The sequence below is a fragment of the Escherichia ruysiae genome, assembly GCF_031323975.1.
Classification (GTDB): domain Bacteria; phylum Pseudomonadota; class Gammaproteobacteria; order Enterobacterales; family Enterobacteriaceae; genus Escherichia; species Escherichia ruysiae.
In genome coordinates this window covers 1550544-1608214 of sequence record NZ_JAVIWS010000001.1, presented here as the reverse complement: position 1 = coordinate 1608214, position 57671 = coordinate 1550544, and the positions used below count along the sequence as shown (strand labels likewise).

44 protein-coding genes, 3 tRNA genes and 1 pseudogene (2 of these 48 cut by a window edge) are annotated in these 57671 nt (G+C 51.3%); 34 read left to right on the top strand and 14 right to left on the bottom strand.

The features are described from left to right. From thyA to recD, 9 genes are all read left to right on the top strand, one after another. Positions 1-26, top strand: the end of a protein-coding gene (thyA, locus tag RGV86_RS07990) for a thymidylate synthase (RefSeq protein ID WP_000816232.1). Its footprint begins 769 nt before the window's first position; 26 of the gene's 795 nt are visible here — the last part of the coding sequence; its start codon lies beyond the left edge, outside the window; its stop codon occupies positions 24-26. 185 nt (positions 27-211) lie between these two features. After that, positions 212-682 carry a prepilin peptidase-dependent protein gene (locus tag RGV86_RS07985; protein WP_085461110.1) on the top strand — a complete coding sequence of 157 codons (471 nt, stop codon included), beginning with the start codon at positions 212-214 and terminating at the stop codon, positions 680-682. Beyond that, entirely contained in the window at positions 673-1236 is a 564-nt protein-coding gene (locus RGV86_RS07980; protein ID WP_000111601.1) for a prepilin peptidase-dependent protein, read from the top strand. The genes RGV86_RS07985 and RGV86_RS07980 overlap by 10 nt, the downstream gene beginning before the upstream one ends. Then, on the top strand, positions 1233-1640 hold the full coding sequence (locus tag RGV86_RS07975) for a DUF2509 family protein (RefSeq protein ID WP_085461109.1): 408 nt from the start codon (positions 1233-1235) through the stop codon (positions 1638-1640). Before RGV86_RS07980 ends, RGV86_RS07975 begins: the two co-directional genes overlap by 4 nt. Then, positions 1625-1948: a prepilin-type N-terminal cleavage/methylation domain-containing protein gene (locus RGV86_RS07970; protein WP_085461108.1), complete on the top strand. Its 324-nt coding sequence runs from the start codon at positions 1625-1627 to the stop codon at positions 1946-1948. The genes RGV86_RS07975 and RGV86_RS07970 overlap by 16 nt, the downstream gene beginning before the upstream one ends. 12 nt (positions 1949-1960) lie before the next feature. Then, complete coding sequence (gene recC / locus RGV86_RS07965) at positions 1961-5329, top strand: exodeoxyribonuclease V subunit gamma (protein WP_309508389.1); 3369 nt, start codon at positions 1961-1963, stop codon at positions 5327-5329. A gap of 175 nt (positions 5330-5504) precedes the next feature. Continuing rightward, entirely contained in the window at positions 5505-8393 is a 2889-nt protein-coding gene (ptrA, locus tag RGV86_RS07960) for a pitrilysin (RefSeq protein ID WP_085461106.1), read from the top strand. Beyond that, the gene (gene recB / locus RGV86_RS07955) at positions 8386-11928 is read left to right on the top strand and encodes an exodeoxyribonuclease V subunit beta (protein ID WP_085461105.1); all 3543 of its coding nucleotides are present in this window, start codon (positions 8386-8388) and stop codon (positions 11926-11928) included. The genes ptrA and recB overlap by 8 nt, the downstream gene beginning before the upstream one ends. Beyond that, positions 11928-13754: an exodeoxyribonuclease V subunit alpha gene (gene recD, locus RGV86_RS07950; protein WP_000775945.1), complete on the top strand. Its 1827-nt coding sequence runs from the start codon at positions 11928-11930 to the stop codon at positions 13752-13754. Before recB ends, recD begins: the two co-directional genes overlap by 1 nt. A 174-nt stretch (positions 13755-13928) precedes the next feature. Here the strand turns inward: recD and argA are convergent, their stop codons facing one another. Next, on the bottom strand, positions 13929-15260 hold the full coding sequence (gene argA, locus RGV86_RS07945) for an amino-acid N-acetyltransferase (RefSeq protein ID WP_000237965.1): 1332 nt from the start codon (positions 15258-15260) through the stop codon (positions 13929-13931). 230 nt (positions 15261-15490) lie between these two features. Between argA and amiC the strand changes: the two genes are divergently transcribed. Then, a complete protein-coding gene (gene amiC, locus RGV86_RS07940; RefSeq protein ID WP_000016908.1) occupies positions 15491-16744 on the top strand; it encodes an N-acetylmuramoyl-L-alanine amidase AmiC in 1254 nt (417 codons plus the stop codon). 74 nt (positions 16745-16818) lie between these two features. On the opposite strand, the gene RGV86_RS07935 is transcribed toward amiC, so the two are convergent. The 3 genes from RGV86_RS07935 to RGV86_RS07925 all read right to left on the bottom strand — a co-directional run bounded on the left by RGV86_RS07935 (position 16819) and on the right by RGV86_RS07925 (position 17116). Continuing rightward, positions 16819-16895: transfer RNA gene (locus RGV86_RS07935), tRNA-Met, on the bottom strand. 34 nt (positions 16896-16929) lie between these two features. After that, positions 16930-17006, bottom strand: a tRNA-Met gene (locus tag RGV86_RS07930). 33 nt (positions 17007-17039) lie between these two features. Then, positions 17040-17116: transfer RNA gene (locus tag RGV86_RS07925), tRNA-Met, on the bottom strand. 208 nt (positions 17117-17324) lie between these two features. Here RGV86_RS07925 and mltA point away from each other — a divergent pair. Together mltA and tcdA are read left to right on the top strand one after the other, a co-directional pair. Continuing rightward, positions 17325-18422, top strand: coding sequence for a murein transglycosylase A (gene mltA / locus RGV86_RS07920; protein WP_000678631.1), 1098 nt, complete (start codon positions 17325-17327; stop codon positions 18420-18422). 238 nt (positions 18423-18660) lie between these two features. After that, a complete protein-coding gene (gene tcdA, locus RGV86_RS07915; RefSeq protein WP_000117715.1) occupies positions 18661-19467 on the top strand; it encodes a tRNA cyclic N6-threonylcarbamoyladenosine(37) synthase TcdA in 807 nt (268 codons plus the stop codon). A gap of 49 nt (positions 19468-19516) precedes the next feature. Here the strand turns inward: tcdA and csdE are convergent, their stop codons facing one another. Continuing rightward, a complete protein-coding gene (gene csdE, locus RGV86_RS07910; RefSeq protein WP_085461104.1) occupies positions 19517-19960 on the bottom strand; it encodes a cysteine desulfurase sulfur acceptor subunit CsdE in 444 nt (147 codons plus the stop codon). Next, positions 19960-21165, bottom strand: coding sequence for a cysteine desulfurase CsdA (csdA, locus tag RGV86_RS07905; protein WP_085461103.1), 1206 nt, complete (start codon positions 21163-21165; stop codon positions 19960-19962). The genes csdE and csdA overlap by 1 nt, the downstream gene beginning before the upstream one ends. Positions 21166-21356: 191 nt before the next feature. Between csdA and RGV86_RS07900 the strand changes: the two genes are divergently transcribed. The 5 genes and pseudogenes from RGV86_RS07900 to RGV86_RS07880 all read left to right on the top strand — a co-directional run. After that, positions 21357-21584 (top strand): YgdI/YgdR family lipoprotein, encoded by a 228-nt coding sequence (locus RGV86_RS07900; RefSeq protein WP_000750399.1) that lies wholly within the window; start codon positions 21357-21359, stop codon positions 21582-21584. Between the two features lie 350 nt (positions 21585-21934). Further along, the gene (gene gcvA, locus RGV86_RS07895) at positions 21935-22852 is read left to right on the top strand and encodes a glycine cleavage system transcriptional regulator GcvA (protein WP_000044401.1); all 918 of its coding nucleotides are present in this window, start codon (positions 21935-21937) and stop codon (positions 22850-22852) included. 18 nt (positions 22853-22870) lie between these two features. Next, entirely contained in the window at positions 22871-23266 is a 396-nt protein-coding gene (locus tag RGV86_RS07890) for a DUF423 domain-containing protein (protein ID WP_000203904.1), read from the top strand. Further along, a complete protein-coding gene (gene rlmM / locus RGV86_RS07885; protein WP_001045502.1) occupies positions 23259-24359 on the top strand; it encodes a 23S rRNA (cytidine(2498)-2'-O)-methyltransferase RlmM in 1101 nt (366 codons plus the stop codon). The genes RGV86_RS07890 and rlmM overlap by 8 nt, the downstream gene beginning before the upstream one ends. A 37-nt stretch (positions 24360-24396) precedes the next feature. Then, positions 24397-24471 (top strand): annotated as a pseudogene (locus tag RGV86_RS07880) (hypothetical protein); the annotation flags it as partial. Positions 24472-24575: 104 nt separating this feature from the next. Here RGV86_RS07880 and xni read toward each other — a convergent pair. From xni to queF, 5 genes are all read right to left on the bottom strand, one after another. Next, entirely contained in the window at positions 24576-25331 is a 756-nt protein-coding gene (xni, locus tag RGV86_RS07875) for a flap endonuclease Xni (RefSeq protein ID WP_024165228.1), read from the bottom strand. Between the two features lie 283 nt (positions 25332-25614). Then, entirely contained in the window at positions 25615-26982 is a 1368-nt protein-coding gene (sdaB, locus tag RGV86_RS07870) for an L-serine ammonia-lyase II (protein ID WP_000626400.1), read from the bottom strand. A gap of 57 nt (positions 26983-27039) precedes the next feature. Further along, complete coding sequence (gene sdaC, locus RGV86_RS07865; protein WP_000450473.1) at positions 27040-28329, bottom strand: HAAAP family serine/threonine permease SdaC; 1290 nt, start codon at positions 28327-28329, stop codon at positions 27040-27042. Between the two features lie 557 nt (positions 28330-28886). Continuing rightward, a complete protein-coding gene (gene ppnN / locus RGV86_RS07860; RefSeq protein ID WP_000628011.1) occupies positions 28887-30251 on the bottom strand; it encodes a nucleotide 5'-monophosphate nucleosidase PpnN in 1365 nt (454 codons plus the stop codon). 111 nt (positions 30252-30362) lie between these two features. Beyond that, positions 30363-31211 (bottom strand): NADPH-dependent 7-cyano-7-deazaguanine reductase QueF, encoded by an 849-nt coding sequence (gene queF / locus RGV86_RS07855; RefSeq protein ID WP_000100577.1) that lies wholly within the window; start codon positions 31209-31211, stop codon positions 30363-30365. Between the two features lie 67 nt (positions 31212-31278). Here queF and syd point away from each other — a divergent pair, with 67 nt between their 5' ends. From syd to gudD, 6 genes are all read left to right on the top strand, one after another. Then, positions 31279-31824 (top strand): SecY-interacting protein, encoded by a 546-nt coding sequence (syd, locus tag RGV86_RS07850; protein ID WP_000342418.1) that lies wholly within the window; start codon positions 31279-31281, stop codon positions 31822-31824. A 622-nt stretch (positions 31825-32446) separates the two neighbouring features. After that, complete coding sequence (locus RGV86_RS07845; RefSeq protein ID WP_000207002.1) at positions 32447-32776, top strand: YqcC family protein; 330 nt, start codon at positions 32447-32449, stop codon at positions 32774-32776. Further along, entirely contained in the window at positions 32776-33558 is a 783-nt protein-coding gene (truC, locus tag RGV86_RS07840) for a tRNA pseudouridine(65) synthase TruC (protein WP_000890001.1), read from the top strand. The genes RGV86_RS07845 and truC overlap by 1 nt, the downstream gene beginning before the upstream one ends. 17 nt (positions 33559-33575) lie before the next feature. Continuing rightward, positions 33576-34025, top strand: coding sequence for a flavodoxin (locus tag RGV86_RS07835; RefSeq protein ID WP_000807742.1), 450 nt, complete (start codon positions 33576-33578; stop codon positions 34023-34025). Between the two features lie 419 nt (positions 34026-34444). Beyond that, positions 34445-35797 (top strand): galactarate/glucarate/glycerate transporter GudP, encoded by a 1353-nt coding sequence (gene gudP, locus RGV86_RS07830; RefSeq protein ID WP_000097076.1) that lies wholly within the window; start codon positions 34445-34447, stop codon positions 35795-35797. 92 nt (positions 35798-35889) lie between these two features. Continuing rightward, positions 35890-37230: a glucarate dehydratase gene (gene gudD, locus RGV86_RS07825; protein ID WP_000098242.1), complete on the top strand. Its 1341-nt coding sequence runs from the start codon at positions 35890-35892 to the stop codon at positions 37228-37230. Between the two features lie 234 nt (positions 37231-37464). On the opposite strand, the gene barA is transcribed toward gudD, so the two are convergent. Beyond that, entirely contained in the window at positions 37465-40221 is a 2757-nt protein-coding gene (barA, locus tag RGV86_RS07820) for a two-component sensor histidine kinase BarA (RefSeq protein ID WP_000186436.1), read from the bottom strand. 56 nt (positions 40222-40277) lie between these two features. Here barA and rlmD point away from each other — a divergent pair, with 56 nt between their 5' ends. The 6 genes from rlmD (at position 40278) to queE (ending at position 48804) form a co-directional block, all read left to right on the top strand. Then, on the top strand, positions 40278-41579 hold the full coding sequence (rlmD, locus tag RGV86_RS07815; RefSeq protein WP_085461101.1) for a 23S rRNA (uracil(1939)-C(5))-methyltransferase RlmD: 1302 nt from the start codon (positions 40278-40280) through the stop codon (positions 41577-41579). A gap of 47 nt (positions 41580-41626) precedes the next feature. After that, positions 41627-43861 carry a GTP diphosphokinase gene (gene relA, locus RGV86_RS07810; protein ID WP_085461100.1) on the top strand — a complete coding sequence of 745 codons (2235 nt, stop codon included), beginning with the start codon at positions 41627-41629 and terminating at the stop codon, positions 43859-43861. A gap of 95 nt (positions 43862-43956) precedes the next feature. Beyond that, positions 43957-44748, top strand: coding sequence for a nucleoside triphosphate pyrophosphohydrolase (gene mazG / locus RGV86_RS07805; RefSeq protein ID WP_001071625.1), 792 nt, complete (start codon positions 43957-43959; stop codon positions 44746-44748). A 227-nt stretch (positions 44749-44975) separates the two neighbouring features. Further along, positions 44976-46613 carry a glutamine hydrolyzing CTP synthase gene (pyrG, locus tag RGV86_RS07800; RefSeq protein WP_000210857.1) on the top strand — a complete coding sequence of 546 codons (1638 nt, stop codon included), beginning with the start codon at positions 44976-44978 and terminating at the stop codon, positions 46611-46613. A gap of 87 nt (positions 46614-46700) precedes the next feature. Next, positions 46701-47999, top strand: coding sequence for a phosphopyruvate hydratase (eno, locus tag RGV86_RS07795; protein ID WP_000036723.1), 1299 nt, complete (start codon positions 46701-46703; stop codon positions 47997-47999). A gap of 133 nt (positions 48000-48132) precedes the next feature. Beyond that, a complete protein-coding gene (queE, locus tag RGV86_RS07790; protein WP_001199980.1) occupies positions 48133-48804 on the top strand; it encodes a 7-carboxy-7-deazaguanine synthase QueE in 672 nt (223 codons plus the stop codon). A 1025-nt stretch (positions 48805-49829) separates the two neighbouring features. Here the strand turns inward: queE and RGV86_RS07785 are convergent. Next, entirely contained in the window at positions 49830-51308 is a 1479-nt protein-coding gene (locus RGV86_RS07785) for an FGGY-family carbohydrate kinase (protein ID WP_085461099.1), read from the bottom strand. 26 nt (positions 51309-51334) lie between these two features. Beyond that, entirely contained in the window at positions 51335-52612 is a 1278-nt protein-coding gene (locus RGV86_RS07780) for an MFS transporter (protein WP_001164539.1), read from the bottom strand. 318 nt (positions 52613-52930) lie between these two features. Between RGV86_RS07780 and RGV86_RS07775 the strand changes: the two genes are divergently transcribed. From RGV86_RS07775 to RGV86_RS07755, 5 genes are all read left to right on the top strand, one after another. Next, positions 52931-53716 carry an SDR family oxidoreductase gene (locus RGV86_RS07775; RefSeq protein WP_309508390.1) on the top strand — a complete coding sequence of 262 codons (786 nt, stop codon included), beginning with the start codon at positions 52931-52933 and terminating at the stop codon, positions 53714-53716. A gap of 67 nt (positions 53717-53783) precedes the next feature. Further along, positions 53784-55238, top strand: a complete 1455-nt coding sequence (locus tag RGV86_RS07770) for an FAD-binding oxidoreductase (RefSeq protein WP_085461096.1) — start codon at positions 53784-53786, stop codon at positions 55236-55238. Positions 55239-55331: 93 nt separating this feature from the next. Further along, positions 55332-56669, top strand: coding sequence for an MFS transporter (locus RGV86_RS07765; RefSeq protein WP_001098115.1), 1338 nt, complete (start codon positions 55332-55334; stop codon positions 56667-56669). Beyond that, complete coding sequence (locus RGV86_RS07760; RefSeq protein ID WP_085461095.1) at positions 56647-57426, top strand: adenine nucleotide alpha hydrolase family protein; 780 nt, start codon at positions 56647-56649, stop codon at positions 57424-57426. The genes RGV86_RS07765 and RGV86_RS07760 overlap by 23 nt, the downstream gene beginning before the upstream one ends. Beyond that, positions 57423-57671, top strand: partial view of an electron transfer flavoprotein subunit alpha/FixB family protein gene (locus RGV86_RS07755; RefSeq protein WP_309508391.1) — the 5' end (the start) only. Its footprint extends 612 nt past the window's final position; only the first 249 of its 861 coding nucleotides appear in the window; it begins with the start codon at positions 57423-57425; the stop codon falls past the right edge of the window. The genes RGV86_RS07760 and RGV86_RS07755 overlap by 4 nt, the downstream gene beginning before the upstream one ends.

Sequence of the window (57671 nt, the reverse complement as noted above, 5' to 3'; positions counted from 1 at the left end):
GCATTAAAGCGCCGGTTGCTATCTAAATTACGCAACATCCTGCCAGAGCCGACGCCAGTGTGCGTCGGTTTTTTTTATCCTTCGCTAAATTCTTCGAGACGCCTTCCCGAAATTTTGCAACGCCCTGCAACAGCGTAAATAGTCCGGAAGACGCGCCGAAGAATGAGAAACTGACCCTCGTCTTTTTTTCTCCTCGTCGCATACTGCCGGCATGAAAACACAACGTGGTTATACGCTGATTGAAACGCTGGTTGCGATGCTGATTTTGGTCATGCTAAGCGCAAGTGGACTTTATGGCTGGCAATACTGGCAGCAGTCGCAACGGCTATGGCAAACCGCCAGCCAGGCGCGGGACTATTTGCTCTATTTACGTGAGGATGCCAACTGGCATAACCGCGACCACAGTATCAGCGTCATCAGGGAGGGGAAGTTATGGTGTCTTGTGAGTTCTGCCGCAGGGGCGAATGCCTGTCATGGCAGTTCACCGCTGCTCTTCGTGCCACGCTGGCCCGACGTAGAAATGAGCGACCTGACGCCTTCGCTCACTTTCTTTGGCATGCGCAATACCGCATGGGCAGGGCATATTCGCTTCAAAAACTCAACGGGCGAGTGGTGGCTGGTGGTTTCGCCGTGGGGAAGGCTCCGGCTTTGCCAGCAAGGAGAAACAGAAGGATGTCTGTAAAAGAGCAAGGATTTTCTCTGCTGGAAGTGTTGATTGCTATGGCGATCAGTAGCGTACTGTTGCTGGGGGCTGCACGATTTCTGCCTGCATTACAGCGTGAAAGTTTGACGAGCGCCCGTAAGCTGGCGCTGGAAGATGAAATCTGGCTGCGGATATTTACAGTCGCGAAGCATCTCCAGAGAGCGGGTTATTGTCATGGTAGCTGCACTGGCGAGGGGCTGGTCATTGTCGGGCAGGGTGACTGCATCATTGTTCAGTGGGATGCGAACAGTAACGGTATCTGGGATCGCGAACCGGTAAAAGAGTCCGACCAGATTGGATTTCGTCTGAAGGAGCATGTGCTGGAAACATTACGCGGTGCGACATCTTGTGAAGGTAAGGGTTGGGATAAAGTCACTAATCCGGATGCCATCATTATCAAGACTTTTCAGGTCATACGTCAGGATGTCAGTGGGTTTTCGCCGATGTTGACGGTTAATATGCGCGGTGCCAGTAAGGCTGAACCACAAACTGTGGTGGATGCCAGTTATAGCGTAACAGGATTCAACCTGTGAACCGTGAACGGGGAGTATCATCGCTGGCACTGGTTCTGATGTTGCTGGTTTTGGGCAGTTTGCTGCTACAGGGAATGAGCCAACAGGATCGCAGTTTTGCCTCTCAGGTGACTATGGAAAGCCAGTCATTGCGTCGCCAGGCTATCGTACAGTCGGCGCTGGAATGGGGCAGAATGCACTCCTGGCAGACACAGCCCGCAGTTCAGTGCTCACAGTACGCTGCAACCGGTGCCCGGGTTTGTCTGCGTTTACTGGTAGATAATGAAATCTTGCTGATTGCCGGTTATGAAGGCGTTTCATTGTGGCGAACAGGCGAAGTGAACGATGGAAACATTGTTTTTTCGCCACGCGGCTGGAGTGATTTTTGTCCGCAGAAAGAGGGGGCGTTATGTCAGCTTCCCTGAAGAATCAACAAGGCTTTAGCCTGCCGGAAGTGATGTTGGCAATGGTGCTGATGGTGATGATTGTCACTGCGTTATCGGGGTATCAGAGAACATTAATGAACAGTCTTGCCAGCAGAAACCAGTATCTGCAACTCTGGCGGCATGGCTGGCAGCAAACGCAACTGCGCGCGATTTCGCCACCTGCCAACTGGCAGGTTAACCGAATGCAGACATCGCAGGCGGGATGTGTCAGCATCAGCGTTACGTTAGTTTCACCCGGGGGCAGAGAAGGCGAGATGACCCGCCTGCATTGCCCGCATCGTCAGTAGTCAGGAGCCGCTATGTTAAGGGTCTACCATTCCAATCGTCTGGACGTGCTGGAAGCGTTGATGGAGTTTATCGTCGAACGCGAACGGCTGGACGATCCTTTCGAACCAGAAATGATTCTGGTGCAAAGTACCGGTATGGCGCAGTGGCTGCAAATGACGCTGTCGCAGAAGTTCGGCATTGCGGCAAACATTGATTTCCCGCTGCCGGCGAGCTTTATCTGGGATATGTTCGTCCGCGTATTGCCGGAGATCCCCAAAGAGAGCGCCTTCAACAAGCAAAGCATGAGCTGGAAACTGATGACTCTGCTGCCGCAACTGCTGGATCGCGAAGATTTTACCCTGTTGCGTCATTATCTGACTGACGATAGCGACAAGCGCAAGCTGTTTCAGCTTTCCTCAAAAGCGGCGGATCTGTTTGACCAGTATCTGGTCTATCGCCCGGACTGGCTGGCACAGTGGGAAGCGGGGCGCCTGGTTGAAGGGCTGGGAGAAGCGCAGGCCTGGCAAGCTCCCTTGTGGAAGGCGCTGGTGGAATATACCCATGAACTGGGGCAACCGCGCTGGCACCGTGCCAATCTCTATCAACGCTTTATCGAAACGCTGGAGTCCGCGACGACCTGCCCGCCGGGGTTACCTTCGCGTGTCTTTATATGCGGTATTTCCGCGTTACCGCCTGTTTATCTACAGGCGCTACAGGCGCTGGGTAAACATATTGAAATCCATCTTCTGTTTACCAACCCTTGCCGTTATTACTGGGGTGATATTAAAGATCCGGCTTATCTGGCAAAGCTTCTGGCTCGCCAGCGGCGACACAGTTTTGAAGATCGCGAATTGCCGCTATTCCGCGATAGCGAAAACTCCGGACAGTTGTTTAACAGCGACGGCGAACAGGATGTTGGTAACCCGCTACTGGCCTCGTGGGGCAAACTGGGGCGCGACTACATCTATCTGCTTGCCGATCTCCAGAGCAGTCAGGAGCTGGATGCTTTTGTCGATGTTACGCCAGACAGCCTGTTGCATAACATCCAGTCCGATATTCTGGAACTGGAAAACCGTGCGGTCGCAGGCGTGAATCTGAGCGAGTTTTCCCGCAGCGACAACAAACGTCTGCTTGATCCGCAGGATAACAGCGTCACCTTCCACGTATGCCACAGCCCGCAGCGCGAAGTGGAAGTTTTGCACGATCGCCTGCTGGCGATGCTGGAAGAAGATCCGACACTTACTCCACGCGACATCATCGTGATGGTGGCCGACATCGATAGCTACAGTCCGTTTATTCAGGCTGTATTTGGTAGCGCGCCTGCGGATCGTTACCTGCCTTATGCCATTTCCGACCGTCGGGCGCGGCAGTCGCATCCGGTGCTGGAAGCGTTTATCAGCCTGTTATCACTGCCAGACAGCCGCTTTGTGTCGGAGGACGTGCTGGCGCTGCTGGACGTGCCGGTACTGGCGGCGCGGTTTGATATCACCGAAGAAGGGCTACGTTATTTACGTCTGTGGGTTAATGAATCCGGCATTCGCTGGGGGATTGATGACGACAACGTTCGCGAGCTGGAACTCCCCGCCACCGGGCAACACACCTGGCGATTTGGCCTGACACGCATGTTGCTGGGCTATGCAATGGAGAGCGCCCAGGGCGAGTGGCAATCGGTTCTTCCTTATGACGAATCGAGCGGCTTAATTGCAGAACTGGTAGGGCATCTGGCGTCACTGCTAATGCAACTGAATATCTGGCGTCGCGGCCTGGCGCAGGAGCGTCCGCTTGAGGAGTGGCTGCCGGTTTGTCGCGATATGCTCAACGCCTTCTTCCTGCCGGATGCGGAAACCGAAGCGGCGATGACGCTTATTGAGCAGCAGTGGCAAGCGATTATCGCCGAAGGTTTAGGTGCGCAGTATGGCGACGCGGTGCCGCTGTCACTGTTACGTGATGAACTGGCACAACGCCTGGATCAAGAACGTATCAGCCAGCGTTTTCTTGCGGGGCCGGTTAACATTTGTACGCTGATGCCAATGCGTTCAATCCCGTTCAAAGTGGTTTGCCTGCTGGGGATGAACGATGGCGTTTACCCACGCCAGCTTGCACCATTGGGCTTTGATTTAATGAGCCAGAAACCGAAGCGTGGCGACCGTAGCCGTCGCGATGACGACCGCTATCTGTTCCTGGAAGCGTTAATTTCCGCACAGCAAAAACTCTATATCAGCTATATCGGGCGTTCTATCCAGGATAACAGTGAACGTTTCCCGTCGGTGCTGGTGCAGGAACTGATCGACTACATCGGACAAAGTCATTATCTGCCGGGTGATGAAGAGCTTAACTGTGATGAAAGCGAGGCAAGAGTAAAAGAGCATCTTACGTGCCTCCATACCCGGATGCCGTTTGATCCGCAAAACTACCAGCCTGGCGAGTTACAAAGCTATGCACGTGAATGGCTACCGGCAGCCAGCCAGGCAGGCAAGGCGCATTCTGAATTTGTCCAGCCTTTACCGTTTACCTTGCCAGAAACCGTGCCGCTGGAAACGCTACAACGATTCTGGGCGCATCCGGTGCGAGCGTTTTTCCAGATGCGTTTACAGGTGCATTTTCGTACCGAAGACAGCGAAATTCCCGATACCGAGCCATTTATTCTCGAAGGGCTTAGCCGTTATCAAATCAATCAGCAGTTATTAAATGCGTTGGTGGATCAGGATGATGCAGAACGCTTGTTCCGCCGCTTCCGGGCGGCAGGGGATTTACCGTACGGTGCTTTTGGTGAAATTTTCTGGGAAACGCAGTGTCAGGAGATGCAGCAGCTTGCCGACAGAGTCATTGCCTGTCGCCAGCCGGGGCAGAGTATGGAAATCGATCTCGCGTGCAACGGTGTGCAGATTACTGGGTGGTTGCCGCAGGTTCAGCCGGATGGCCTGCTGCGCTGGCGTCCCTCTTTGCTCAGTGTGGCACAGGGAATGCAACTTTGGTTAGAACACCTTGTCTACTGTGCCAGTGGTGGTAACGGTGAAAGCCGCCTTTTTCTACGCAAAGACGGCGAGTGGCGTTTCCCGCCGCTTGCGGCCGAACAGGCTTTACATTACCTCTCACAACTGATTGAGGGGTATCGTGAAGGAATGTCCGCGCCGTTGCTGGTGTTACCTGAAAGTGGCGGCGCATGGCTAAAAACCTGTTATGACGCGGCAAACGATGCCATGCTGGATGACGATTCCACGTTGCAAAAAGCTCGAACGAAATTCCTTCAGGCTTACGAGGGCAACATGATGGTGCGTGGTGAAGGTGATGATATCTGGTATCAACGGCTCTGGCGGCAATTAACGCCAGAGACAATGGAAGCCATCGTTGATCAGTCGCAGCGTTTCTTGTTACCGCTATTTCGTTTTAATCAGTCATGAGTTCTGTATAAAAATTGCGCAATTCATCTGCTTACTTTATGATGCGCACCAGTCACGGACTGATGGTTATATAGATACTGGCTGGCTCGTTCAGCACAAGATTATATTCTGCCGGATAATTTTCTTTAAGCTATTGAATCTGGTTGAAAAATAAAGTTGATAATGAGGTTCGTGAATGCCCCGCAGCACCTGGTTCAAAGCATTACTGTTGTTTGTTGCCCTTTGGGCACCCTTAAGTCAGGCAGAAACGGGATGGCAGCCGATTCAGGAAACCATCCGTAAAAGTGATAAAGATAACCGCCAGTATCAGGCTATACGTCTGGATAACGGTATGGTGGTCTTGCTGGTTTCTGATCCGCAGGCGGTTAAATCGCTTTCGGCGCTGGTAGTGCCCGTTGGGTCGCTGGAAGATCCTGAAGCGTATCAGGGGCTGGCACATTACCTTGAACATATGAGTCTGATGGGTTCGAAAAAGTACCCTCAAGCAGATAGCCTCGCTGAATATCTTAAAATGCACGGCGGCAGTCACAATGCCAGCACGGCACCATATCGCACGGCTTTCTATCTGGAAGTTGAGAACGATGCCTTGCCCGGTGCGGTAGATCGCCTGGCCGATGCTATTGCAGAACCCTTGCTCGACAAGAAATATGCCGAACGTGAACGTAATGCAGTGAACGCTGAATTAACCATGGCGCGCACGCGTGACGGGATGCGCATGGCGCAGGTCAGCGCAGAAACCATTAACCCGGCGCACCCAGGTTCAAAGTTTTCTGGCGGTAACCTGGAAACTTTAAGCGACAAACCCGGTAATCCTGTGCAGCAGGCGCTGAAAGATTTCCATGAGAAATATTACTCTGCCAATCTGATGAAGGCGGTTATCTACAGCAACAAGCCATTGCCGGAACTGGCAAAAATGGCGGCGGACACCTTCGGTCGCGTGCCTAACAAAGAGAGCCAGAAACCGGAAATCACCGTGCCGGTAGTCACCGACGCGCAAAAGGGCATTATCATTCATTACGTCCCGGCGCTGCCGCGTAAAGTGCTGCGCGTCGAGTTTCGCATCGATAACAACTCGGAGAAGTTCCGTAGTAAAACGGATGAGTTGATTACCTATCTGATTGGTAATCGCAGCCCAGGTACACTTTCTGACTGGCTGCAAAAGCAGGGATTAGTTGAGGGCATTAGCGCCAACTCCGATCCTATCGTCAACGGTAACAGCGGCGTATTAGCGATTTCTGCGTCCTTAACCGATAAAGGTCTGGCGAATCGCGATCAGGTTGTGGCGGCCATTTTCAGCTACCTCAATCTGTTACGCGAAAAAGGGATTGATAAACAGTATTTCGATGAGCTGGCGAATGTGCTGGATATCGACTTCCGTTATCCGTCAATCACCCGTGATATGGATTACGTCGAATGGTTGGCGGATACCATGATTCGCGTTCCTGTTGAGCATACGCTGGATGCAGTCAATATTGCCGATCGGTACGATGCTAAAGCAGTAAAAGAACGTCTGGCGATGATGACGCCGCAGAACGCGCGTATCTGGTATATCAGCCCGAAAGAGCCGCACAATAAAACGGCTTACTTTGTCGATGCGCCGTATCAGGTCGATAAAATCAGCGCACAAACCTTCGCTGACTGGCAGAAAAAAGCCGCCGACATTGCGCTCTCCTTGCCGGAGCTTAACCCCTATATTCCTGACGATTTCTCGCTGATTAAGTCAGAGAAGAAATACGACCATCCAGAACTGATTGTTGATGAGTCGAATCTGCGTGTGGTGTATGCGCCAAGCCGTTATTTTGCCAGCGAACCCAAAGCAGATGTCAGCCTGATTTTGCGTAACCCGAAAGCCATGGACAGCGCCCGTAATCAGGTAATGTTTGCGCTCAATGATTATCTCGCAGGGCTGGCGCTTGATCAGTTAAGCAACCAGGCGTCAGTTGGTGGCATTAGTTTTTCCACCAACGCTAACAACGGCCTTATGGTCAATGCTAATGGTTACACTCAGCGGCTGCCGCAGCTTTTCCAGGCTTTGCTGGAGGGCTACTTTAGCTATACCGCTACGGAAGATCAGCTTGAGCAGGCGAAATCCTGGTATAACCAGATGATGGATTCCGCAGAAAAGGGCAAAGCGTTTGAGCAGGCGATTATGCCCGCGCAAATGCTCTCACAGGTGCCGTACTTCTCGCGAGATGAGCGACGTAAAATTTTGCCCTCCATCACTCTGAAAGAGGTGCTGGCTTACCGCGACGCCTTAAAAACGGGGGCACGACCAGAGTTTATGGTTATCGGCAACATGACCGAAGCCCAGGCAACAACGCTGGCACGCGATGTGCAAAAACAGTTGGGCGCTGATGGTTCAGAGTGGTGTCGTAACAAAGATGTAGTGGTTGAGAAAAAACAGTCCGTCATCTTTGAAAAAGCCGGTAACAGTACCGACTCTGCCCTGGCAGCGGTTTTCGTACCGACTGGCTACGATGAATACACCAGTTCAGCCTACAGTTCTCTGCTGGCGCAGATTGTTCAGCCGTGGTTCTACAATCAGTTGCGTACCGAAGAACAGTTGGGCTATGCCGTGTTCGCGTTTCCTATGAGTGTAGGGCGTCAGTGGGGCATGGGCTTCTTGCTGCAAAGCAATGATAAACAGCCCTCATACCTGTGGGAGCGATACAAAGCCTTTTTCCCAACCGCAGAGGCAAAATTGCGGGCGATGAAGCCAGAAGAGTTTGCCCAAATCCAGCAGGCGGTGATTACCCAGATGCTGCAGGCACCGCAAACGCTCGGCGAAGAAGCATCGAAGTTAAGTAAAGATTTCGATCGCGGCAATATGCGCTTCGATTCGCGTGATAAAATCGTGGCACAGATAAAACTGCTGACGCCGCAAAAACTGGCCGATTTCTTCCATCAGGCGGTGGTCGAGCCGCAAGGCATGGCTATCCTGTCGCAGATTTCCGGCAGCCAGAACGGGAAAGCCGAATATGTGCATCCTGAAGGCTGGAAAGTATGGGAGAACGTCAGCGCGTTGCAGCAAACAATGCCCCTGATGAGTGAAAAGAATGAGTGATGTCGCCGAGACACTAGATCCTTTGCGCTTGCCCTTACAGGGCGAGCGCCTGATTGAAGCCTCTGCCGGCACAGGCAAAACCTTTACGATTGCGGCGCTCTATTTGCGCCTGTTACTTGGACTAGGCGGTTCCTCCGCCTTTCCCCGCCCATTGACCGTTGAAGAACTGCTGGTAGTAACCTTTACCGAGGCTGCCACTGCAGAATTGCGCGGTCGTATCCGTAGCAATATTCATGAATTACGCATCGCCTGTCTGCGTGAAACCACCGACAATCCGCTGTATGCACGCCTGCTGGAAGAGATCGACGATAAAGCGCAAGCCGCGCAGTGGTTGCTGTTAGCTGAGCGACAGATGGATGAAGCAGCAGTCTTTACCATCCACGGTTTTTGCCAGCGAATGCTCAACCTGAATGCCTTTGAATCCGGCATGTTGTTTGAGCAGCAGCTGATTGAAGACGAGTCTCTACTGCGCTACCAGGCCTGCGCCGATTTCTGGCGTCGCCATTGCTACCCGTTACCGCGTGAAATTGCCCAGGTCGTCTTTGAAACCTGGAAAGGGCCGCAGGCGTTACTGCGAGATATTAACCGTTATCTGCAAGGGGAAGCGCCGGTTATCAAAGCGCCGCCGCCCGATGATGAAACTCTGGCTTCCCGCCATGCGCAAATTGTGGCGCGTATCGATGCCGTAAAACAGCAGTGGCGCGACGCAGTGGGTGAACTGGATGCGCTGATCGAATCTTCCGGTATTGATCGCCGCAAGTTTAACCGTAGCAATCAGGCTAAATGGATAGACAAGATCAGCGCCTGGGCAGAAGAAGAGACCAACAGTTATCAGTTGCCAGAGTCGCTGGAAAAATTCTCCCAGCGTTTCCTGGAAGATCGCACGAAAGCCGGGGGGGAAACCCCGCGACATCCGCTGTTTGAGGCGATCGATCAACTGCTTGCCGAACCATTGTCGATCCGTGATGTGGTGATCACCCGCGCATTGGCTGAGATCCGCGAAACAGTAGCGCGCGAAAAACGCCGCCGTGGCGAACTGGGCTTTGATGACATGCTAAGTCGGCTCGATTCCGCGCTGCGTAGCGAAAGCGGAGAGGCGCTGGCAACGGCGATCCGTACGCGCTTTCCAGTGGCAATGATCGACGAATTTCAGGATACCGACCCCCAGCAGTACCGGATTTTCCGCCGTATCTGGCACCATCAGCCGGAAACGGCGTTATTGCTGATTGGTGACCCGAAGCAGGCCATTTACGCATTCCGTGGCGCAGACATTTTCACCTACATGAAGGCGCGTAGCGAAGTTCACGCTCACTACACCTTAGATACCAACTGGCGTTCTGCGCCGGGAATGGTGAACAGTGTGAACAAACTTTTCAGCCAGGCTGATGACGCTTTCATGTTCCGCGAAATTCCGTTTATTCCAGTGAAATCAGCCGGAAAAAATCAGGCACTGCGTTTTGTATTTAAAGGTGAAACGCAGCCGGCGATGAAAATGTGGCTGATGGAAGGTGAAAGCTGCGGTATTGGCGATTATCAAAGTACCATGGCGCAGGTATGTGCTGCGCAAATCCGCGACTGGCTACAGGCCGGGCAGCGGGGCGAAGCATTGCTGATGAATGGCGACACCGCGCGTCCTGTTCGCGCCTCGGACATCAGTGTGCTGGTACGCAGCCGCCAGGAGGCCGCCCAGGTGCGCGATGCCTTAACGCTGCTGGAAATCCCTTCCGTTTACCTTTCGAACCGCGACAGTGTTTTTGAAACACTGGAAGCGCAGGAGATGCTTTGGCTGTTGCAGGCTGTAATGACGCCTGAACGTGAGAACACTCTGCGCAGTGCGTTAGCAACGTCGATGATGGGGTTGAACGCCCTGGATATCGAAACGCTGAACAATGACGAACATGCGTGGGATGCGGTAGTTGAAGAGTTCGATGGTTATCGGCAAATCTGGCGTAAACGTGGCGTTATGCCGATGCTGCGGGCGCTGATGTCGGCGCGTAACATTGCAGAAAACTTGCTGGCAACGGCAGGCGGTGAGCGGCGTCTTACCGATATCTTGCATATCAGCGAACTGCTACAAGAAGCCGGAACGCAGCTGGAAAGTGAACATGCGCTGGTACGCTGGTTATCGCAACATATCCTCGAGCCAGATAGTAATGCCTCCAGCCAACAAATGCGCCTCGAAAGTGATAAACATCTGGTGCAGATTGTCACGATCCATAAATCAAAAGGGCTGGAATATCCGCTGGTCTGGTTGCCATTTATTACCAATTTCCGCGTCCAGGATCAGGCGTTTTATCACGATCGCCACTCGTTTGAGGCTGTTCTGGATCTTAACGCTGCGCCAGAAAGTGTCGATCTCGCCGAGGCCGAACGTCTGGCGGAAGATCTGCGTTTGCTTTACGTGGCGCTGACGCGTTCGGTTTGGCATTGCAGTCTCGGCGTTGCACCGCTGGTGCGCCGTCGTGGCGATAAAAAAGGTGACACCGACGTCCACCAAAGTGCGCTCGGGCGTTTGCTGCAAAAAGGGGAACCGCAAGATGCGGCAGGGCTTCGCACCTGTATTGAAGCGTTATGCGATGATGATATTGCCTGGCAAACGGCACAAACTGGTGATAACCAGCCCTGGCAGGTTAATGATGTTTTAACTGCAGAACTGAATGCGAGGACGCTACAACGATTGCCCGGCGATAACTGGCGTGTCACCAGCTACTCCGGTTTGCAGCAGCGTGGTCATGGTATCGCTCAGGATCTGATGCCACGGCTGGATGTTGATGCCGCAGGCGTGGTCAGCGTCGTTGAAGAACCGACGTTAACACCGCATCAGTTCCCGCGTGGCGCCTCACCGGGGACGTTCTTGCACAGCTTGTTTGAAGACCTCGATTTTACCCAGCCGGTTGCCCCGAACTGGGTGCGGGAAAAACTGGAACTTGGCGGCTTTGAACCGCAGTGGGAACCGGTGTTGACTGAGTGGATCACCGCTATTCTTCAGGCACCGCTCAATGAAACTGGCGTCACTCTGAGTCAGCTTTCCGCCCGCGATAAACAGGTGGAGATGGAGTTTTACCTGCCGATTAGCGAGCCGCTTATTGCCAGCCAGCTTGATGCGCTAATCCGCCAGTTTGACTCGCTATCCGCTGGCTGTCCGCCGCTGGAGTTCATGCAGGTACGCGGCATGTTAAAAGGCTTTATCGACCTGGTGTTCCGCCACGAAGGGCGTTATTACCTGCTCGACTATAAATCTAACTGGTTGGGTGAAGACAGTTCGGCTTACACCCAACAGGCTATGGCAGCGGCAATGCAGGCACACCGCTATGATCTGCAATATCAGCTTTATACCCTGGCGCTGCACCGTTATCTGCGTCATCGCATTGCTGATTACGACTATGAGCGCCACTTTGGCGGCGTTATTTATCTGTTCCTGCGTGGCGTTGATAAAGAACATCCGCAACAAGGGATCTACGCGACCCGACCCAACGCCGGGTTGATTGACCTGATGGATGAGATGTTTGCCGGTATGACCCTGGAGGAGGCGTAATGAAATTGCAAAAGCAATTACTGGAAGCTGTGGAGCACAAACAGCTACGCCCGCTGGATGTGCAATTTGCCCTGACTGTGGCGGGTGATGAACATCCTGCCGTCACCCTCGCGGCGGCACTGTTAAGTCATGATGCCGGAGAGGGACACGTCTGTTTGCCGCTTTCACGACTGGAAAATAACGAGGCGTCGCATCCGCTGTTGGCGACCTGTGTCAGTGAAATCGGTGAGCTACAAAATTGGGAAGAGTGCTTGCTGGCTTCACAAGCGGTCAGCCGGGGAGATGAACCAACGCCAATGATCCTCTGTGGCGATCGTCTCTACCTGAATCGCATGTGGTGTAATGAGCGCACAGTGGCGCGATTTTTCAACGAAGTGAATCATGCCATTGAGGTGGATGAAGCTCTACTGGCGCAAACCCTGGACAAACTTTTTCCAGTAAGCGATGAAATTAACTGGCAAAAAGTGGCGGCAGCGGTGGCGCTGACACGGCGGATCTCGGTGATTTCCGGCGGCCCTGGCACCGGTAAAACGACCACCGTAGCGAAGTTGCTGGCTGCGTTAATTCAGATGGCAGACGGCGAACGCTGCCGTATCCGTCTGGCTGCACCAACGGGGAAAGCTGCTGCGCGCTTAACCGAATCGCTTGGCAAGGCTTTGCGCCAGTTACCGCTGACCGATGAACAAAAGAAACGCATTCCGGAAGATGCCAGCACTTTGCACCGATTGCTGGGTGCGCAGCCAGGTAGCCAGCGTTTACGTCATCATGCCGGTAACCCGCTGCATCTTGATGTGCTGGTGGTAGATGAAGCGTCAATGATCGATCTGCCTATGATGTCGAGACTGATCGACGCCTTGCCCGATCATGCGCGAGTGATCTTTCTCGGCGATCGTGATCAACTGGCCTCGGTTGAGGCTGGGGCTGTGCTGGGCGATATCTGCGCCTATGCCAACGCGGGCTTTACCGCCGAGCGTGCCGGGCAGCTAAGCCGCCTGACGGGAACTCACGTTCCGGCAGGAACTGGCACAGAAGCGGCATCTTTGCGTGACAGTCTCTGCCTGCTGCAAAAAAGCTACCGTTTCGGCAGCGATTCTGGCATTGGTCAGTTAGCTGCGGCGATTAACCGTGGTGATAAAACGGCAGTGAAAACGGTTTTTCAGCAGGATTTTACTGACATCGAAAAACGGCTTTTGCAGAACGGCGAAGACTATATTGCGATGCTTGAAGAAGCTCTTGTGGGTTACGGACGTTATCTGGATCTGCTACAAGCACGTGCCGAGCCGGATTTAATCATTCAGGCGTTCAATGAATACCAGCTTTTGTGCGCCCTGCGGGAAGGGCCGTTTGGCGTCGCTGGACTGAATGAGCGAATTGAACAGTTTATGCAACAGAAGCGCAAAATTCATCGTCATCTGCACTCTCGTTGGTACGAAGGCCGACCGGTGATGATTGCCCGTAATGACAGCGCGCTTGGGTTGTTTAATGGCGATATCGGTATTGCGCTGGATCGCGGGCAGGGGACGCGCGTCTGGTTTGCGATGCCGGACGGCAATATCAAGTCAGTACAACCGAGCCGCCTGCCAGAGCACGAAACCACATGGGCGATGACGGTACATAAATCGCAGGGATCGGAGTTCGACCATGCGGCGTTGATTTTACCGAGCCAGCGTACACCGGTAGTAACGCGAGAACTGGTTTACACTGCGGTAACCCGCGCGCGTCGACGTTTGTCTCTGTATGCCGATGAGCGTATTTTGAGTGCGGCAATCGCCACTCGTACCGAGCGACGTAGCGGGCTGGCAGCGTTGTTTGGTGCGCGGGAGTGAACGTGAATGCCTGATGCGACGCTGGCGCGTCTTATCATGCCTACGGAGTGCTGCGTAGGTCGGATAAGGCGTTCACGCCGCATCCGACGATGAGTGCCAATGCCTGATGCGACGGATGCGCGTCTTATCATACCTGGAAGTATTGCGTATGCCGCATCCGGCTATATTCATCGCTTACCCTAAATCCGCCATCAACACTTTGGATTTACGCTGGTAGTTGTACAACTGCTTTTTACTCTCCGGCAGTAAATCAATATCCACCGGGGTAAATCCGCGCTCCTGGAACCAGTGAATACTGCGCGTGGTCAGCACAAACAATTTGCTTAACCCGCTCTGCTTCGCCTGAGCGGCAATGCGTTCCAGTAAAACCTCGCCCCGTGATGAACTACGGTAATCCGGGTGTACTGCCACACAGGCCATTTCGCCAATCTTCTCTTCCGGGAACGGATAAAGCGCGGCGCAGGCAATAGTTGTGTTATCGCGCTGAATAATAGTGAATTTGTCGATTTCCATCTCCAGTTGTTCGCGAGAACGACGTACCAGAATGCCTTGCTGCTCCAGCGGGCGAATCAACTCCAGAATGCCGCCAATATCGTTGATTGTTGCGCGACGAATCTGCTCCGCGCTTTCCATCACAATTTGCGTACCGATACCGTCACGTGAGAACAACTCTTGCAACAGCGCGCCATCTTCCTGATAACTGATTAAATGACAGCGACGAACACCACTGCGGCAGGCTTTCACCGCACCACGCAAAAAGCGCACCGTACCGGAGTTGTAATCGCCTTTCTCTTCCTGGGCTTCTACCCGCGCCTGCGCCTCGTTAGGGAAAAGTTCGGAGACAATATCGCCATCATCATTGGTGACGCCCTGTGAAGAGCAAAAACCAATCATCTTCTCGGCTTTCAGTTTGATGGCAAGTTGTGTGGCAATCTCTTCCGAGGTCAGGTTAAAGCTCTCGCCAGTGACCGAAACCGCCACCGGGCCCATCAGCACAATGGCACCGCTATCCAGTTGGCGATGAATCGCTTCTTCGTCAATCCGCCGGATGCGTCCGCTATGGCAGTAATCCACGCCATCATCCACGCCCAGCGGTTGTGCAATAATAAAATTGCCACTGACGACGTTGATATGAGCGCCCTGCAACGGCGTGTTGTTGAGGCTCATCGACAGGCGAGCAGTGATGTCCAGTTGCAATGTCCCCGCAGCCTGCTTCACCAGCTCCAGCGTTTTGCCGTCAGTCACGCGTATATTCTTGTGGTACAGCGGTTCGTGATGATGCGCCGCCAGATTCGCGTCGATCTGTGGACGCGCGCCATAGACGACGACCAGACGGATGCCGAGGCTGTGCAACAACCCGATATCATTAACGATACTGGAGAAATTCTCATGCTCAATGGCTTCGCCGCCGAGCATGATGACAAACGTTTTTCCCCGGTGGGTATTGATATAAGGAACCGAATGGCGGAATCCCTCGACCAGCTCGGTTTTACGTTCCTTCACCACGGCACACCTCTTTGCATGATTATTCGAAATTAATGTATTTTTATTCTGTTTTTTTGCCGTGTGCAAGTGCGAATTTTACGCATGAGCAACTTTTTTATCAGTAATGCCGTGAATATAAAAAGAATGTTTACCGTTTTATAGATGACAGATTATGCGTCTTTCGCTAAAGTTTCCGGTCAAATTGGTCGTTTACTTGTTACACAGCTTAGATTTTTTTGCTCGGGAGAGGCATGTCAGGATCCAATACTGCAATCAGCCGTCGTCGTTTACTGCAAGGCGCGGGTGCCATGTGGCTATTGAGCGTAAGTCAGGTCAGCCTGGCTGCGGTCAGCCAGGTCGTGGCGGTGCGCGTCTGGCCTGCGTCCAGCTATACCCGTGTGACGGTTGAATCAAACCGTCAGCTGAAATATAAGCAGTTCGCGTTGAGTAATCCTGAGCGCGTGGTGGTGGATATTGAAGATGTAAACCTGAACTCGGTGCTCAAGGGGATGGCGGCACAAATTCGTGCTGACGACCCGTTCATCAAGTCAGCACGCGTCGGGCAATTTGATCCGCAAACCGTGCGGATGGTTTTTGAATTAAAGCAAAACGTAAAACCACAGATGTTTGCCCTCGCGCCGGTTGCCGGATTTAAAGAGCGTCTGGTGATGGATCTCTATCCGGTCAATGCGCAGGATATGCAAGACCCGCTGCTGGCGCTGCTGGAGGATTACAACAAAGGCGATCTCGAAAAACAGGTGCCGCCTGCGCAAAGTGGTCCGCAGCCAGGTAAGGCAGGGCGCGATCGCCCAATTGTCATCATGCTTGACCCTGGCCACGGTGGCGAAGACTCTGGCGCGGTGGGGAAATACAAAACGCGTGAAAAAGATGTGGTATTACAGATTGCCCGCCGTCTGCGCTCTCTGATCGAGAAAGAGGGCAATATGAAGGTGTACATGACGCGTAATGAAGACATCTTCATTCCATTGCAGGTGCGCGTAGCAAAAGCACAGAAACAACGTGCTGACCTGTTTGTCTCTATCCATGCAGATGCCTTTACCAGCCGCCAGCCGAGCGGCTCCTCGGTGTTTGCGCTTTCGACCAAAGGCGCAACCAGTACTGCGGCAAAATATCTGGCGCAAACCCAGAACGCCTCGGACTTAATTGGTGGTGTGAGCAAAAGTGGCGACCGCTATGTCGACCACACCATGTTTGATATGGTTCAGTCGCTGACCATTGCCGACAGCCTGAAGTTTGGTAGAGCAGTACTGAATAAACTAGGGAAAATCAATAAGTTGCATAAAAATCAGGTCGAGCAGGCCGGGTTTGCCGTGCTGAAAGCGCCTGATATTCCCTCCATTCTGGTCGAAACGGCGTTTATCAGTAACGTTGAGGAAGAGCGCAAACTGAAAACGGCGACTTTCCAGCAGGAAGTTGCAGAGTCCATTCTTGCGGGAATTAAAGCGTATTTTGCCGATGGAGCGACGCTGGCGAGAAGGGGATGATAAAAAGGCGCTGAATGGCGCCTTTTTTATGGGAGAGCAGAAACAAAAAAACACCCGTCAGGGTGTTTAAGTATTGGTTGCGGGGGCCGGATTTGAACCGACGACCTTCGGGTTATGAGCCCGACGAGCTACCAGGCTGCTCCACCCCGCGTCACCGTACTGCTTTTACTTCATCAAATTTTGATTGGTTGCGGGGGCCGGATTTGAACCGACGACCTTCGGGTTATGAGCCCGACGAGCTACCAGGCTGCTCCACCCCGCGTCACCGTACTGCTTTACTTCATCAAATTTTAATTGGTTGCGGGGGCCGGATTTGAACCGACGACCTTCGGGTTATGAGCCCGACGAGCTACCAGGCTGCTCCACCCCGCGTCCGTGGATGCGCACTATACTCCGCTCGCGTTTTCATGCAACCTTTTTTTTACCCGGATCACGGATTTGGCATGATTTTGAACAAAAACAAAACGCTACCGTCTATTTTTTGTGCAAAATTTGCGTCAGGGAGAGTCTGCTCATTTCATTAAACGCGACGGTTTGTTATCTTCGTTGTGCCTTATTTTTTAACCTGAAGAAGAGAACAATGAAAGGACGTTGGGTAAAGTACCTTCTTATGGGCGCTGTTGTGGCGATGCTTGCCGCCTGCTCCTCCAAACCAACCGATCGCGGACAGCAATATAAAGACGGGAAATTTACCCAGCCTTTCTCTCTGGTGAACCAGCCAGATGCCGTTGGCGCACCAATTAACGCCGGTGATTTTGCCGAGCAAATTAACCATATTCGTAACTCGTCACCGCGTCTGTATGGCAACCAGAGTAATGTTTATAACGCGGTGCAAGAGTGGCTGCGCGCAGGCGGTGATACCCGCAATATGCGCCAGTTCGGCATTGACGCCTGGCAGATGGAAGGCGCGGACAACTATGGCAACGTGCAGTTTACAGGCTATTACACGCCGGTAATTCAGGCGCGCCATACCCGCCAGGGCGAGTTCCAGTATCCTATTTACCGTATGCCGCCAAAACGCGGCCGTCTGCCGTCTCGTGCGGAGATCTACGCGGGGGCACTGAGCGATAAATATATCCTCGCTTACAGCAACTCCCTGATGGATAACTTCATTATGGATGTACAGGGTAGCGGGTATATCGATTTTGGCGACGGCAGTCCGCTTAACTTCTTCAGCTATGCCGGAAAGAACGGTCATGCCTATCGCAGTATTGGTAAGGTGCTGATCGATCGTGGCGAAGTGAAAAAAGAAGATATGTCGATGCAGGCGATTCGTCACTGGGGGGAAACGCACAGTGAAGCCGAAGTTCGCGAACTGCTGGAACAGAATCCGTCTTTCGTCTTCTTTAAGCCGCAATCTTTTGCACCGGTGAAAGGAGCAAGTGCTGTGCCGCTGGTTGGTCGTGCTTCTGTTGCCTCCGATCGCTCGCTCATCCCGCCAGGCACTACCTTGCTGGCAGAAGTACCGTTGTTGGATAATAACGGTAAATTTAACGGTCAGTACGAACTGCGTCTGATGGTGGCGCTGGATGTCGGTGGCGCAATCAAAGGCCAACATTTCGATATCTATCAAGGGATCGGGCCGGAAGCCGGACACCGCGCAGGTTGGTACAACCACTATGGACGTGTCTGGGTGCTGAAAACGGCACCGGGTGCAGGTAACGTCTTTAGCGGCTGATGTGTTATTCTGTACGCCGTTTTTACGGATAAGACAGGATGAGGGATAACCTCATCTCCTGATTGTTGACTAAGTGCGCATTGTTCATGCCGGATGCGGCGTGAACGCCTTATCAGGCCTACAAATCATGCAAATTCAATATATTGCAGGAGTTATGTAGGCCCGATAAGCGTAGCGCATCAGGCATTTATGCGTTTAGGGTGGGGGATAACCTCACCCTTTTTAATTCTGAGGTGCTATGTCTGTGGTAATTAGTGATGCCTGGCGTCAGCGTTTTGGCGGCACTGCGCGTCTGTATGGTGAGAAAGCCTTGCAACTATTTGCCGATGCACATATCTGTGTGGTCGGCATCGGTGGTGTCGGTTCCTGGGCGGCGGAAGCTCTGGCGCGCACGGGGATTGGCGCAATCACGCTTATCGATATGGATGATGTGTGTGTCACCAATACCAATCGGCAAATTCACGCGCTGCGTGATAACGTCGGGCTGGCAAAAGCGGAAGTGATGGCGGAGCGTATTCGCCAGATTAACCCGGAGTGTCGGGTGACAGTGGTGGACGATTTCGTGACGCCGGATAACGTAGCGCAATATATGAATGCCGGTTATTCGTATGTTATTGATGCCATTGACAGTGTGCGCCCCAAAGCGGCACTAATCGCATACTGTCGTCGCAATAAAATCCCATTGGTAACGACGGGGGGGGCCGGCGGGCAGATTGATCCGACGCAGATTCAGGTTACTGACCTGGCGAAGACTATTCAGGACCCGCTGGCGGCGAAGCTGCGCGAGCGCCTGAAAAGCGATTTTGGCGTGGTGAAAAACAGCAAAGGTAAGCTCGGTGTGGATTGCGTGTTTTCTACCGAGGCGTTGGTATATCCGCAGTCAGACGGTACGGTCTGTGCGATGAAAGCCACGGCGGAAGGACCAAAGCGAATGGATTGCGCATCAGGATTTGGTGCGGCAACGATGGTGACCGCCACCTTTGGTTTTGTTGCGGTTTCTCATGCGCTGAAGAAGATGATGGCGAAAGCGGCGCGCAAGGAATAACCATTATGTCGGATGCGACGCGAGCGTCTTATCCGACCTGGATTTGTGCTTAAACCTGTTTCGCCGCTGTGATAATCGCCTCGCTTAACGCATTCAGCCCCTGACTGCGTGAGGCACTAAGTTGCGCACGCAATCCCAGCTCATCAAACAACGCCAGCGGCGACTGCGTTTGTAACTCGGCGGCGGTTTTGCCCTCCACGGCGGTCAACAACACTGCCAGCAGACCGCGCACAATGCGTCCTTCGCTGTCGCCAAAGAAATGCATCTTGCCGTTTTCAGCCACGGTATATCCCAGCCAGACGCGGTTTTCGCATCCGGCAATCTCTTTGGCCTGTGCTTTTAATTCGTCTGGCAAAGCAGGAAGCTGTTTCCCCAGCATGATCAACTGGCGATATTTATCTTCCCACTGCGTCAACGGCGCGAAAGTATCGCGTAACGTCTCTGCGGTAACGGTTGTGCCGAACGGATGTCCGGCGAATTGCGGGTTTGTCATTAATCCACCAATAATTCCAGCGCGCGGTCAACGGCGTTCACCAGCGCATCCACATCACTCTTTGTATTATATGGCGCAAAAGAGGCGCGCAGTGTGCCGGTTACGCCTAATTCTGCCAGTAGCGGCTGAGCGCAATGCTGCCCGGCGCGCAGGGCAATACCGTACTCTGCCAGCAAAGTCACCATATCGCTGTGATGAACCCCCGCGAAATCAAAGGCCAGCAGGCTGGAATCCTGGCAGCGGAATGAACGAAAGCCTGGACGTTTTGCCAGCGAATCTTCTGCAAGCGTCGCCAGGCTACGACTCCAGCTTTCTGCCTGGTTAATATCATAATCTGCCAGCCATTCCAGCGCCGCGCTTAACCCAATGACGCCTGCGACGTTGGGCGTTCCGGCTTCCAGTTTCCACGGGGCAGATTGTGTGGTGAAGCCGTCAAAACTGACTTCGTGAATCATTTTGCCACCGCCGAGCCAGGGCGACATTGCTTCCAGCAGTTCTGGTTTGCCATACAGCACGCCGATACCCGTCGGGCCGTAAAGTTTGTGACCTGAAAAAGCGTAGAAATCGATATCCAGTTGCTGAACATCTGCAGGGAAATGCACCGCCCCCTGAGCACCATCAACCATCACCACCATCCCGGCTGAATGGGCAAAGGTAATCGCTCGTGCCAGATCCGGGCAGCCGCCAGTGACGTTCGACATCTGGCCCAACGCCAGAATCCGGCTACGGGGAGTAATCAGCTCTGGTAACAAATCGACATCTGGCAGCCGCTGCGCATTAAGCGGCAACTTCACCACTTTGGCTCCGGTTTGTTGGGCGACCATCAGCCAGGGGACGAGGTTGGCGTGGTGCTCTGCCACGCTGACAATAATTTCATCGCCCGGTTGCAGACGCGGACGCGCATAGCATTGCGCCACCATGTTGATGGATTCGGTGGTGCCGCGCGTCCAGACAATGGTTTTGTCATCTGGAGCATTGAGCAATTGCGCCACTTTCTCCCGCGCAGCCTCATAACGTGTGGTCAGACGTTGGGCTTCGGCAAACTGGCTGCGATGGACGTTTCCGGCGCTAAGGCTATAGAACTGTCGGGTAGCCTCAACCACGGCTTCGGGCTTGAGCGCGGTTGCGGCACTGTCGAGATAGACGCCCGCATCCTGTAATGCGGGAAACTGCGCACGGAACTGCGCGGGATTAAAAACGTTCATGGTACTCCTCGGCTTGATTCACCGATCGTGACGCAAAATTCACTTTGATACAAGGAGAGTGCTAACCATCGGAATTATCTGGATATCCTGGCGAAGCCGCGTCAGTAACATATGCTGAATAGTGTTAGGCGTTAATTTTAGCCTGTTAATCAATACTATTAAGATTTATTAATCGCTTTAAGGAGAAGAAGATGAAAAAGACTGCCGCAATTATCTCTGCCTGTATGCTGACTTTTGCCCTGAGCGCCTGTTCCGGTTCGAACTATGTGATGCACACCAATGACGGACGTACCATCGTCTCTGACGGTAAACCACAAACTGATAATGAAACCGGTATGATTTCGTATAAAGACGCTAATGGCAACAAACAGCAGATCAACCGTACCGACGTGAAAGAGATGGTCGAGCTGGATCAGTAATTCGCGATCGCAAGGTAAAAAAAAGCACCGCAATTAGGCGGTGCTACATTAATCACTATGGACAGACAGGGTAAATGTACAGGAAGTGAAAAAAGGTAGCTTAGCTACCATGGTCTGAATCGCAGACCAATTGCAAACACAACAACACAACATCACAACCGTAAGCCAAAAGTTCACCAGAACACGCATTCCGATAAAACTTTTCGTTCCGGCTCAGGAAGTGCCGCCACTATAGGTATTTGCTGGTAGAAGCTCAACGGACAATTTATAATGGCTCAGATAAAAAAAACTAATAGGTTACATAGTGTGATCTAATTGTTAAATTCATTTAACATCAAAGTTTAAAAGCCATGTCAAAACGATTACCACCGCTAAATGCCTTACGAGTTTTTGATGCCGCCGCACGCCATTTAAGCTTCACGCGCGCAGCAGAAGAGCTTTTTGTGACCCAGGCCGCAGTAAGTCATCAAATCAAGTCACTTGAGGATTTTTTGGGACTGAAACTGTTCCGTCGCCGTAATCGTTCACTCCTGCTGACCGAGGAAGGGCAAAGCTATTTCCTCGATATCAAAGAGATATTTTCGCAATTAACCGAAGCGACGCGTAAACTCCAGGCTCGTAGCGCCAAGGGGGCGTTGACGGTCAGTTTACTCCCCAGTTTTGCCATCCACTGGCTGGTGCCGCGACTTTCCAGCTTTAATTCAGCTTATCCGGGAATCGACGTTCGAATCCAGGCGGTCGATCGCCAGGAAGATAAACTGGCGGATGATGTTGATGTGGCGATATTTTATGGTCGGGGCAACTGGCCGGGGCTGCGGGTCGAAAAACTTTATGCCGAATATTTGTTGCCGGTGTGTTCCCCGCTACTGTTAACCGGCGAAAAACCCTTGAAGACGCCAGAAGATCTGGCTAAACATACGTTATTACACGATGCGTCCCGGCGTGACTGGCAGACATATACTCGCCAGTTGGGGTTAAATCATATCAACGTTCAACAAGGGCCGATCTTCAGTCACAGCGCGATGGTGCTGCAAGCGGCTATCCACGGGCAGGGAGTCGCATTGGCGAATAATGTGATGGCGCAATCGGAAATCGAGGCCGGACGCCTTGTCTGCCCGTTTAATGATGTTCTGGTCAGTAAAAATGCTTTTTATCTGGTATGTCATGACAGCCAGGCAGAACTGGGTAAAATAGCCGCCTTTCGCCAATGGATCCTGGCGAAAGCCGCTGCTGAACAAGAAAAATTCCGCTTTCGTTATGAACAATAATTTACGTAGGGTACGACCATGACCAGCCGTTTTATGCTGATTTTCGCCGCCATTAGCGGCTTCATTTTTGTGGCTCTCGGCGCTTTTGGCGCGCATGTGTTAAGTAAAACCATGGGAGCCGTTGAGATGGGCTGGATCCAGACCGGCCTCGAATACCAGGCGTTCCATACGCTGGCGATTTTAGGTCTGGCGGTGGCGATGCAGCGTCGCATCAGTATCTGGTTTTACTGGAGTAGCGTTTTCCTCGCGTTAGGCACGGTGCTGTTCAGCGGCAGCCTTTATTGCCTGGCGCTGTCCCATCTGCGTTTGTGGGCGTTTGTCACACCGGTTGGCGGCGTGAGCTTCCTCGCGGGCTGGGCGTTAATGTTAGTCGGAGCTATCCGTTTAAAGCGCAAGGGCGTAAATCATGAATAAGGTTGTATTGTTGTGCCGTCCTGGCTTTGAAAAAGAGTGTGCTGCGGAAATTACCGATAAAGCCGGTCAGCGGGAAATATTCGGTTTTGCCCGCGTTAAAGACAATGCGGGTTATGTCATCTATGAATGTTATCAACCGGATGATGGCGATAAGTTAATCCGCGAACTGCCGTTCAGTTCATTAATTTTTGCTCGCCAGTGGTTTGTGGTGGGGGAACTCCTGCAGCATTTGCCGCCAGAAGATCGAATTACCCCCATTGTCGGCATGTTACAGGGTGTAGTAGAGAAGGGCGGTGAACTGCGTGTTGAAGTTGCCGATACCAACGAAAGCAAAGAGTTGCTGAAATTCTGCCGTAAATTTACCGTGCCGCTACGGGCAGCCTTGCGTGATGCGGGTGTGCTGGCGAACTATGAAACGCCGAAGCGTCCGGTTGTGCATGTATTCTTTATTGCACCAGGCTGCTGCTATACCGGCTACTCCTACAGCAATAATAATTCGCCGTTCTATATGGGGATTCCACGCCTGAAGTTTCCGGCGGATGCGCCAAGCCGTTCCACGCTCAAACTGGAAGAGGCATTTCATGTGTTTATTCCTGCGGATGAGTGGGATGAACGCCTGGCAAATGGAATGTGGGCGGTAGATTTGGGCGCTTGTCCAGGCGGCTGGACCTACCAACTGGTGAAGCGCAACATGTGGGTATACTCCGTCGATAACGGCCCGATGGCGCAAAGTCTGATGGATACCGGACAGGTGACGTGGCTGCGGGAAGATGGTTTCAAATTCCGCCCAACACGTAGCAACATCTCATGGATGGTATGCGATATGGTTGAAAAACCAGCGAAAGTCGCAGCACTGATGGCACAGTGGCTGGTTAATGGCTGGTGTCGTGAAACTATCTTCAACCTTAAGCTACCGATGAAAAAACGCTACGAAGAAGTGTCACACAATCTGGCGTACATTCAGGCACAGCTTGATGAACATGGTATTAACGCCCAGATTCAGGCGCGGCAGTTGTATCACGATCGAGAAGAAGTGACGGTGCATGTCCGTCGTATCTGGGCTGCGGTGGGTGGTCGTCGCGACGAACGGTAAGTGAGTTGGCTGGGGCATTGACTCCGGTCTGGCATCCGATGTTTGTACCGGTGGCAACCCGCGTGAAGCAACGCTTGAGGATATTGTCGAGCTTTACCATACCGCCTGGTAAATGCGCTGATGTGATAATGCCGGATGCGACGCTAGCCGCGTCTTATCCGGCCTACAAGTGCATTTAATTCAATGAGGTGTTAATCGGTAGTATTCGGCACGCTGTTATCGTACCAACCGCAATTGCTGTAAATTGCCGTCGATATGCAAGTCGGTTTGTAAGCGGGCAATATCGCGACACAGAAACGCCATCTCTTTATGTTCTTCCAGTTTCTTGCGCCACTTTTCGGCAACCGCGTCGATATTTTCATATATCCCTTCCAGACTCTGAAACTCGACGAGTAACTGCGTGGCGCTTTTTGGCCCAATCCCCGCAACACCCGGCACCTTTGAGCTGCTGATCCCCGCCAGCCCCCAATAATCGGGTAATTGCTGAGGTTGAACGCCAAATTCTTTATCGATAAACGGCGCATCAAGCCAACGTTTCTGAAAGTAATCACGAATACGCAGTGCAGGTGAAAGGAGCTGACAGTAGCCTTTATCTGTCGAAACAATGGTTGCCTGATGCCCGGCCTGGGTCACTTTTACTGCCAGCGTGGCGGCTAAGTCATCTGCTTCGTTGCCGCTGGCTGACCAGCATCGGACACCGCGTTGTTCAAAGGCTGCGCGTAACGCAGGCATTTCGTTGTGCAACTCTTCCGGCATTGGCGGACGACCGGCTTTGTAATCCGGTAAACGCTGATGACGCCAGCCGCTACTGCGGTTTTCATCATCAAAAACGGCGACGGCGTGGGTTGGCTGGCTGTGCATAATGAGCTGATCGAGCGCGTGCTGGCAGGTCTCCACGCAGGGCGAGCCCTGAACGGCATGAATGCGACGAATAAGATTCAGTGCATCGACAATAAGCAAATGAACAGCCACGATAACCCCCTTAAAGATCAGGCGATAAGGGTAACATTCGATGTCGGAACAGGCTACGGCTGGATGAGAAATCGGGAAGAGAGCTCGCAAAATGAGGTCTGATATTGATGACAACGCCAAATTGCCTGATGCGCTACGCTTATCATGCCTACAAAAGAATCACAATCTATTGAATTTTCGCTGTTTTGTAGGTCGGGTAAGGCGTTTACGCCGCATCCGACATAAACAACAGGCACATTCTCAACAATGTGAGGCCTCGCAAAACGAGGCCTCTGGAGAGAGATTAATCGCAGGCAACAATCTTCATTGCCAGGCCGCCGCGAGAAGTTTCACGGTACTTGGCGTTCATATCTTTACCTGTTTCGTACATGGTTTCGATAACTTTATCGAGGCAGACGCGCGGCTCGCTGGTACGGCGCAGCGCCATACGCGCGGCGTTCACCGCTTTCACTGCCGCAATGGCATTACGCTCAATGCACGGCACCTGTACCTGTCCGGCAACCGGGTCACACGTCAGGCCGAGGTTATGCTCCATTGCGATTTCTGCCGCGATGCATACCTGTGCCGGGCTTGCGCCTAACAGTTCTGCCAGACCCGCCGCTGCCATAGAGCACGCTACGCCAACTTCGCCCTGGCAGCCGACTTCGGCACCAGAAATCGAGGCGTTCATCTTATAAAGAGAACCAATGGCGCTTGCCACCAGCAGGTAACGAGCCAGTGAGTTAGCGTTCACTTCACGGATAAACTTGTCGTAGTACGCCAGCACTGCCGGGATAATCCCGCACGCGCCGTTAGTCGGTGCAGTCACCACGCGACCACCAGCAGCGTTCTCTTCGTTCACCGCCAGAGCGAACATGTTGATCCAGTCAACAACCGCCATCGGGTCAGTGGTGTTTTTGTCCTGGCTGACCAGCATCCGGCGCAGAGCCGCCGCACGGCGTGGAACGCGCAGTTTGCCTGGCAGCACGCCTTCGGTGGCAATACCGCGCTCAATACCGCCGCGCATCACTTCCCAGACGTTCGCCAGGTGCTGTTCCAGCTCTTCTTTGCTGTGCAGCGCCAGTTCGTTTTTCATCATCAGGCCAGAGAGTGACAGCCCGGTTTCCTGACAATGCTTTTGCAGATCGGCTGCTGAGCTGTACGGATAAGGAACTTCAACCGGTGCGCTATCCTGCTGACCAAAATGTTCTTCATCAACGATAAAGCCACCGCCGATGGAGTAGTAAGTCTGGCTGTAAACAACTTTATCGCCCGCCAGCGCGGTGATGCGCATACCGTTTTCATGCAGAGAAAGGTTGTCGGCATGGAAGTTCATGCACTGATCAACCGGGAACTCCACTTCGTGCTGACCATTTGCCAGCATCAGGCGACCATGAGTATTCACATCCTGAATAAAACCAGGGATGGAATCGATATCAACGGTATCCGGCAGGTTACCCGCCAGCCCCATAATAATGGCGATATCAGTGTGGTGGCCTTTACCGGTCAGAGAGAGCGAGCCGTAGACATCAACCACCACGCGGGTCACGTCTTTAAGCAGGTTACGGGCAATCAGATCGTCGGTAAATTGTTTACCCGCTTTCATTGGTCCAACGGTATGGGAACTGGAAGGACCAATGCCGATTTTGAAAATATCGAATACGCTAATCATAGGAAATTCATCGGGTTAAAACGGAGGAAGCGCCGCCCGAAAGCGGCGCGAAAGGATTTAGCTGAACAGAGAGTAGAAAATTGCGGAGATAGCAATCAGACCCATCACGACAACGAATACGTTGCTGATGTGACCGCTGTACTTACGCATTGCCGGTACTTTCTGGATTGCGTACATCGGCATCAGGAACAGGATCATCGCGATGATTGGACCGCCCAGGGTTTCAATCATCCCCAGGATGCTTGGGTTCAGCGTAGCAACAATCCAGGTCGTTACCAGCATAAACAGTGCAGTGATACGGTTCAGCTTGTTGATTTCGATAGACTTACCTTTACCACGCAGAGATTTGATCACCATACCGTTGAAGCCTTCACGCGCACCCAGGTAGTGGCCGAGGAAGGATTTGGTGATAGCGATAATCGCGATAATCGGAGCCATCCACGCGATGATCGGCGCGTTAAAGTGGTTCGCCAGGTAAGACAGAATCGAGATGTTCTGCTCTTTAGCCGCAGCCAGGTCTGCCGGAGTCAGGCTCAGTACGCAGCTGAAGACGAAGAACATTACGGTCAGCACCATCATGATGTGAGCGAATGCCAGGATCTTCGAGCATTTCTGTTCTGCCATATCGCCGTACTCTTCACGCTTCGCAACGGCGAAAGAAGAGATGATCGGAGAGTGGTTGAACGAGAATACCATTACCGGAATCGCCAGCCACAGGGTCATCCACAGACCGTTTCCGGTTGCAGATGCAGTGTCCAGAGACAGCGTTTCCAGAGCTGCGCCGTTCCACTGCGGGATCAGGTACAGAGCCAGCAGCATCAGTACGCCAACAAACGGGAATACCAGAATACTCATCGCCTTAACGATCATCTGCTCACCGAAGCGAACGATGGTCATCATACCCACGATCAGGATCAGGGACAGAATCGCACGCGGCGGCGGCGTCATACCCAGCTGGTGAGACATGAAGCTTTCAACCGTGTTGGTGATTGCCACGCTATAAACCAGCAGGATCGGGTAGATAGCGAAGAAGTACAGCAGAGTAATCAGTTTACCTGCACCAATACCAAAGTGTTCTTCTACTACCTCAGTGATGTCTTCGCCTGGGTTTTTACCAGACAGTACGAAGCGAGTCAGGCCACGGTGAGCAAAAAACGTCATCGGGAACGCAAGGATGGCCATGATGATCAGCGGGATCATACCGCCAACACCGGCGTTGATTGGCAGGAACAGTACACCCGCGCCGATTGCCGTGCCGTAGAGGCCCAGCATCCACATGGTGTCTGTCTTGCGCCAGGCACTGCGAGAGTCTTTCGACGCAATCGTGCTGGTTTGAGTCGTTTCCATCTATTTCTCCTGGAGGAATGCAAATAATTCAGCTTTTAGCCAGTTCAGCCCGGGAAGGTGCCTGGCCGTAAAAATGAAATCTGTCTATCGGCGATGGCTTAATCATTTTCCGCCGTAATAATTTGAGGGCGGAAAGATACACACAAGTTATGCATCTATCAGTGATCTTGATCTCAAATACAATAATCTACTTAGAAGATAGATAATCCCAACTCTTTACTCTGTAAATCAAAAGTAAAAGAGAATTTAAGGGCAATATTTTCCCACTAAACGATATCTGGTTTCTTCCGGGGCGCGCAATATATGTAGGTTGAACTGAAAAAATCAATACTTTTAGTTAATCATGATAAGAATTTCTTTTTCACAGTAATAAAATGCGGTTTATGAAAGCAGGTAAACGTTTGCGTGGCAATATAAATTGTATGACATATTAATATTGGTGATATTAAGTGTCTTATGATGCGTTGAAACATTCAGATAACAAATGAAATGGATTGGTGAGTGAGTGACTAAATAAGAGAAAAACCCGGCAACAAACGTTACCGGGGGAGGGGAGATTACGTGCAGATTTCGTAGCAAGGGATGTAGGCTGAGCCAGGCAACTTCATACGGTGCTGGGCGACAAAACCCTGAAGCAGGTCGTCCATACGACGCATTATCTCTTTATCGCCGTTGATTTTATAAGGCCCAAACTCTTCAATGGCGCGAATACCGACTTCTTTTACGTTACCCGCCACAATACCGGAGAACGCACGACGCAGGTCAGCAGCCAGCACTTCAACGGGTTGATCCGGGTACAGTTTCAGATTAGCCATGTTCTCGTGAGACGGCTCAAACGGCATTTGCAGATCTGGCGCAATGCGCATTGACCAGTTAAAGCTGTAAGCATCACCGGTGTCACGGCGATTTTCTTTCACCAGCGGCATCGATTTTTTCATCTGACGAGCGACTTCAGCAGCGTCATCAATGATGATGCGGTAATGGCGGCGCGCGTTTTCTCCCAGCGTATGCACGACAAACTCGTCCAGTACGCGGAAGTAATCGGCGCTCTCTTTCGGACCGGTGAGGATCAGCGGTAAGACCTGATCTTTATTTGCCGGATTCATCAAAATTCCCAGCAAATAGAGCAACTCTTCTGCCGTACCCACACCGCCAGGGAAGATAATGATGCCGTGAGCGATACGCACAAACGCTTCCAGACGTTTTTCGATATCCGGCATGATGATCAATTCGTTGACCAGCGGGTTAGGCGGTTCAGCAGCGATAATCGACGGCTCTGTCATACCAATAAAACGGCTGTCTTTGTAACGCTGCTGAGCGTGACCCACTGCTGCGCCTTTCATCGGCGCTTCCATCGCTCCTGGACCACAACCGGTGCAGATGTTTAACTCACGCAGACCCAGCTGATTTCCGACGCGACGGGCATATAAATACTCGTTTTCGTTGATTGAGTGACCGCCCCAGCACACAACCATATTTGGCGCTTCGCCGACATGCAGTGCGCGAGCATTACGCAATATAGAAAAGACCAGATTAGTAATGTGGACAGAGTTGTCGAGATTCAGGTTTGGAAAACGAACGGTGTTATGGATTTGCCCATAGACGAAGAGAATGTCGCGCAGAACAGCGAACAAGTTGGCCTGCAAGGCGCGAATAATGCGCCCATCGACAAAAGCGTCTTCCGGGGGATTGATCAGTTCTAACTTAACGCCACGTTCACGGCGCAGCACGTTAATGTCAAAACTTTCAAAACGAGACAGCAATTCTTTGCTGTTATCGGTCAAACTACCGGAGTTCAGAACAGCAAGTGAACAGTTGCGAAACAGTTGATAGAGGTCGCTGCTGGCGGTGCGTTTAAGCATATCCACTTCCAGCTGCGACAACATATCCATGGAGCCAAGCGGGCTAATATGTGTAATCAAGAAAAACTCCTTATGGGACGAATATCGTCATTCCCTTTGATTACAATAGCCCTGCATGATGGCCTTTCACAACTCTATGCGTGAATCCAGTACGCAAAAATGAGAAAAAATTTATTGTCGTACCAGTCGGGTCGTCGATGGGACAAAGTCGCTATTGCTACGCCAGGGGTTAATGTCCAGGCCGCCACGACGGGTATAACGCGCATAGACGCTTAATTTCTCTGGCTGGCAGAAGCGTAGCAGGTCATTAAAAATACGCTCTACGCATTGCTCATGGAACTCGTTGTGATGACGGAAAGAAACCAGATAGCGCAGCAGTTTTTCCCTGTCAATTTTGTGTCCACGGTACTGAATTTGGATTGACCCCCAGTCTGGCTGATGGGTGATCAGACAGTTTGACTTCAGCAAATGGCTGACTAGCGTCTCTTCCACCACTTTTTCACCGCTGGCGGCATTCTCAAGATAGTCAGTGGTAAATTCATAGTTATCGATAGCGATATCCTGCTCATCAATGCAGGTGCCATTGAAATGTCCCACCGGCTGGCCTTCCAGTTCATCAAGACGATATAAGGCCACGCTAACCTTACCCTGGGCACAGGTGCTTAAATCGCGCTCCAGCGTCTGGCGCACCTCCTCCCAGTTATTAAAACGCGTCTGGTTAAAGCTATTGAGATAGAGCTTAAAACTCTTCGACTCAATCAGATTTACGCTGGTGTAATCAAGTTCAACATGACCGACAGCGACCTGTGGCAAACCTTTGGCATTCAGCCAGGAAAGCTCATACAGCGTCCAGATATCCGCGCCGTGAAAAGGCAGGTTATCCGCTTTCAGGCCCAGAGGATCGCGATTCAGACTACGCGGAACGCCTTGCAGCAGGCTGGCGTCATAGGTATCCCGGTAATCGGTTGATTTTCCGAGAGTCAGGCCCGCAAGTGCCTGATGGTTTGTATAAGAAGACATGTTTCACCGTCATAAACCAGATAAACTAAACGACAAGTGTATCTGGTTTAAGTGAAGAGAGAAATTAGTGGACGATTTGACCGCACATGCCCTGAAAGATTTTACTGCACGCTACTGCGATGCGTGGCATGAAGAGCATAAAAGCTGGCCGTTAAGTGAGGAGCTGTATGGCGTGCCTTCACCATGCATTATTTCAACCACCGATGACGCCGTATACTGGCAACCCCAGCCGTTTACCGGTGAACAAAATGTAAACGCGGTTGAACGGGCGTTTGATATTGTGATACAACCCACAATTCATACCTTCTATACAACCCAGTTTGCCGGGGATATGCATGCGCAGTTTGGCGATATCAAACTGACATTACTGCAAACCTGGAGCGAAGACGACTTCCGCCGGGTGCAGGAAAATCTGATTGGTCATCTGGTGACTCAGAAACGGTTAAAACTGCCGCCCACGCTATTTATCGCAACACTGGAAGAAGAGTTAGAGGTCATCTCGGTGTGTAATCTCTCTGGTGAAGTGTGCAAAGAGACGCTGGGAACGCGTAAACGGACGCATTTAGCCTCAAATCTTGCGGAATTCCTTAACCAACTTAAGCCTCTTCTGTAATCCAAATACCCCGTCTGGTTGTGAGAGATCTCTTACAGACCCTGTAGGAGATCGCCAGGAAATAAGCGAATACTCAAACAGATAAGAATCGATATTTTTATTTATAATCAATGGATTATATGAAATTTCTTAACTTTCATATGAAATTATCCTTAAGGCTTTGTCTGTAAGCGCCTTGTAAGACTCAGCGAAAAAGACGATTCTATCTTCGTCGACAGGGAGTCAGACAACGAAGTGAACATCAGGATGATGACACTTCTGAAGGACACGCCAGGACGGTGTTTCAGGGAAAGGCTTCTGGATGAAGCGAAGAGGAAAACGCTGGATGCGTTAAAGGACACCTCCAGGATGGAGAATGAGAACCGGTCAGGATGATTCGGTGGGTCAGGAAGGCCAGGGACACTTCAGGATGAAGTATCACATCGGGGTGGTGTGAGCAGGAAGCAATAGTTCAGGATGAACAATTGGTCGCAAGACCAGAGGAAAAGTTGTCAAGGATGAGCAGGGAGCAACAAAAGTAGCTGGATTGCTGCGAAACGAACCGGGAGCACTGTGAATACAGTGCTCCCTTTTTTTATTCCTGCTATCCTTCGCGGCAGTTTTTTCTTATTGAGGTTGCTTTATGACCACTCATGACCGCGTTCGTCTTCAGTTGCAGGCGCTTGAATCGTTACTGCGTGAACATCAGCACTGGCGAAACGATGAGCCCCAGCCGCATCAATTCAACAGTACCCAACCGTTCTTTATGGACACCATGGAACCACTGGAGTGGTTGCAGTGGGTGCTTATCCCACGAATGCACGATTTATTAGATAACAACCAGCCATTACCGGGGGCATTTGCCGTGGCGCCGTACTATGAAATGGCGCTGGCGACGGATCACCCGCAACGCACGCTTATTCTGGCGGAACTGGAAAAGCTGGATGCCCTTTTTGCGGATGACGCAAACTGATGCTGGAAATACTCTACCAGGATGAATGGCTGGTTGCGGTAAATAAACCGTCCGGCTGGCTGGTCCACCGTAGCTGGCTGGATCGCGATGAGAAAGTGGTGGTCATGCAAACCGTGCGTGACCAGATAGGCCAGCACGTGTTTACCGCGCATCGCCTGGACAGACCTACTTCCGGCGTATTGCTGATGGGACTGTCCAGCGAAGCTGGACGGCTGCTGGCACAACAGTTTGAACAGCATCAAATCCAGAAACGTTACCATGCGATAGTTCGTGGCTGGCTAATGGAAGAAGCGGTGCTGGATTATCCACTGGTGGAAGAACTGGACAAAATCGCTGATAAATTTGCCCGTGAAGATAAAGGGCCACAGCCAGCGGTGACGCATTATCGCGGTCTGGCGACGGTGGAAATGCCAGTCGCAACCGGACGTTACCCGACCACGCGCTACGGCCTGGTGGAACTGGAGCCGAAAACCGGACGCAAACACCAGCTCCGCCGCCATCTTGCCCATTTGCGTCATCCAATTATTGGCGACAGCAAACATGGCGATTTACGCCAGAATCGCAGTGGGGCTGAACATTTTGGCCTCCAGCGGTTAATGCTACATGCCAGCCAGTTATCATTGACGCATCCGTTCACCGGCGAACCGCTGACTATTCACGCGGGTCTGGACGACACCTGGATGCAGGCGTTATCACAATTTGGCTGGCGTGGTCTGCTTCCTGAAAATGAAAGGGTTGAGTTCAGTGCGCCATCAGGTCAGGATGGTGAGATAAGTTCCTAATCCAGGGAGAAAACGGTATGGCGGAAATTGGTATTTTTGTGGGCACCATGTACGGAAATTCACTGTTAGTGGCGGAGGAAGCGGAAGCAATTCTGACTGCGCAGGGGCACAAAGCCACGGTGTTTGAAGATCCAGAATTAAGCGACTGGCTGCTCTATCAGGACAAGTTCGTTCTGGTGGTTACGTCCACGACCGGGCAAGGCGACCTGCCTGACAGCATTGTGCCGCTTTTTCAGGGAATCAAAGATAGCCTCGGTTTTCAGCCGAATCTTCGTTATGGCGTAATTGCGCTCGGCGACAGTAGCTATGTGAATTTCTGCAACGGCGGCAAACAGTTCGATGCCTTGTTGCAGGAACAGAGTGCGCAGCGGATAGGGGAAATGCTGCTGATTGACGCCAGTGAGAACCCTGAACCGGAAACGGAATCAAACCCGTGGGTCGAACATTGGGGCACGCTGTTGTCCTGACAAATTGCCGTTTTAAGCAAACTGAATCGAATCCTTTCAGGCAAATGCCAGTAAAAACTTGCAAATGTGACGGTTTTTTACTGGCGTTTGCCTGGAGTCAAGCGATCCATTTCATACTCTTCTTTATTTCTCCGTTATAACCCTTCCTTTCTTGTTCTTGTTTTCATTTCCGTGAAGTTGATTCCACCGTCCAGGGCTAATGCCAAAATCGGGCCTCATTGAACGCATTAATGTTGTGTTGTTGCACGGTGAGCCGCTATGGCGCGCTTTTTATACTGCTATTGCCAGATATAAACACGCGCCGCATTCGGCGAACGACCTATAAAAACGGCAAAAAACACCCTACGTCACCTCTGATTTCCTGGCGGTATTGCAGTCCAGAGTGAGCGTGGCTAACGCGAATTTTCAGGAGTGCAACAATGAGTTCTTTAAGTCAGGCTGCGAGCAGTGTTGAAAAACGCACGAATGCTCGTTACTGGATAGTGGTGATGTTGTTTATCGTCACATCCTTCAACTACGGCGACCGCGCTACGCTCTCTATCGCCGGTTCAGAAATGGCCAAAGATATCGGCCTTGATCCCGTGGGAATGGGTTATGTGTTCTCTGCTTTCTCATGGGCTTATGTAATAGGGCAGATCCCAGGTGGCTGGTTGTTGGATCGCTTTGGTTCAAAACGCGTCTACTTCTGGTCGATCTTTATCTGGTCGATGTTTACCTTGCTGCAAGGCTTCGTCGATATCTTTAGTGGATTCGGCATTATCGTTGCCCTGTTTACGCTGCGTTTCCTGGTCGGGCTTGCTGAAGCGCCCTCTTTCCCCGGCAACAGTCGCATTGTAGCGGCTTGGTTTCCTGCGCAGGAAAGGGGAACGGCGGTGTCGATTTTTAACTCCGCACAATACTTCGCAACGGTTATCTTCGCGCCGATTATGGGCTGGCTGACTCATGAAGTGGGCTGGTCACACGTTTTCTTCTTTATGGGCGGTCTGGGCATTGTCATCAGCTTTATCTGGTTGAAAGTCATCCACGAGCCAAATCAACATCCGGGCGTAAATCAGAAAGAGCTGGACTACATTGCTGCGGGCGGGGCGCTGATCAATATGGATCAGCAAAACACCAAAGTTAAAGTGCCGTTCAGCGTGAAGTGGGGGCAGATCAAACAGTTGCTAGGTTCGCGGATGATGATCGGCGTTTATATCGGTCAGTATTGTATCAACGCCATGACTTACTTCTTTATCACCTGGTTCCCGGTTTATCTGGTGCAGGCGCGTGGGATGTCAATTCTGAAAGCGGGCTTTGTGGCTTCTGTTCCGGCGGTTTGCGGTTTTATCGGCGGTGTGCTGGGTGGAATTATTTCTGACTGGCTGATGCGTCGCACGGGTTCGCTGAACATTGCGCGTAAAACGCCGATCGTGATGGGCATGCTGCTGTCGATGGTGATGGTGTTCTGTAACTACGTCAACGTTGAGTGGATGATCATCGGCTTTATGGCGCTGGCCTTCTTCGGTAAGGGCATCGGGGCGCTGGGTTGGGCCGTAATGGCAGATACCGCGCCAAAAGAGATTAGTGGTCTTTCCGGTGGCCTGTTCAACATGTTCGGTAACATTTCTGGCATCGTCACGCCAATCGCAATTGGTTATATCGTTGGCACGACTGGCTCGTTTAATGGGGCGCTGATTTATGTTGGGGTTCATGCCTTAATCGCGGTACTGAGCTACCTGGTGCTGGTGGGCGATATCAAGCGTATTGAGCTGAAACCTGTCGCGGGAAAGTAAGATGATAACCCAGATTAACATCCCGGCTCCTGAATTTCTGACCGTAAACGTCCCGTTTTCGGCCGTCATTGATTCTGAATAAGGACATAAACATGAGTTCTCAATTTACGACGCCTGTTGTTACTGAAATGCAGGTCATCCCGGTGGCGGGTCATGACAGCATGCTGATGAATCTGAGTGGTGCACACGCACCGTTCTTCACGCGTAATATTGTGATTATCAAAGATAATTCTGGTCACACTGGCGTAGGGGAAATTCCCGGCGGCGAGAAAATCCGTAAAACGCTGGAAGATGCGATTCCGCTGGTGGTGGGTAAAACGCTGGGCGAGTACAAAAACGTTCTGACGCTGGTGCGTAACACGTTTGCCGATCGTGATGCTGGCGGGCGTGGTTTGCAGACTTTTGACCTGCGTACCACGATTCATGTGGTGACTGGAATTGAAGCGGCAATGCTGGATCTGCTGGGGCAGCATCTGGGGGTAAACGTGGCGTCGTTGCTGGGCGATGGTCAACAGCGTAGCGAAGTCGAAATGCTCGGTTATCTGTTCTTCGTCGGTAATCGCAAAGCCACACCGCTGCCGTATCAAAGCCAGCCGGATGATAAATGTGACTGGTATCGCCTGCGTCACGAAGAAGCGATGACGCCGGATGCGGTGGTGCGCCTGGCGGAAGCGGCATATGAAAAATATGGCTTCAACGATTTCAAACTGAAGGGCGGTGTACTGGCCGGAGAAGAAGAAGCCGAGTCTATTGTGGCGCTGGCGAAACGCTTCCCGCAGGCGCGTATTACGCTCGATCCTAACGGTGCCTGGTCGCTGAACGAAGCGATTAAAATTGGTAAATACCTGAAAGGTTCTCTGGCTTATGCAGAAGATCCGTGTGGTGCGGAGCAAGGTTTCTCCGGGCGTGAAGTGATGGCAGAGTTCCGTCGCGCAACTGGCCTGCCGACTGCAACCAATATGATAGCCACCGACTGGCGGCAGATGGGCCATACGCTCTCGTTACAATCCGTTGATATCCCGCTGGCTGACCCGCATTTCTGGACGATGCAAGGTTCAGTGCGTGTGGCGCAAATGTGCCATGAATTTGGCCTGACCTGGGGGTCACACTCTAACAACCACTTCGATATTTCCCTGGCGATGTTTACCCATGTTGCCGCTGCTGCACCGGGTAAAATCACCGCGATTGATACACACTGGATCTGGCAGGAAGGCAATCAGCGCCTGACCAAAGAACCGTTCGAGATCAAAGGCGGTCTGGTTCAGGTGCCAGAAAAACCGGGGTTGGGTGTAGAAATCGATATGGATCAAGTGATGAAAGCCCATGAGCTGTATCAGAAACACGGGCTTGGCGCGCGTGATGATGCGATGGGAATGCAGTACCTGATTCCTGGCTGGACGTTCGATAACAAGCGTCCGTGCATGGTGCGTTAAGACAGAAAACCAAAACCGGCTCTGTCTGGAGCCGGTTTGAGACTGATGTCAAACGCAAAAATTGCTTGATGCGCTGCGCTTATCAAGCCTACATGATTTTTTAATTCATTGAATTTAATTGGTTTTGTAGGCCGGATAAGGCGTTAACGCCGCATCCGGCATAAACACAGGCACTTTGCCCTCAATCAAAAACCGACTTCATAAGAAGCCGGTTTTTACTCGATAAAATATTTATTACCCAAGAATTTTGCTGGCTTCTCGCGCCACATTATCCATCTCGTCCAGCAATTCCAGAAGCTCTGGCTCCAAATCTTCTTCTTTAGTACCGCTGCGTAGCTGTTGTTCAATCAGCTGGCAGAGATTCTTCATACGCGGCACACCGCTATAGCCGCAACTGCCATGCAGTTTATGAATTAAATCAACCAGACCTTCCGGGTTTTCTCCAACCAGTTGTTCCTCAACTTTGTTGCGAACTTCTGGCAGGAAATCGAGCAACATTTGCAGCATATCGCGCGCTAAATCGGTTTTTCCTGCTGCCTGGCGTAGTGCCAGTTGCCAGTCGAGGGTTGCATTCTGGTTCACCACAATTTCGTTCACTTCTGGTGTTACGACGCGAGAGGAAATACCGCTGCCAGGTTTGTAGCGCAACAGCAAATTATGCAATCGCTCTTCTTCAATCGGTTTTGCCAGATAATCGCTCATCCCCGCGCCAAGCAGTTTCTCTTTTTGCCCTGCCATCGCATGTGCCGTTACCGCGATAACCGGCGTTTGCTGCTGATGTGGGAGCTGGTGGATGAGTTCGCACGCCCGAATGCCGTCCATGTCCGGCATTTGAATATCCATTAAGATTAAATCGAACGGCATCTGTTTTGCTCGTTCAACGGCCTGATGCCCGCTATCGCAAAGCTCCACATGTTGCACCATATCTTCCAGCAACGCGCCGATAAGTTTCAGGTTAGCGGGGTTGTCATCAACCGCCATGACTGTCATTGCCAGCTTACTTTCATCGGTAACAGGCAAAAGTGTGTTTTGTTTGTGATGACAAAATTCCGTCAGTGCTGGCAACAGGCGCGTAGGCGTTAACGGTTTCAGTAGACACGCGCCGATACCATCTTGCTTGAGTTTTTCGGCATTGACCTGTGCATGACAAGGAAGCGCCAGCATCAGGAAATCGGTCATTGACACCGCTTGCGCCAACCGCTCATGTTGTATCGTCAGCGGCTCGCGGAAGGTCACTGCAATCCCTAACAACATCATGTCGTAATGCGCGGGAGGCAGCGCGGAGAACGTTGGGCTATAAACCACTTCCAGCGGCGTTTCACTTAAAATATCCAGCGTACATTGTGCTGCTGCGGAGTTCGGTTCGACATAGGCAAGACGCTTACCGGCGAGGCACTGGGTAGATGGCCCTTCGATAATAATATTCGGGTTCAGATCGAGATTAATGTGGAACCAGAAGGTAGAACCGCGATTCGGCTGGCTATGGAACGAAATATCGCCGCCCATTTCATTAACCAGTTTCTGTGTGATCACCAGCCCCAGCCCGGTGCCACCATGACGGCGGGAAATACTGGCATCAGCCTGTCGGAAGGCCTGGAATAAGCGCGATTGATCGCGTTCAGGAATACCAATACCGGTATCACGAATCTGCACTTCAATCTGCACTTTGGTATTACTTAGCGCACGTTTTTCTACCAGAATATCAATGTTGCCATTCTCGGTGAATTTAATCGCATTCCCCACCAGGTTAGTGATGATTTGTTGTAAACGCAGTGGGTCACCAATAACGTTATCGGGCACGTCGCTTTTAATATTGAGCGTTAATTCCAGCCCTTTATCGTGAGAAGAATGTGCCAGCAGGGTAACGACTTCATCCAGCGTGCTACGCAATGGGAACGGAATACTTTCCAGAATCAGCTTGCCCGCTTCCAGTTTCGAGAAGTCGAGAACATCATTAATAATTGCCAGCAAATTATTTGCCGAACGTTCAATGGTATTCAGGTGATCGCGCTGTGTTGGCGTTAATTCTGTTTTCAGCGTCAGGCGGGTAAAGCCAATAACACCATTCAGCGGTGTACGCAGCTCATGTGACATATTCGCCAGAAACTCGGATTTAATACGTGCCGCTTCCTGGGCGCGCTTTTTCGCCAAATCCAACTCAACGTTCTGAATTTCCATTTGCTCTAGCGTTTCCCGCAGATCGGACGTCGCCTGGTCGATATTGTGCTGCATCTCTTCGTGATAAGCTGCCAGCGACATTGCCATCGAGTTGATACCGTTTTTCAGCATATCCAGCTCGCCGAGCATAAATCCTTCCACCCGGCTGTCGAGTTGCCCACGACGGATGCGGTCGACGGTATTCACCATGTTACGAATTGGACCGGTTACATCGCGCATTAAGCGCCAGCCAAAAATAAGCGCAATACCGATACAAAACAGCATCATCACACTGGAAATAAAGATCTCTTTATATTGCTGCAAGCGAACCGATTTAAGATCCAGCTCAAGCGCAATATATCCCAACATATTCTGGCTATTTTTGGCATCACTACTGGGCGATTCGTCGGGGGAATAACTCTCAGAAATAATCGGTGTGCGCAGAATCATAATGTCGCCGTCACGTGTGACAGTGAGCTGGCGAGGAAACGGCACGTTGCTGCCGAGCTGCATTGATGAAGGATCAAGATGAAAATTGGAGGTGACAAAGAGTCGGTTATTTTCATCATAAACCGAAATCGCGCGAACAATATCGGAATGGCGACGATGCAGTACGCTTATTAACTGACCGATAGATTCGCGATTTTGCAGGCTCATGCCATATTCGGTAGAAACGGCAAGTGGCTCAATAATGCTGGCACCGGCATCTTCCAGTTGACGCTGCAAGTCGTTATAGCGGTGTACGACGAAAAAGATACTCAGCAATAAACCAATAAGGACGGTCGGTGCCAGGATCAGAATCATCATGCGTGCGCGCAGGCTGTAGTTGGTCATGGAGTTCCGTTATGGGACAATTAAGGTCACACTGTTAAATTGAGAAAGTCTCGCCAATGGCGCAATTCTACTCTGCAAAACGACGCACGACGACGCGTCAGATCATAACCGTTTCAGTCAACGACCTCGACTCTTTTGGTCAGGGCGTGGCGCGACATAACGGCAAAACGTTATTTATCCCCGGATTATTGCCGCAGGAAAACGCGGAAGTGACTGTTACTGAAGATAAAAAACAGTATGCCCGTGCTAAAGTCGTACGGCGGTTAAGCGACAGTCCGGAACGCGAAACGCCACGCTGCCCTCATTTTGGCGTATGCGGTGGCTGTCAGCAACAACACGCCAGCGTGGATTTACAGCAGCGAAGCAAAAGTGCGGCGCTCGCCCGGTTAATGAAACACGACGTCTCTGAAGTGATCGCCGACGTCCCCTGGGGCTATCGGCGTCGTGCGCGTTTAAGTCTGAACTATCAACCTAAAACACAACAACTCCAGATGGGATTTCGCAAAGCGGGTTCCAGTGACATTGTCGATGTTAAACAATGCCCTGTTTTAGTGCCCCAACTTGAAGCATTGCTGCCCAAAGTCAGAGCATGTCTGACGAGCTTACAGGGAATGCGCCACCTTGGGCATGTTGAACTGGTGCAGGCAACCAGCGGCACGCTGATAATTTTGCGCCATACCGCACCGCTAAGTTCGGCTGATCGCGAAAAACTGGAACGCTTTTCGCATTCTGAAGGCCTGGATCTGTATCTCGCCCCCGATAGTGAGATACTCGAAACGGTCTCTGGTGAGATGCCCTGGTATGACTCAAACGGGTTGCGCTTAACTTTTAGCCCGCGCGATTTTATTCAGGTCAACGCGGGCGTGAATCAGAAAATGGTGGCGCGCGCGCTGGAGTGGCTGGATGTGCAACCTGACGAGCGCGTGCTGGATCTGTTCTGCGGCATGGGCAATTTTACGCTGCCGTTAGCCACTCGTGCGGCAAACGTGGTGGGCGTAGAAGGTGTTCCGGCACTGGTGGAAAAAGGCCAGCAGAATGCGCGCCTTAATGGCTTACAAAATGTGACGTTTTATCACGAAAATCTTGAAGAAGATGTCACAAAGCAGCCGTGGGCGAAAAGCGGCTTCGATAAAGTGTTGCTGGACCCAGCGCGAGCAGGTGCCGCAGGTGTTATGCAACAAATTATAAAACTGGAACCCATTCGTATAGTTTATGTATCCTGTAACCCTGCAACGCTGGCTCGGGATAGCGAAGCGTTATTAAAAGCAGGATATACCATTGCGCGGCTGGCGATGCTGGATATGTTCCCACACACGGGACATCTGGAATCGATGGTACTTTTCTCGCGCGTAAAATAGTTACGATTTGCTGATTTCGGCAGGTCTGGTCCCTAAAGGAGAGGACGATGGTTGCGGTAAGAAGTGCACATATCAATAAGGCTGGTGAATTTGATCCGCAAAAATGGATCGCAAGTCTGGGTATTACCAGCCAGAAGTCGTGTGAGTGCTTAGCCGAAACCTGGGCGTATTGTCTGCAGCAGACGCAGGGGCATCCGGATGCCAGTCTGCTATTGTGGCGTGGTGTTGAGATGGTGGAGATCCTCTCGACATTAAGTATGGACATTGACACGCTGCGGGCGGCGCTGCTGTTCCCTCTGGCGGATGCCAACGTAGTCAGCGAAGATGTGCTGCGTGAGAGCGTCGGTAAGTCGGTCGTGAATCTCATTCACGGTGTGCGTGATATGGCGGCGATCCGCCAGCTGAAAGCGACGCACACCGATTCTGTTTCCTCTGAACAGGTCGATAACGTTCGCCGGATGTTATTGGCGATGGTCGATGATTTTCGCTGCGTGGTCATCAAACTGGCAGAGCGTATTGCTCATCTGCGCGAAGTAAAAGACGCGCCGGAAGATGAACGCGTACTGGCGGCAAAAGAGTGCACCAATATCTACGCGCCGCTGGCGAACCGTCTCGGGATCGGGCAACTGAAATGGGAGCTGGAAGATTACTGCTTCCGTTATCTCCACCCGACCGAATACAAACGCATTGCAAAACTGCTGCATGAACGCCGCCTCGACCGCGAACACTACATCGAAGAGTTTGTCGGTCATCTGCGCGCTGAGATGAAAGCTGAAGGCGTTAAAGCTGAAGTGTATGGTCGTCCGAAACACATCTACAGCATCTGGCGCAAAATGCAGAAAAAGAATCTCGCCTTTGATGAGCTGTTTGATGTGCGTGCAGTACGTATTGTCGCCGAGCGTTTACAGGACTGCTACGCCGCGTTGGGGATAGTGCACACTCACTATCGCCATCTGCCGGATGAGTTCGACGATTACGTCGCGAACCCGAAACCGAACGGTTATCAGTCTATTCACACCGTGGTGCTGGGGCCGGGCGGTAAAACCGTTGAGATCCAAATCCGCACCAAACAGATGCATGAAGATGCAGAACTGGGCGTTGCTGCGCACTGGAAATACAAAGAAGGCGCGGCTACTGGCGGCGCACGTTCGGGACATGAAGACCGGATTGCCTGGCTGCGTAAACTGATTGCGTGGCAGGAAGAGATGGCCGATTCCGGCGAAATGCTCGACGAAGTACGCAGCCAGGTCTTTGACGACCGGGTGTACGTCTTTACGCCGAAAGGTGATGTGGTTGATTTACCTGCGGGATCAACGCCGCTGGACTTCGCTTACCACATCCACAGTGATGTCGGACACCGCTGCATCGGGGCAAAAATTGGCGGGCGCATCGTGCCGTTCACCTACCAGTTGCAGATGGGCGACCAGATCGAAATTATCACCCAGAAACAGCCGAACCCCAGCCGTGACTGGTTAAACCCAAACCTCGGTTACGTCACAACCAGCCGTGGGCGTTCGAAAATTCACGCCTGGTTCCGTAAACAGGATCGTGACAAAAACATTCTGGCTGGGCGGCAAATCCTTGACGACGAGCTGGAACATCTGGGGATCAGCCTGAAAGAAGCAGAAAAACACCTGCTGCCGCGTTACAACTTCAATGATGTTGATGAGTTGCTGGCGGCGATTGGCGGCGGGGATATCCGTCTCAATCAGATGGTGAACTTCCTGCAATCGCAATTTAATAAGCCGAGTGCCGAAGAGCAGGACGCCGCCGCGCTGAAGCAGCTTCAGCAAAAAAGCTATACGCCGCAAAACCGCAGTAAAGATAACGGTCGCGTGGTGGTAGAAGGTGTCGGCAACCTGATGCACCACATCGCGCGCTGCTGCCAGCCGATTCCTGGGGATGAGATTGTCGGCTTTATTACCCAGGGACGTGGTATTTCAGTACACCGCGCCGATTGCGAACAACTGGCGGAACTGCGCTCTCATGCGCCGGAACGCATTGTTGACGCGGTATGGGGCGAAAGCTACTCCGCTGGGTATTCGCTGGTGGTTCGCGTAACGGCGAACGATCGTAGCGGTCTGTTGCGTGATATCACCACCATTCTCGCCAACGAGAAGGTGAACGTACTGGGCGTTGCCAGCCGTAGCGATACCAAACAGCAACTGGCGACCATCGACATGACCATTGAGATTTATAACCTGCAGGTGCTGGGGCGCGTGCTGGGTAAGCTCAATCAGGTGCCGGACGTTATCGACGCGCGTCGGTTGCACGGGAATTAATCTTACATAGCTGGATATGGCGTCAGCCGTATCCAGCGATATCTTTTACTCGAAGGTATTACACCTGACAGACCCGCAATTTTCAGGACATTCCAATGAATCAAATCGACCGTTTGCTCACTATTATGCAGCGTCTTCGCGACCCGGATAACGGCTGCCCGTGGGATAAAGAGCAGACATTCGCCTCTATTGCACCTTATACCCTTGAAGAAACCTACGAAGTGCTGGATGCCATTGCCCGCGAAGATTTTGACGATCTGCGTGGTGAACTCGGCGATCTGCTGTTCCAGGTGGTGTTTTACGCGCAAATGGCCCAGGAAGAAGGGCGCTTTGACTTTAATGATATTTGCGCTGCGATTAGCGATAAATTAGAGCGTCGCCATCCACATGTTTTTGCCGACAGTTCTGCCGAAAACAGCAGTGAAGTGCTTGCCCGTTGGGAGCAAATAAAAACTGAAGAACGCGCACAGAAAGCGCAGCATTCGGCGCTGGACGATATTCCTCGTAGTTTACCGGCCTTAATGCGTGCGCAAAAAATCCAGAAACGCTGCGCCAACGTTGGCTTCGACTGGACAACACTTGGCCCCGTGGTCGATAAAGTCTACGAAGAGATCGACGAGGTGATGTACGAGGCGCGGCAGGCTGTTGTCGACCAGGCTAAACTGGAGGAAGAAATGGGTGACCTGCTGTTTGCTACGGTCAACCTGGCTCGCCATTTAGGGACAAAAGCGGAAATTGCATTGCAAAAAGCAAACGAAAAATTCGAGCGTCGTTTTCGCGAAGTGGAGCGTATTGTTGCCGCGCGTGGACTGGAAATGACAGGTGTTGACCTCGAAACAATGGAAGAAGTCTGGCAACAGGTAAAACGGCAGGAAATTGATCTCTAAGGGAATTACGCGGTCAAGCGCGATTTGTGTCATTTTTTAAATGACAAGCGATTGATTTGCGTCAAAAACATTTACCCCAAAGGGGCTATTTTCTCACTCCTGATTTCAATAGTGCGCTGGCGAAGAGGAGGGATAATGAAAGTTTGTGGCACAGGTCATGTTCGGGTATACTGCTTTCCCGTCCTGGTTATTCCATCGTCTTTTCAACCTAACTTCTCAGGTTCAGCATGACAACGAACTATATTTTTGTGACCGGCGGGGTCGTATCCTCTCTGGGTAAAGGCATTGCCGCAGCCTCCCTCGCAGCCATTCTTGAAGCCCGTGGCCTCAATGTGACCATCATGAAACTGGATCCGTACATCAACGTCGATCCAGGTACTATGAGCCCAATCCAACACGGGGAAGTGTTCGTTACTGAAGACGGCGCTGAAACCGACCTGGACCTGGGGCACTACGAGCGTTTCATTCGTACCAAAATGAGCCGCCGTAACAACTTCACCACGGGTCGTATCTACTCTGACGTTCTGCGTAAAGAACGCCGTGGCGACTATCTCGGCGCAACCGTACAGGTTATCCCGCACATTACTAACGCTATCAAAGAACGCGTTCTTGCCGGTGGCGAAGGCCACGACGTGGTTCTGGTCGAAATCGGCGGTACTGTAGGTGATATTGAATCTCTGCCGTTCCTCGAAGCGATTCGCCAGTTGGCTGTTGAAATTGGCCGCGAACATACTCTGTTTATGCACCTGACGCTGGTGCCGTACATGGCAGCGTCTGGTGAAGTCAAAACTAAACCGACTCAGCACTCTGTAAAAGAGCTGCTCTCTATCGGTATCCAGCCTGATATCCTGATTTGTCGTTCAGATCGCGCCGTACCGGCAAACGAACGTGCGAAGATTGCATTGTTCTGTAATGTTCCGGAAAAAGCGGTTATTTCTCTGAAAGACGTCGATTCCATCTATAAAATTCCGGGCCTGTTGAAATCTCAGGGGCTGGACGATTATATTTGTAAACGATTCAGCTTGAACTGCCCGGAAGCGGATCTGTCCGAATGGGAACAGGTTATCTTTGAAGAAGCGAATCCGGTGAGTGAAGTCACCATCGGTATGGTCGGTAAGTACATCGAACTGCCGGACGCTTACAAATCCGTGATTGAAGCACTGAAACACGGTGGGCTGAAGAATCGTGTCAGCGTCAACATCAAACTGATCGATTCACAAGATGTTGAAACGCGCGGTGTTGAAATCCTTAAAGGTCTGGACGCGATCCTCGTACCTGGCGGTTTCGGCTATCGTGGCGTAGAAGGCATGATTACTACCGCACGCTTTGCGCGTGAGAACAATATTCCTTATCTGGGCATTTGCCTGGGTATGCAGGTGGCGTTAATTGATTACGCTCGACATGTTGCCAACATGGAGAACGCCAACTCTACGGAATTTGTGCCAGACTGTAAGTACCCGGTTGTGGCGCTGATTACCGAGTGGCGTGATGAAAACGGCAACGTTGAAGTTCGTAGCGAGAAGAGCGATCTCGGTGGCACCATGCGTCTCGGCGCACAGCAGTGCCAGTTGGTTGACGATAGCCTGGTTCGCCAGCTGTACAATGCGCCGACAATTGTTGAGCGTCATCGTCACCGTTACGAAGTCAACAACATGCTGTTGAAACAGATTGAAGATGCAGGTCTGCGCGTTGCGGGCCGTTCCGGGGATGATCAGTTGGTCGAGATCATCGAAGTTCCGAATCACCCGTGGTTCGTGGCTTGTCAGTTCCATCCGGAGTTTACTTCTACTCCACGTGATGGTCACCCGCTGTTTGCCGGCTTTGTGAAAGCCGCCAGCGAGTTCCAGAAACGTCAGGCGAAGTAAGTAAAAAAGTTAGAACGGCAACGCGTACCCAGGGTACGCGTTGTTTGTCTGGAGTTTTAGTTTAACTAGTGACTTGAGGAAACCCTAATGTCCAAAATCGTAAAAATCATCGGTCGTGAAATCATCGACTCCCGTGGTAACCCGACTGTTGAAGCCGAAGTACACCTGGAGGGTGGTTTCGTCGGTATGGCAGCTGCTCCGTCAGGTGCTTCTACTGGTTCCCGTGAAGCACTGGAACTGCGCGATGGCGACAAATCCCGTTTCCTGGGCAAAGGCGTAACCAAAGCTGTTGCTGCGGTAAACGGCCCGATCGCTCAGGCGCTGATTGGCAAAGATGCCAAAGATCAGGCTGGCATTGACAAGATCATGATCGACCTGGACGGCACTGAAAACAAATCCAAATTCGGCGCGAACGCAATCCTGGCTGTATCTCTGGCTAACGCCAAAGCTGCTGCAGCTGCTAAAGGTATGCCGCTGTACGAGCACATCGCTGAACTGAACGGCACTCCGGGCAAATACTCTATGCCGGTTCCGATGATGAACATCATCAACGGTGGTGAGCACGCTGACAACAACGTTGATATCCAGGAATTCATGATTCAGCCGGTTGGCGCGAAAACTGTGAAAGAAGCCATCCGCATGGGTTCTGAAGTTTTCCATCACCTGGCAAAAGTTCTGAAAGCGAAAGGCATGAACACTGCTGTTGGTGACGAAGGTGGCTATGCGCCGAACCTGGGTTCCAACGCTGAAGCTCTGGCTGTTATCGCTGAAGCTGTTAAAGCTGCTGGTTATGAACTGGGCAAAGACATCACTCTGGCGATGGACTGCGCAGCTTCTGAATTCTACAAAGACGGTAAATACGTTCTGGCTGGCGAAGGCAACAAAGCGTTCACCTCTGAAGAATTTACTCACTTCCTGGAAGAACTGACCAAACAGTACCCGATCGTTTCTATCGAAGACGGTCTGGACGAATCTGACTGGGACGGTTTCGCATACCAGACCAAAGTTCTGGGCGACAAAATCCAGCTGGTTGGTGACGACCTGTTCGTAACCAACACCAAGATCCTGAAAGAAGGTATCGAAAAAGGCATCGCTAACTCCATCCTGATCAAATTCAACCAGATCGGTTCTCTGACCGAAACTCTGGCTGCAATCAAGATGGCGAAAGACGCTGGCTACACTGCAGTTATCTCTCACCGTTCTGGTGAAACTGAAGACGCTACCATCGCTGACCTGGCTGTTGGTACTGCTGCAGGCCAGATCAAAACCGGTTCTATGAGCCGTTCTGACCGTGTTGCTAAATACAACCAGCTGATTCGTATTGAAGAAGCTCTGGGCGAAAAAGCACCGTACAACGGTCGTAAAGAGATCAAAGGCCAGGCATAAGTCTGACTTAGCATCTTAATAAAAAACCCGCTTCGGCGGGTTTTTTTACGTCCATTTATAGCACAGCCGCTGCGCATGACCGGGCGGGGGAAATCTGCAATAATTAACAATTATCCACTTTACAGAGAATGCTATGCAGTACCCGATTAACGAGATGTTCCAGACCCTGCAAGGTGAGGGTTACTTTACCGGCGTCCCCGCCATTTTTATTCGTTTACAGGGATGCCCGGTCGGCTGTGCCTGGTGTGATACCAAACACACATGGGAAAAACTTGAGGATCGGGAAGTTTCTCTTTTTAGCATTTTGGCGAAAACCAAAGAGAGTGATAAGTGGGGGGCTGCGAGCAGCGAAGATTTGTTAGCGGTCATAAGTCGTCAGGGGTATACCGCGCGTCACGTGGTGATTACTGGTGGTGAACCTTGCATTCATGATTTGCTGCCATTGACTGACCTGCTAGAAAAGAACGGTTTTAGCTGCCAGATCGAAACCAGCGGCACTCATGAGGTGCGTTGCACACCGAATACCTGGGTTACCGTGTCGCCAAAGCTGAACATGCGCGGCGGCTATGAAGTGTTGTCTCAGGCGCTGGAACGAGCTAATGAAATTAAACATCCGGTTGGACGCGTACGGGATATTGAAGCACTGGATGAATTGTTGGCGACGCTGACCGATGATAAACCGCGAGTCATTGCCCTTCAGCCGATTAGTCAGAAAGAAGATGCCACGCGTTTATGTATCGATACCTGCATTGCGCGGAACTGGCGTTTGTCGATGCAAACGCATAAATATTTGAATATTGCCTGACTAAACATTTATAAGCGTTATAAATGGGTGGAACCTGTAAAAGAATTCCACTCATTTATATTCTTTGTCGCCTCTGAAAAACCTCCATTTTGCCCATCCTGGACTAATCATTGCCATTCTCTACAAATTCTGTGGCGTTAATTTTTCGCTGGAGTGAAAATTATTGCGGTGAAGTTTGGCAGATTTTAGTTTTTATAGATTTATTTTAAATATTTAACTTTTCAGTCAATGGATTAAGTGCTCTTTAACATAGTAGATGTGTTGTTTGTGTGATCCTGTAAAGTTGGTAGATTGTGACTGGCTTAAAAAATCATTAATTAATAATAGGTTATGTTTAGAGAGTTCCCCGCGTCAGCGGGGATAAACCGGGGTCGAGCACAATCGCGCCGGGATGTGTGAAGAGTTCCCCGCGCCAGCGGGGATAAACCGTATCACCCGTCCTCTATTTCCCATATTATTTTTCGTTCCCTGTATCAGCAATAAATAACATATCTAGGTAGTTCAAAATAACTCTCTACCCCCGAGGATTTCACACTTATCAACACAAAAAACTCAATTTTAATTAAAGTGGCATTTGTATAATTACTTAAACCATTAAAACCTTCTACTATCTTGTTTCATTTTCAGCAATATATCTGGCTATTAATTAGTTTTTCAGAATAAAAGTAAAGAAGAGTTTGATTTTTGAACTTATTGTTCATTGATTAAGTAATGAATCAGTATAATTTGCGGTTGTTTTTTGAGGTTAATTAGTGATTTTGCATAACCCATTTTATGCACTATTGATGAATAGTTCTTATGGATAAAGATATCCAGTTCATACTTTAAGTGAGAATTGATAAAGTACGATTCGCGTTGTTCTTTATTCTAAGGATATCGATTGCAGTTAATATTCCTTGTAAAAACAGGGATAAACCGGACTTGTTCTCATTTTTTAAGTTGCCGAACTTATGTTCCCCGCGTCAGCGGGGATAAACCTTTCAGTAGGGTTCAGCCCGGGCAGTTTCCCGCCCGGTCTTCCTTACTTACGCATTCGACCAGCTCTGGATCGAATCCGCACTCCCCAGCTCACCATGCATAACTTCATACGATTTTTTCAAAATCACATCAGTGTGTTTGGTTAGGTCTTTGAAAATGCCTTTATTCATCGCGTCGTAGCGTTTGGCATTGCACTCAACAGGCATAAAGATATCTTTCACGCGAACCATTTTGTCGACTGCCGTTGCGTAATCCGGATACAGACCCAGACCTACCGCCGTATTGATTGCTGCTCCCAAACTTGCACAGCCGTTAATGGCGTTACGCCGTGCCGGAAGGTTGAACACGTCGGCAAAAATTTGCATAAACAGATCGCTGTTCGAACCGCCGCCAGTAATGATCACATGTTTGGCAAATTGATTCATTTCATTACACATATTGTCGTAATTATTCTTCAGCGTCAGCGCCACGCTTTCCAGAATCGAACGATATATCCATGCGTAGTCCATGCTGGAATCAAAGCCGATCATAATCCCGCGTTTATACGGTTCCCACGGGTTGGTCAGCCAGTCCAGCACCGTCATCAGTCCGTTACAACCCGGTGGTACGCAAGACGCCTTTTTGTTGAGCAAATCCTCCGGCGACAGATTCTGCGCTTTGGCATCCTGAATTAACGACTCGCCCAACATGTCGCGTAGCCAGCTCACCGTCCACATACCTTTGCGAATACCGTAACCTTCATACAGCAACGTTTGCGGAATAGAAGACATAATCGGCCAGTACGCTACCGGATCTTTCGGCAGTACTTTGCCGTTCATCATCAACGCAATGTAGGTGCCTAATGAAATCACTGCCGTTTCATCGTCCAGTAACCCGGCACCTAGTGCTTCTACCGGTTTATCACTGGTGGTACACACCACCGGCAGCCCGGCCGGGAAATGTGTCGCCAGTGCAGCTTGTGGTGTTATATGCCCAAGCACGGTGCCCGGCATTTGCACATCAAACAGCATTTGGCGAGGGATATTAAACTTCTCCATCACTGCGGCATCTTCGCCCCATGCCCAGGTTTTATAATCCACTGGCCACTGACCAAAATAGTTAGCGATATTGTCTTTAAACTCGCCCGTTAAACGGTGCGTCAGGTAGCCCGAAAAAGAGGTGACATACGCCACGTCAGGATTAGTGTGTTCGTAGGGACGCGTTACGCGTGCATCCTGCCAGCTAATCAACGGCGCGGCTGGCGTACCATCGGCTTTCAATAACGCACGGCAGCAACGGATTGATCCCAGACCAATGCCAACAATATCTTCTTTATTTCCGGCAAACTGGCTCATCAAATCGTGACCGGCAAAACATAATGATGCCCATAAATCATCGTCAGGATGTTCTGCGGTATCGGCATCCGGCGTGTGCATCGGCTGTAATAAGCCTTTGCCTTCGCAAACCACGTTACCTTCCAGATCGTACATCACCACTTTTGTGCTCTGACTTCCGCCATCAATCCCTATGATGTATTTTTTCGACATGATTTTTCTCCTGTAATTTTTCTGGCTTACTTGCTGTTAGCCATTGCGGGGGCGCTATCAGCAGTACGAATTTTTTGGAACAGCAAAAAGGTAAAGACGATCACCATGCCAAGCGCCGCCATGCCCATCAGCCACATGTTGCGGTAGGCTTCTGCTGCGGGCAGAGTGTCTTGCCAGTGGCCGATAATTGGGTAAACGAAGACATCCGGCAGGAATCCAATCACTGAACAAATTCCTACCGTGGTGCCCATAATGTAAGACGGCGTTCTCGCTTCGCCGGGGCAGGCCCAGTACAACCCACGTGAGGCGTAGCAGGTGAATCCCAGCAGTAAAATCAGGCCAATCCCCATCGCGACCGATTGCGGGTTAGAGTTGGTGACGAGCAGGGCAGTCAGCGCCAGTAAACCGATTACGGAAAGGATTTGGATCACGCGGGTAGGAGATTTCACTTTGCTGTAGGTGGTGATAATGCCGCCAAGCGGACCGCACAGCGCGCGGAAGATTTTGTTGATCACAATCCCCATGTAGCTCGCCGCCACCAGCGACATGCCGTACATTTCGGTCAGATAGTTGGTGGAGTAACTCAGAATGGCGTAGATGGTGAAGACGCCAAAAATCACCATGCTGCAATACCAGGTTGTGCTGATGCGCAAAACGGCCAGGATGTCGCTAAGCTGGAATGACTGTTTTTCTTCGTTATTGGTACTACGCAGGCTATTGTTATCACTAACAAAAAACCAGCACAAGATGCCCAGCAGAATGTAAACCACACTGTAGATGATAATGACCGTTTTCAGGCTGGCACTGTCATCCGGTGCGAAGCGGGAAAAGACCCACATGGTAAACACCGCCAGCGACATTACGCCGACGCCGCGCAGCCCTTCCATCCAGCCCATGATCTTCCCTTGCTCGCTATGATCGCCAAGCAATGAGGCGGCTTTTATCGATACCGACCACAGCATTAAAATCGTCGTTATCGCAAACGCGACCTGGATACAAAGCATTACCCATAATGGTGGATATGTTGCCATTATCAGGCCTAATAATCCGGTAATGATCATCGCGGAAGTAATCATTTTGCGGTGTGAAAATTTATCGGCAATAACGCCGCTGGGGGCATAAAGAATAATAGCCGCAATACCAAAGGTACTCATTATTAAACCTATCTCGGTATTGCTGAATCCCATAAATTTTGCCATGGGAATTTGGTAAATATAACGTAAATAAGCCAGATCGAAACTAACGCCGCCGCTAAAACTGATTATCGCGAGGGTTATCCAACGGCGATATGAGTTGTGTTGCATATCGTATTCCCATTTGTAATAGACAAAAAAAAGAGAAAAGTAAGCCGCCCTTTCAGGAGGATTACTTTTCTCAGGTCTCTAGTAATTGCGATAAGAAATAACATGGAAAGCAGAGGTGTTGTGTGAGAGTAATCACGATTCTACTTTTTAAAAACATTTGACAATACAAATAGCACACTGTGATTATGATCACATAAGCGATTATGTCCTTATGCTAAAAATTATTCCCAGTTACCAGAGATAATGAGAAAGGTAACTTCCCTCTCGCGGGGGAAGTTACCTTTCTTTTTTTTTGCCTTACGGAAATTGGAGCTAACTATGTCAATCGAATCTCTCAATGCGTTCTCAATGGATTTTTTCTCCCTGAAAGGTAAAACGGCAATTGTTACCGGCGGGAATAGCGGGTTAGGCCAGGCATTTGCGATGGCACTGGCAAAAGCAGGTGCAAATATCTTTATTCCAAGCTTCGTCAAAGATAATGGCGAAACGAAGGAAATTATTGAAAAACAGGGCGTTGAAGTTGATTTTATGCAGGTGGATATCACCGCAGAAGGCGCGCCACAGAAGATCATCGCCGCCTGTTGTGAGCGTTTTGGCACCGTCGATATTCTGGTCAATAACGCAGGTATTTGTAAGCTGAATAAGGTGCTGGACTTCGGTCGTGCTGACTGGGTCCCGATGATTGATGTGAACCTGACAGCCGCTTTTGAGCTGAGTTACGAAGCGGCAAAAATTATGATCCCGCAAAAAAGCGGTAAAATCATTAATATCTGTTCATTGTTTTCTTACCTGGGCGGGCAATGGTCTCCAGCATATTCTGCCACTAAACACGCCCTTGCCGGATTCACCAAAGCTTATTGTGATGAACTAGGTCAATATAATATTCAGGTAAATGGTATTGCCCCTGGCTATTATGCAACAGATATTACGCTGGCGACACGCAGTAATCCAGAAACTAATCAGCGTGTTCTTGACCATATTCCGGCAAACCGTTGGGGTGATACTCAGGATTTAATGGGGGCAGCAATATTCCTCGCAAGTCCGGCTTCAAACTATATTAATGGTCATTTGCTGGTTGTTGATGGCGGTTATTTAGTGCGCTAATCCATAACGGTGGTTTCTGTTTTTTTATTAATGACTATTCCATTTTTATTATCAGGAAGGAATTATTATGTCTTTATCTCGCGCAGCGATTGTCGACCAGCTAAAGGAAATTGTTGGTGCAGATCGCGTTATTACCGATGAAACTGTATTAAAGAAAAACAGCATTGACCGTTTTCGTAAATTTCCGGATATTCATGGTATTTATACTTTGCCTATTCCGGCAGCGGTCGTAAAACTCGGTTCCACAGAACAAGTATCCCGTGTGCTGAATTTTATGAATGCGCACAAAATTAACGGTGTGCCGCGTACCGGCGCTTCCGCCACCGAAGGTGGACTGGAAACCGTAGTGGAAAACTCGGTGGTGCTCGATGGCTCCGCCATGAATCAAATCATTAATATTGATATTGAGAATATGCAGGCGACGGCGCAATGTGGCGTTCCGCTGGAAGTGCTGGAAAACGCGTTGCGTGAAAAAGGCTACACCACGGGGCATTCTCCGCAGTCAAAACCGCTGGCACAGATGGGCGGCCTGGTGGCGACTCGCAGTATCGGACAGTTCTCCACACTCTACGGCGCTATTGAGGATATGGTCGTTGGTCTGGAAGCGGTACTGGCAGATGGCACCGTGACACGCATTAAAAACGTGCCACGCCGCGCGGCTGGCCCGGACATTCGTCACATCATCATCGGCAACGAAGGCGCACTGTGCTATATCACTGAAGTGACAGTGAAAATCTTCAAATTCACGCCAGAAAACAACCTCTTCTACGGCTATATCCTGGAAGACATGAAAACCGGCTTCGACATCCTGCGCGAAATCATGGTGGAAGGGTATCGCCCGTCGATTGCTCGTTTGTATGACGCTGAAGATGGTACGCAGCACTTCACGCATTTTGCCGACGGAAAATGTGTGCTGATCTTTATGGCTGAAGGCAATCCGCGCATCGCACAGGCCACAGGCGAAGGGATTGCGGAAATCGTTGCCCGCTACCCGCAATGCCGGCGCGTGGACAGCAAGCTGATCGAAACCTGGTTTAATCACCTGAACTGGGGACCGGATAAAGTGGCTGCCGAACGTGTGCAGATCCTCAAAACTGGCAACATGGGCTTTACCACCGAAGTGTCCGGCTGCTGGAGCTGCATTCACGAAATTTACGAAAGCGTCATCAACCGTATTCGTACCGAGTTCCCACACGCCGACGACATCACCATGCTGGGCGGTCACTCCTCTCACAGCTACCAGAACGGCACCAACATGTACTTCGTTTACGACTACAACGTTGTTGACTGTAAGCCGGAAGAGGAAATCGACAAGTACCATAATCCGCTCAACAAAATTATCTGCGAAGAAACCATTCGCCTCGGTGGTTCGATGGTGCACCACCACGGTATCGGTAAACATCGCGTTCACTGGAGCAAACTGGAACACGGCAGCGCGTGGGCATTGCTGGAAGGACTGAAAAAGCAGTTCGATCCTAACGGCATTATGAACACGGGTACTATCTATCCGATTGAAAAATAATATTCCAGGCAGCGTCCCGCGATGACGGGTCGTTGCCTTTTCGGCTTCTCAACCGGGAAGCCGTTCTTATTACCGGACAATGAAGGGGTAAAGATGAACACTTCACCGGTGCGAATGGATGATTTACCACTTAACCGTTTTCACTGTCGAATTGCTGCGCTCACTTTCGGCGCGCACCTGACCGACGGTTATGTTCTTGGCGTCATTGGTTACGCCATCATTCAGCTTACGCCTGTCATGCAACTGACGCCGTTTATGGCGGGAATGATCGGCGGCTCGGCGCTGCTTGGCCTGTTTATCGGCAGCCTGGTTCTGGGCTGGATCTCCGACCATATTGGCCGGCAAAAAATATTCACTTTCAGCTTCTTGCTGATTACGCTCGCTTCGTTTTTACAATATTTTGCCACTACGCCAGAGCATCTTATTGGGCTGCGCATTTTGATCGGCATTGGTCTGGGAGGCGACTATTCAGTAGGCCACACGTTGCTGGCAGAATTTTCCCCGCGCCGCCATCGCGGTATTTTGCTGGGGGCGTTCAGCGTGGTATGGACGGTGGGCTACGTGCTGGCAAGTCTTGCCGGACATCACTTTATTAGCGAAAGCCCGGAAGCCTGGCGCTGGCTGCTGGCTTCTGCGGCGTTGCCAGCCTTGCTGATTACGCTTTTACGCTGGGGAACGCCGGAATCGCCGCGCTGGTTGCTGCGTCAGGGACGTTTTGCAGAAGCTCACGCTATCGTACATCGCTATTTTGGTTCCCATGTTTTACTGGGCGATGAAGTCGCAACGGCGACCCATAAACACATCAGAACTTTGTTCTCTTCGCGCTACTGGCGACGCACGGTGTTTAACAGCGTGTTCTTTGTCTGCCTCGTGATCCCGTGGTTTGTGATTTACACCTGGCTGCCGACTATCGCCCAGACTATTGGTCTGGAAGATGCGCTGACTGCCAGCTTGATGCTCAATGCGTTGTTAATTGTTGGCGCGATATTAGGTTTATTCCTGACCCACCTGCTGGCACATCGAAAATTTTTACTTGGCAGTTTTCTGCTGCTGGCGGTTACGTTGATGGTGATGGCCTGTTTGCCTTCTGGCAGTTCGCTAACGTTGCTGCTTTTTGTCCTCTTCAGTACCACCATTTCGGCAGTCAGTAACCTGGTGGGCATTTTGCCTGCGGAAAGTTTTCCTACTGACATTCGCTCGTTGGGCGTTGGTTTTGCCACCGCCATGAGCCGACTTGGCGCGGCGGTAAGTACTGGCCTGCTGCCGTGGATTCTGGCGCAGTGGGGAATGCAGGTCACCTTATTGCTCCTGGCGGCAGTGTTATTGATTGGTTTTATCGTGACCTGGCTTTGGGCGCCAGAAACCAAAGCACTCCCGCTGGTGGCGGCGGGAAATGTTGGAGGTGCAAATGAACATTCTGTTAGCGTTTAAAGCTGAACCGGATGCCGGAATGTTAGCGGAAAAAGAGTGGCAGGCGGCGGCTCAGGGGCATAGTGGGCCGGATGTTTCGTTGCTGCGAAGTTTACTCGGCGCTGATGAACAGGCCGCTGCCGCGCTACTGTTGGCGCAGAGAAAAAGTGGCACGCCGATGACTTTAACCGCGTTGAGCATGGGCGATGAACGGGCGTTGCACTGGCTGCGCTATCTCACTGCTCTTGGGTTTGAGGAAGCTGTATTACTGGAGACGACGGCAATACTGCGTTTTGCCCCGGAATTTGTCGCTCGCCATATTGCCGAATGGCAGCGCCTGAATCCGATGGATTTGATTATTACCGGCTGCCAAAGCAGCGAAGGTCAGAACGGGCAAACGCCGTTTTTGCTGGCGGAAATACTGGCCTGGCCCTGTTTCACGCAGGTGGAGCGTTTTACTCTCGACGCGCCGTTTATCACTTTCGAACAGCGTACTGAAAACGGGCTGCGTTGTTGCCGTGTCCGCTTACCTGCGGTGATTGCCGTGCGTCAGTGTGGCGAAGTGGCCTTGCCTGTACCGGGGATGCGCCAGCGTATGGCGGCGGGGAAAGCGGAGATTACCCGCGAAACTCTTGTCGCAGAAGCGCCAGCGATACAGTGCCTGCAACTGGAAAGACCGGAGCAACGGCGCGGTGCGACGCTGGTTAATGGGCAAACAGCTAAAGAAAAAGCACAAATACTGTGGCGGGATTATTTGTGCCAGAGGATGCAGCCATGAATATCGCCATCGTGACAATCAATCAGGATCATTCCGCAATGGCAGGCTGGCTGGCAGAACAGGATTTCAGCGGTTGTACACTGACGCACTGGCGAATTGAACCTCAGCCCGTAGTGGCGGAACAAGTGCTGGATGCGCTGGTGGAACAGTGGCAGCGAACGCCTGCGGAAGTTGTTCTCTTTCCGTCGGGCGCGTTTGGCGATGAACTGGCTACCCGGCTGGCCTGGCGTGTACATGGTGCCAGT

What these genes read in the sequence shown, in the direction of transcription:
- RGV86_RS07770 (WP_085461096.1), top strand. Translation starts at nt 53,784, where the DNA reads ATGTCTTTATCTCGCGCAGCGATTGTCGACCAGCTAAAGGAAATTGTT.
- queE (WP_001199980.1), top strand. Translation starts at nt 48,133, where the DNA reads ATGCAGTACCCGATTAACGAGATGTTCCAGACCCTGCAAGGTGAGGGT.
- RGV86_RS07780 (WP_001164539.1), bottom strand. Translation starts at nt 52,612, where the DNA reads ATGCAACACAACTCATATCGCCGTTGGATAACCCTCGCGATAATCAGT.
- gcvA (WP_000044401.1), top strand. Translation starts at nt 21,935, where the DNA reads ATGTCAAAACGATTACCACCGCTAAATGCCTTACGAGTTTTTGATGCC.
- RGV86_RS07785 (WP_085461099.1), bottom strand. Translation starts at nt 51,308, where the DNA reads ATGTCGAAAAAATACATCATAGGGATTGATGGCGGAAGTCAGAGCACA.
- ptrA (WP_085461106.1), top strand. Translation starts at nt 5,505, where the DNA reads ATGCCCCGCAGCACCTGGTTCAAAGCATTACTGTTGTTTGTTGCCCTT.
- RGV86_RS07890 (WP_000203904.1), top strand. Translation starts at nt 22,871, where the DNA reads ATGACCAGCCGTTTTATGCTGATTTTCGCCGCCATTAGCGGCTTCATT.
- rlmD (WP_085461101.1), top strand. Translation starts at nt 40,278, where the DNA reads ATGGCGCAATTCTACTCTGCAAAACGACGCACGACGACGCGTCAGATC.
- RGV86_RS07760 (WP_085461095.1), top strand. Translation starts at nt 56,647, where the DNA reads ATGAACATTCTGTTAGCGTTTAAAGCTGAACCGGATGCCGGAATGTTA.
- tcdA (WP_000117715.1), top strand. Translation starts at nt 18,661, where the DNA reads ATGTCTGTGGTAATTAGTGATGCCTGGCGTCAGCGTTTTGGCGGCACT.
- csdA (WP_085461103.1), bottom strand. Translation starts at nt 21,165, where the DNA reads ATGAACGTTTTTAATCCCGCGCAGTTCCGTGCGCAGTTTCCCGCATTA.
- eno (WP_000036723.1), top strand. Translation starts at nt 46,701, where the DNA reads ATGTCCAAAATCGTAAAAATCATCGGTCGTGAAATCATCGACTCCCGT.
- RGV86_RS07980 (WP_000111601.1), top strand. Translation starts at nt 673, where the DNA reads ATGTCTGTAAAAGAGCAAGGATTTTCTCTGCTGGAAGTGTTGATTGCT.
- sdaB (WP_000626400.1), bottom strand. Translation starts at nt 26,982, where the DNA reads ATGATTAGCGTATTCGATATTTTCAAAATCGGCATTGGTCCTTCCAGT.
- sdaC (WP_000450473.1), bottom strand. Translation starts at nt 28,329, where the DNA reads ATGGAAACGACTCAAACCAGCACGATTGCGTCGAAAGACTCTCGCAGT.
- recB (WP_085461105.1), top strand. Translation starts at nt 8,386, where the DNA reads ATGAGTGATGTCGCCGAGACACTAGATCCTTTGCGCTTGCCCTTACAG.
- pyrG (WP_000210857.1), top strand. Translation starts at nt 44,976, where the DNA reads ATGACAACGAACTATATTTTTGTGACCGGCGGGGTCGTATCCTCTCTG.
- queF (WP_000100577.1), bottom strand. Translation starts at nt 31,211, where the DNA reads ATGTCTTCTTATACAAACCATCAGGCACTTGCGGGCCTGACTCTCGGA.
- recD (WP_000775945.1), top strand. Translation starts at nt 11,928, where the DNA reads ATGAAATTGCAAAAGCAATTACTGGAAGCTGTGGAGCACAAACAGCTA.
- gudP (WP_000097076.1), top strand. Translation starts at nt 34,445, where the DNA reads ATGAGTTCTTTAAGTCAGGCTGCGAGCAGTGTTGAAAAACGCACGAAT.
- recC (WP_309508389.1), top strand. Translation starts at nt 1,961, where the DNA reads ATGTTAAGGGTCTACCATTCCAATCGTCTGGACGTGCTGGAAGCGTTG.
- gudD (WP_000098242.1), top strand. Translation starts at nt 35,890, where the DNA reads ATGAGTTCTCAATTTACGACGCCTGTTGTTACTGAAATGCAGGTCATC.
- mazG (WP_001071625.1), top strand. Translation starts at nt 43,957, where the DNA reads ATGAATCAAATCGACCGTTTGCTCACTATTATGCAGCGTCTTCGCGAC.
- truC (WP_000890001.1), top strand. Translation starts at nt 32,776, where the DNA reads ATGCTGGAAATACTCTACCAGGATGAATGGCTGGTTGCGGTAAATAAA.
- RGV86_RS07775 (WP_309508390.1), top strand. Translation starts at nt 52,931, where the DNA reads ATGTCAATCGAATCTCTCAATGCGTTCTCAATGGATTTTTTCTCCCTG.
- RGV86_RS07765 (WP_001098115.1), top strand. Translation starts at nt 55,332, where the DNA reads ATGAACACTTCACCGGTGCGAATGGATGATTTACCACTTAACCGTTTT.
- amiC (WP_000016908.1), top strand. Translation starts at nt 15,491, where the DNA reads ATGTCAGGATCCAATACTGCAATCAGCCGTCGTCGTTTACTGCAAGGC.
- RGV86_RS07835 (WP_000807742.1), top strand. Translation starts at nt 33,576, where the DNA reads ATGGCGGAAATTGGTATTTTTGTGGGCACCATGTACGGAAATTCACTG.
- csdE (WP_085461104.1), bottom strand. Translation starts at nt 19,960, where the DNA reads ATGACAAACCCGCAATTCGCCGGACATCCGTTCGGCACAACCGTTACC.
- barA (WP_000186436.1), bottom strand. Translation starts at nt 40,221, where the DNA reads ATGACCAACTACAGCCTGCGCGCACGCATGATGATTCTGATCCTGGCA.
- mltA (WP_000678631.1), top strand. Translation starts at nt 17,325, where the DNA reads ATGAAAGGACGTTGGGTAAAGTACCTTCTTATGGGCGCTGTTGTGGCG.
- RGV86_RS07900 (WP_000750399.1), top strand. Translation starts at nt 21,357, where the DNA reads ATGAAAAAGACTGCCGCAATTATCTCTGCCTGTATGCTGACTTTTGCC.
- RGV86_RS07970 (WP_085461108.1), top strand. Translation starts at nt 1,625, where the DNA reads ATGTCAGCTTCCCTGAAGAATCAACAAGGCTTTAGCCTGCCGGAAGTG.
- RGV86_RS07845 (WP_000207002.1), top strand. Translation starts at nt 32,447, where the DNA reads ATGACCACTCATGACCGCGTTCGTCTTCAGTTGCAGGCGCTTGAATCG.
- rlmM (WP_001045502.1), top strand. Translation starts at nt 23,259, where the DNA reads ATGAATAAGGTTGTATTGTTGTGCCGTCCTGGCTTTGAAAAAGAGTGT.
- relA (WP_085461100.1), top strand. Translation starts at nt 41,627, where the DNA reads ATGGTTGCGGTAAGAAGTGCACATATCAATAAGGCTGGTGAATTTGAT.
- RGV86_RS07985 (WP_085461110.1), top strand. Translation starts at nt 212, where the DNA reads ATGAAAACACAACGTGGTTATACGCTGATTGAAACGCTGGTTGCGATG.